Source organism: Oenococcus oeni DSM 20252 = AWRIB129 (genome assembly GCF_000372485.1).
GTDB lineage: Bacteria > Bacillota > Bacilli > Lactobacillales > Lactobacillaceae > Oenococcus > Oenococcus oeni.
The window spans coordinates 1-57,671 of the sequence record NZ_AQVA01000011.1 but is presented as its reverse complement, the minus strand read 5'-3'; the positions used below and the strand labels follow the sequence as shown (position 1 = coordinate 57,671).

The following is a 57,671-nucleotide window of genomic DNA, read 5'->3' as shown; positions in this document are numbered from 1 at the left end:
ACGAGATATGTTTGTTTCCGGTACTTTTGACAGATTTGATAAAAGTGAGGTGACAGAATTACCGAATGTACCCGATTTTATTCAAATGGAATTTGTTATTAATGGTCGAAATCTCGATTTAAATTTAGGAGAAATTACTCAATATTCGTTCAGCCTAAATTTAAAAACCGGCCAGTTAATTCGTCATTTTATCTGGAAATTTGCTGATATTCATTTAGAGTTTAATTTTCGTCGTTTTGTTAGTTTTGATGATCTTCACTTGCTTGGTCAGGAAGTGACAATCAGAAATCTTGGCGCTGATACAAGCTTTCAGTTAAAATCTGGGATTGATGGACAGCTTACAAATTCAGGAAGCCAGCATTTTGCCGAAGGCACAAAAGATCAAGAAAAAAACAGAATTTTGCAGATGGTATCAACAACTGCACAATCGAGAATCGATTTTGTCCAGTCGACAATTCATGATTTTTCTGATCGATCGTTGATTGATAAAACGCGGATCGAAATTTCCCGTCGGCAAATTCATAAACTTTATTGGTTCCATCTAAAAAGCAACCGAAGCATCAAAATTAGTAAACTTTCCAATGTTTACACCTCAATAGATCGTGATTTGAATCAAAAAACAGTTGAATATATGATTAGTGTTTCTGCCAACGTACTAAATTTTGATGTTCAAAAAGGTTTTGATTACTTGCTTAAAAAATCTGCTTTGGCTTGGGAAGAAAAAGTTTGGCGTGATTTCCCGATTGAGATTAAGTCAATCGATTTTACAGATCAACTGGCTTTGAATTTTGCAAGATATCATCTGCATATCATGGTTCCGAAACATGACGGACGAATGAGTATCGCGGCAAAAGGATTATCCGGAGAAGGTTATAAAGGTCATACCGCCTGGGATACAGATATTTTTATGCTTCCATATTTCACAATGACTTATCCGGAAATTGCGAGAAAATTGCTTACTTATCGTTATCTGGGTTTGAGTGGCGCTCATAAGAAGGCCGCTCTAAACCACTATCAGGGTGCCCAGTATCCTTGGGAGTCGGCTTGGCCCTCAAATGGGGAAGTCGCTCCAGTTTGGGGCGCAGCAGATATTGTTACCGGTAAACCAACAAAAATTTGGTCAGGTTTTATCGAACAACATATCAGTAGCGATGTTGCTTTTGGTGTTAAACAATATATTGATGCGACTTCTGATCTTAGATTTGCTAAATTCGAAGGTTATGAAATGATTTTTGATACCGCAAAATTTTGGGTCAGTCGTTTAGAATATAACGCGGTTAAGGATCGTTATGAGATTAATAATGTCGTTGGTCCGGACGAATATAAAGAACACGTTAACAACAATGCTTTTACAAATTATTCGGCCGCTTGGAATATTTCTACTGCCATTAAAGTGTATGAAAAAATAAAGCAGCAGGATAGCAAAAGTTTTGATCGGTTAAACAAAAAACTTGGTCTTGATAAAACTTATCGCCAATGGAAAGAAAAACTGCCAAAGCTTTATTTGCCCAAAGCGAATAAAGACAAGATTCTTCCTCAGGATGATAGTTACCTTTCAAAAAAATTTTGGATTTAACGCCCTACCTAAAAGACGACGCCGTTGGAACTTTATTTCATGATTATAATTTGGACCAGGTTAATAATATGCAAATAACCAAGCAAGCCGATGTTATCTTATTATTCTGCTTGTTTGAAAATATATTTTCTCTAGGTATTCAAGAAGCAAGTTGGGATTATTATCTTCCCAAAACGATGCACGATTCTTCTTTATCCCTTTCGACTCATGTTGTTTTAGCAGTTGATTTAGGAAGGAATTCGGAAGCTTATCAACTATTTCAAAAAGCAAAAAATATCGATTTAGGGCCTTATATGAATTCTTCAAACGATGGAATTCACGCTGCTTCTTTGGGTGGAATTTGGAATTCTGTCGTTGAGGGCTTTGGTGGTCTGCGAGTAATTGACGGCAAACTAAGAATTGAACCTCATTTACCCAAAGAATGGGATTCATTGGATTATCGAATTAACTGGCATGGTGCGAAGTTGCAAATTAGTGAGACAAAGGAAGACTTTACAGTTACATTTCTCAATTCGAATCATTTAAATCAGATAGTTGAATTTATGTCAAAGGGTCAAAAGTATCAAGTCAAGGCGAAAGGTTCGCTTCGAATAAAACTTTGACAAAAGAGGGGATTTAATTATGAAAAAGTTTTCGAAATTTATTAATCTTGGAGCGGTTTCTTTAATGACCGCGACTATATTTTCAGGCACAGGACTTTTGTTTAGGCAGGATGCTTTTGCAGCCCAGCCCTATAAAGGCAAAACAATTAAAATCGGCGTATGGATTGGTTCTGATTTAGAGCAAACCGGTTTGAATAAATTGATTAAAGGATTTGAAAAAAAGAAGGCGCAAAAGTAACAGAAAAAGTTTATACGAATTTTCAGACTCAAATTCAAGCTGATTTTTCAGCCCGAAAAGCACCAGATGTTTTCTATATGGACTCATCCCTTTATCCATGGTTTATCAGCCAGGGAGTTTTAGCTCAGTTGCCTAAAAAACAAATGCAGTCAACGAAGTTTTACAAAAATTTGATTGCCGCTTTTACCAGCAAAGGGAAACTATATGGTGTCCCAAAGGACAATTCGACTTTGGGTTTGCTGATCAATAAAGATATGTTTAAAAAAGTTGGCGTTGATCCGAAAACAATTCCAACATCCTACGCTGGTTTAATTAAGTGGCTTCCGGGATTTCAAGCTAAACTTAATAAAGCTTATGGCAAAGGAAAAGTTACAGCGATGACTTATGACCAGGATATGGCTAGAAATTTGGCAATCATGATTGCCAAAGGCGGCAAGCCGGTTAAAAATAATGGGAAAGCCAATTTGGCGTCGGCTCAAGTTGTTAAAAATCTTGGCCTTTATAAAAAACTTGTTAATACGGGAGCCGTCGCAACAGCGAAAGATTTAGGGTCAGGAGATAACGGAACAGCTTTTGGAACCGGTAAAGTAGCCATGACCGAAGAAGGAAACTGGACTTACCAAGTGCAAAAAAAGCAATATAAGACAAATTTTGAAGTTTTGCCAATGCCAACTTATCAAGGCAAACAGCGCGGAATGATTTTTACAGTTGGTTGGGGAGAAAATGCCGAATCGAAAAACAAGAAGCTTGATAATGCCTGGATTGCTTATGTAACGAGTAAAAAAGAAATGTCTGTCTGGGCTAAAACCGTTGGTGTTATGCCGAGCCGTCCCGATGTTGCCAAAGCGATTAAATTAACCAAAGACTCCAATCTGGATACCTGGTTAAAGGCTACTAATTATTCAACTGTATGGCAGGAAGGCAATACATTAACGACAATCAATACTTCTTACCAGAATTTTATCAGTGATGCTATGAATGTGAAAATGACGATCAAGCAGGCAATGATAAAAGCTGACAAGCAAGCTAATGCTGCGATTTCGAATTCAAAGTAAAATCAGTTCTCATTAAAAAATCAGAATTATATTCAGGAACGCTTTGAAAAATGTTTTGACAAAAAACATTTTTGGAAAGGACAGCAAATGGCTTCTAACCTCGAGTATCGTAAACCGCAAAAAACTGGGCAGAAACGTCGCAATCGAGAAACAAGGCAAGCTTATTTATTTCTAACACCGGCTTTGATTATTATCATAATATTCTTTGTTGCCGCAATTGCCTTTGCTTTATTCATGTCTTTTAACAAGGTTAATATGTTTTCCCAGCAGTTCAGATTCACGGGTTTTAAGAATTACTTAAACGCTTTTTCAGATAAGGTTGCTTTGAAGGCTTTATCAAATACAGCTTTATTCAGTTTTGTTGTTGTTCCTCTGCAAACTCTCATTGCACTGGTTATAGCCTATGGTTTAAGCTCACACGCTGTTAAATTTAAAAAAACTTTCCGCCTGATATACTTTTTACCAACTTTAACGTCAAGTGCTGCTTTGACATTGATTTTTATGTTTATTTTTAATGTTGCGGGACCACTGAATAATTTCTTTATGTCGATTGGATTTTATAACAAACCGATTAATTTTCTGCAAAACCCAGCTTACTCTTTGAAGGTTATTATGGTTATGAATATTTGGTCGACGGTTCCCACTTATATGACTATTTATCTTGCTTCTTTAGTTGATTTACCGGAATCCTTTTATGAGGCAGCTGAAATGGATGGCGCGACTTCTTGGGATAAACTACGCTATATAACTGTTCCCTATTTACGGCCAATTACAACCTATGTTCTTTTAACTGGTATTATAGGAACTTTTCAAATGTTTGATCAGGCTTTCATTTTTTCGAACGGTTCCGGTGGACCGAATAATTCGACCCTAACACTTGCTTTGATGATTTATAACTATGCTTTTGGTTCCCTAAATACGATGGGATATGCTTGTGCTCTGGCAATTTTGTTGACAATTATTATTTTCGCGGTCAGCCGATTGGCAGAAAAAATTAATGGAGGAAACGGATTGCAATAGGGGGGGCGGTTAGCATGAGAGAAAAATCTAAAATTTTAAAAGTGATTTTATATATTGTTTTAATCTTATACGCGATTATTACTTTTTATCCTTTTCTTTGGGCGCTGGCCGCCTCTTTTAAACCGCTAAAAGAGATTGTTTCCGGCAATCCGAATATTATTCCAAAACATGCTACTTTGGCTAGTTATGAATATATTTTCGGTGCTTCGTCTTTGTTCACACGTTGGTTTGTTAATTCGGTGATTGTTTCTACTATTGGGACCGTAATCAATATTTTTTTAAATACGATGGCGGGATATGCCTTAGCCAGGTTGGATTTTCCCGGACGCCAGCGAATTTATTACGCTTTTTTGGCTTTCATGATGGTTCCCGCGCAAATCTTATTGATTCCTAATTTTCTGATTTTATCAAAAATGGGATTACTTGATACATTGACTTCTTTAATTCTTCCAGCTGCTATTAATATCGGCAACATTTTTATGATGCGTCAATTTTTCCTTAGTTTTCCGAAAGACATCGAAGAAGCAGCCGAAGTTGATGGCCTTGGGCGTTTTGCTACTTTTTTTAGGATCGTGATGCCTTTAGCTCGCCCTTCGATTGCCACTCAGGCAGTTTTTACTTTTATGGGTTTTTGGAATAATTTTATGGCGCCAATGCTTTATATTTCAACGCCGTCAAAATACACTTTAACGCTCGGTCTACAAACTTTCGTTAGCCAACAATCCGGCATTCGTTGGGACCATTCAATGGCAGCTAGCATTATTTCGATACTGCCGATTATTGTTCTTTATATTATTTTCAACGGTTATTTCCTGCAAGGCATTAGGATGGACGGAGAAAAATGAATTGCTGCTTTTGGTTTTAACGGATTAAAGTATTTTTAATAATGTTGAATATTTTTGGAAAAAGGGGTATTTGTGTATAGAAGCACAAGTTATAGTAAGCTGTTAAATACCGATGAATAAAAAAATCACGATTAAAAACGTGGCAAAGGCAGCCGATGTTTCCGTGGCGACTGTTTCTCACGTTCTTAACAATTATCCTGATATTAGTGAAAAAACAAAAAGAAAAGTTAACCAAGTCGTTGAAAGACTGGGTTATTCTCCTAATATCGCTGCCAGATCTTTGGTTTATAAAAAACAAAAAACAATTGCTTTAATTTTGAATGAAATTGATATTTCAAAAAAGTTTCTTTACCTGCCGAGGTATCATTGGGAGTTTTTGATTTTTGTGATGAAATTGCTGCTCAGTATGTTTTTTATGCTACGACTTTAAAAGAACAGAAAGAAAAAAGTTTCAAACAATTTTGTCAGGAACACAATATCACAGGAGCAATTGTCCAGGGATTGAAAATAACCGATCCTTACTATGAAGAAATTCAGTCGACTGATTTTCCAACCGTTTTGATTGATTTGGAAAATAAAAATCCAAAAATTGGTTCGATTGGAATTGATAATCGTGCGGCTGGGATGGAAATTACTGATTTTTTAATTGATAACGGACACCAACAAATTGGAATGATTAACGGTTCAAAATATGCCAGTGTTTCTTTGCAGCGTCAGCTTGGTTACCAAGATGCTTTGATAGAACATGATATTGCTGTTAAGGAAGATTTTATTGAGTTTGCTGATTTTAGCGAATCATTAGCTTATGAAAAAGCCAAACAACTTCTGTCATCGCATCCTGAAATCACGGCAATTTTTTCTGCCAGTGATTTGATGGCGCTTGGGGTAATTAAAGCGGCCAAAGAGTTAGGCCGTATTTTGCCTAGAGATTTATCAATTTTTGCTTTTGACAATATTGCTGTTTCTGAATTCTTGTCTCCAAGCCTTTCGACAGTCGAACAGAACATGCGCGGAGTTGCCTACCGAGCGGCTAAATTATTGGACGATATTATCGATTGTAACCATGAGAATTCTTGGAATATCAAATCCGATTATGAATTGGTGATTAGGAATTCGGTTATTAATAGATTTAAAACAATTAATTAATATTTCTCAAGTTTTTTTGTGTTTCTTTTAGCCTTCCCCATGTATGACGTGTCTTATTTTTGCTATTGTGTCTTTACTATTTGTCTTGCGAGGAATAAATAAATCTTAAAATGTTTGCAAGTTCCTAATTTTCTTTTAGAATAGAAGAATGGCACAAACACGTAAACAAGAAATTCGCAAACAAATACGCAGAGCGCAAAACAAACCAACTCCTGAAGAAATTCTCGCACAGCGTTCTATTACTGCTCGTCGACGGGTTGCCGACACAAGCGCAAAGTCAAAAAAGAAAAGTCGTTTTGATTATATAACAATTACAATGGCGATTTTAATGGCGACTATTACTGTTTTTGGAATCGCAATCGGATTGTTGACCGTCTTCTAATTTTGTGTATAATTCTTAATGATGCTAGCGCATTGCAAACAAACAATTAATATCAATTCGTTTCGGAAAACAACTTCTAAGTCTTCGTTGATTTAGGAGTTGTTTTTTTATGCACGAAAAAAGGAGAATAAAATGGCAAATGTTTTTGTGAACATTAACGACTTATCGAATCAGGAGTTGTTATCAATGATTCACCAAGCTTTATTATTTAAAAGCGGTCAATTTATACCCGTGATAAATCGGCAGGTTGTTGCCAATCTCTTTTTTGAGAATTCAACCAGAACGGCGACCAGTTTTCAAATGGCAGAAATGAAATTGGGTTATCAGCGAATTGTGATCGATCCCAACAAGTCCTCGGCAACAAAAGGTGAAAGTCTTGAAGATACTCTGAAAACACTTAAAGCAATCGGCATCGATACAATCGTTATTAGACACAGCCTTCGTGACTGGTACCAGCCTTTTTACGAAATGGCCGGCAAAGAAGTTCCTAAGTTGGTGAATGCTGGGGATGGCAATGGCCAGCATCCCTCACAAAGCCTATTGGACTTGATGACGATCGTCGAACACTTTGAGAATTTTGTTGGATTGAGAGTTCGTATTATTGGCGATATATACCATTCGCGTGTCGCTCGATCAAATGCAGAAATATTAAATCGTTTAGGTGTCGAAGTGACTTTCTCCGGTCCCAAAGAATGGCAGGATCAATCATTGGAACAATTTGGGTCCTTTGTTGATATCGACAAAGATCTTGGAAAACAGGACGTAATTATGTTGTTAAGAGTTCAGCATGAACGTCTGACAGACGAAGAAAATCAAGATTTTACAATTGATAAATATCATGAAGACTATGGTTTAACACAAGATCGTTATCGAAAGCTAAAGAGTAATGCGATTATTATGCATCCAGCACCGGTTAACCGGGATGTTGAAATTGATAGTGATTTGGTCGAGTCTGATAAATCTCGTATTTTCCAACAAATGAAAAATGGCGTTTATGCTCGAATGGCAATTTTGAATTCGCTAACCATTCCATCTTTAATAAGCGGGGTCGGTAAATGAATTCGACTTTAATTAAGAACGCCCAAATTTTGGTTGGTGAAAATAGCTTTCTTAAACGCGATCTTTTTATTGAGAAAGGAAAAATTTCTGCAATTGGCGATGGGCTTTCCAATAAAGCGGACTTTATCGTCGATGCAAAAGGTGCTTTGTTGCTGCCAGGATTAATCGATGTTCATGTTCACTTCAGGGAACCGGGTTTTCCGGAAAAAGAAACAATTGCCAGCGGATCCAAAGTAGCAGCTCGTGGTGGTTTTACGACGGTCTTTGCAATGCCTAACTTAAATCCGGTCATTGATAATGTTGAGGTTTTTAAACAGGTTCAAGCTCTTAACCAACAAGACGGAATCATCAAAATTAAACAATATGCAGCGATTTCAACTGGTCTAACAGCTAATAAAATCGACAACATTCCTGCATTGTCAGCCCTTGGAGCAATTGCTTTTACCAACGATGGCAAAGGTGTCCAGACCGCCGATACTATGTACCAAGCAATGTTGGCTGCTAAAGCAGCAGGCAAAGTTCTTGTGGCACACGTTGAAGATAATTCTTTAATACACGGCGGAGTGGTCAATGCCGGATTAGCCTCCAAGAATTTAGGTTTTCCGGGCGCGAAGAAATTAAGCGAAACTTCTCAACTGGCACGTGATTTAATGATTGCCAAAGCAACCGGGGCACAATACCATATGGCTCATGTATCAGCTGCCGAGAGTGTCGAATTGATCAGAATTGCTAAGGAACACCGGATTGATGTCACTGCCGAAGTATCGCCACACCATTTATTGCTGGACGACAGTATGATTACAAATGACAATTCCTTGATGAAGATGAATCCGCCGCTTCGTTCTCCTGATGATCGGGCGGCTTTATTGGCTGGTTTATTGGATGGCACGATCGATATCGTTGCAACTGATCATGCTCCGCATACCAAAGAAGAGAAAGCACAGAGTATTTTAACAGCTCCAAATGGAGTTACCGGAATTGAAACTAGTTTTCAACTTTTATATACCCATCTGGTCAAACCGGGAATTATGAGTTTGCGCCAATTGTTAAAGGCTATGAATCAACGGCCGGCGGACATTTTCGCTTTAAAAGATGTTGCCAGGGAAATAGCCATTGGACAAGTTGCTGATCTGGCTTTGTTTGATATTCGTCATCTTCATGAAATCAAGGCCAATGAGTTTGCTTCAAAGGCCAGCAACAGTCCTTTTATCGGCTGGAAGGTTTATGGACAAACAGAAAGAACCTGGGTTAATGGGCAACAAGTTTATGCAAAAGGAGATGAAAAATAATGGTCAAACGCTACCTTCTTTTGGAGAATGGTTCGATATATTCCGGTCAGGGATTTGGTTCTCTTAAAAAAGCCAAAGGGGAATTGGTTTTTAATACAGGGATGACTGGTTATCAGGAGACGATTACCGATCCTTCCTATCATGGTCAGATAATTGTCTTTACTTATCCACTAATTGGTAATTATGGAATTAATCGTGATGATTTTGAAAGTCTTAATCCAACGGCCTCGGCGATCGTAGTTCATGAACTAGCCAGGCGGCCAAGCAACTGGCGTATGGATATGTCTTTAGGCCAGTGGGCTGAAAATGTTGGGATGCCGATTATCAGTGGGATCGATACACGAGCTTTGACCAAAGAGATCAGAGAGTTCGGTGTTATGAAGGCTTGTATTATTGATCAGGTAAACGATAGTAGTTTAAAGGAATTACAAGCCAGTCGTTTTTCAGACCAACAAGTTAAAGAGGTTGCCAGTCGGACCGCCTACCAGGACCCTTCCAATGGACCAACGATCGCCGTGATTGATTTTGGTCTGAAGAATTCCATTTTGTTTTCTTTGGCAAAACGGCATTGCAATGTAATTGTTTTTCCACCGGACACCTCGGCAAAAATTGTTTTAAATGCCAATCCGGATGGAGTCTTGCTATCCAACGGACCAGGGAATCCCGATTCGGTAGCTTATGCTCTTCCATTGATTAAAAGATTGCAGGAAGCAAAACCACTGTTTGGAATTTGCTTAGGCCACCAGCTTTTTGCTCTGGCCAATGGAGCTTCAACTTATAAGATGAAATTCGGTCATCGTGGTTTTAATCATGCGGTTAGATCGATTGATTCCAAACGTTTGGATTTTACGGCCCAAAATCATGGTTATGCCTTTGATGAAAAATCCCTAGCGAACACCGATCTACTGGTCACTTACAGAGAGGTCAACGATCAAACTATTGAAGGATTGAAGTCAACTAAATATCCGGCCTTTTCGGTTCAGTTTCATCCGGATGCTGCTCCTGGACCCCACGATACAGACTATCTTTATGACGATTTTATTCAGTTGATTAACGAAAACAAAGGGAGACAAAATGCCAAAAAGAGCTGATATTAAAAAAATACTCGTAATCGGTTCCGGGCCAATCATTATTGGACAAGCGGCCGAGTTCGATTATTCAGGAACCCAAGCCAGTTTGTCTTTAAGAGAAGAAGGCTATTCGGTGGTTCTCGTTAATTCTAATCCGGCAACAATTATGACCGATACAGAAATTGCCGATCAGGTTTATATCGAACCGTTAACGCTGCCTTTTATTAAACGAATTCTTCGTAAAGAGCGTCCAGATGCACTGTTGGCAACGATTGGCGGTCAGACGGCTTTGAACCTTGCCAAAGAATTGGCCGAGGACGGAATCTTAGAAGAACTGAAAATCGAGTTGTTGGGAACCAAACTAAAGGCGATTGAAGCAGCCGAAGACCGGGAAAAATTTAAACAATTAATGGAAGCCTTAAAAGAACCGGTTCCCGAATCAAGGATTGCCAGAACGCTTGAACAAGCTGTGCATTTTGCCGATCAAATTGGTTACCCGATAATCGTTCGTCCGGCATATACTTTGGGCGGCACCGGTGGCGAAATTGTTGAAAATAGCGAACAATTAACAGAAGTTGCCAAAAACGGTTTGGAGTTATCACCGGTTACCCAAGTTTTAATTGAAAAATCAATTGCTGGCTATAAAGAAATAGAATTTGAAGTTATGCGTGATGGCAATGATAACGCTCTGATCGTTGCTTCAATGGAAAACTTCGATCCAGTTGGTATTCATACCGTCGATTCGATTGTTGTCTCTCCAGTTCAGACTCTTTCTGATCGGGAATATCAAATGCTTAGAGATGCTGCTTTAAAAATTATTCGTGCTTTAAAAATTGAAGGTGGCGTCAATATTCAACTTGCTTTGGACCCTGATAGTCTTCGTTATTACATTATTGAAGTTAATCCACGTGTTTCGCGCTCTTCAGCTCTGGCCAGCAAGGCGACCGGCTATCCGATCGCGAAAATGGCTGCCAAGATCGCCATTGGTTTGACTCTGGACGAGATTGTTAATCCTGTTACCGGAACAACAAAGGCCGAATTTGAACCGGCTTTGGATTATGTGGCCGTAAAAATTCCTCGTTGGCCTTTTGACAAGTTTACCGAGGCTGACCGAGAACTCGGTACACAGATGAAGGCGACTGGCGAAGTAATGGCGATCGGCAGAAATTTTGAAACTGCCTTGATGAAAGCTATCCGTTCTTTAGAGATTGGCACTTTCGCTCTCGATGACTTAACTTATAGCGATTTAAGAAATCAAGATTTGCTCAATCGCTTAATGCCCGCAACCGACGAACGGCTCTTTATGGTCGCTGATTTATTGAGAAGGGGCATCACGATTGGGCAAATTCACGAGAAAAGTCAAATTGATGAATTCTTTTTGGACAAGATTCTGCATCTAATTGAAATCGAAAAAGAATTAAAAATGCATGTTCTTGATTTCAAAATCCTTAAAATCGCTAAAGAAAACGGTTTTCCCGATGTGACGATCGCCCGTTATTGGCAGCTTGAAGAAAAAGAACTGCGTCATTTAAGAAAAAAGGAAGATTTATTTCCTGTTTATAAAATGGTCGATACGGTTGCCGGTGAATTTTCTTCAAAAACTCCCTATTATTATTCAACCTACGAGTTGGAAAACGAATCGTTGAAAGAAAAACGCCCAAGTGTTTTGGTAGTTGGTTCCGGACCGATCAGAATCGGTCAAGGAGTTGAATTCGATTACGCCACCGTTCATTGTGTTAAGGCAATTCAAAAAGCCGGTTATAAAGCAATTGTAATTAATTCCAACCCAGAAACTGTTTCAACCGATTTTTCCGTTTCCGATAAACTCTATTTCGAACCATTAACTTTGGAAGATGTTTTAAATGTTATTGATTTGGAAAAACCAATTGGTGTCGTGGTTCAGTTCGGCGGGCAAACAGCGATTAATTTGGCTGGGCGTTTGGAAAATAACGGTGTCAAGCTTTTGGGAACCAGTCTAAAAGATATTAATCGATCTGAGGATCGAGAAGACTTCAATCAGGTAATTAAAAAACTCGATCTATCCCAACCTTTCGGGAAAACAGCGACGACGGTCACTCAAGCCTTATCTGTAGCAGAAGAGGTCGGCTATCCACTTTTGATTCGTCCTTCTTATGTTCTGGGCGGTCGGGCAATGGAAATTGTGACAAATCGCCAAGATCTATCCGACTATATGAAAAGAGCTGTGAAAGTTTCTTTAAAACATCCGGTTTTAATTGATTCCTATTTAACCGTTCGGGAAGCTGAAATCGATCTATTAAGCGATGGACAAACGATTATTGTTCCCGGTATTATGGAGCACATCGAACGGGCCGGTGTCCATTCCGGAGATTCGATGTCGGTTTATCCGTCTCAGTATTTGGACCAGAATGTGCAAGAACAGATGTTGGATGCGGCTTTTAAATTAGCCAAAGAACTTCACACAATTGGTTTAATGAATGTTCAATTTGTGATTCACGAACAACAGGCCTATGTAATTGAAGTCAATCCTCGAGCCTCCAGGACTCTTCCTTTTATTTCCAAAGCAACCGATCTACCTTTGGCCCAATTAGCAACTCGGGTTATGCTTGGTGAAAAATTAGCCGATCTGGGTTTTAAAAGCGGTTTGATGGCACCCAAAAAACTTGTCTATGTGAAAGCCCTGGTCTTTTCTTTTAATAAATTGCCTAAAGTCGATTCTTCTTTGGGTCCGGAAATGAAATCGACCGGTGAAGTTATGGGAGTCGATCGAAATCTGGCCAAGGCTCTTTATAAAGCTTTTGTGGCAGCCGGCTTTAAAGTTCACGAACACGGCAATGTCCTTTTCACAATTGCCGATCGGGATAAAAAAGAAGCGCTTGCTCTAGCAAAACGTTTTGATGAATTAGGTTATGTTCTTTGGGCGACCGCTGGGACAAGCAGTTTTCTTCATGAAAACCATTTGCCGGTTAGACAACTGGGTAAAATATCCGAAGATCAATTGAATCCGGTCACGGCCATGCGCCAGGGCAAATTACAAATTGTTATTAATCGATTGAAAACAGACGAACCGCTGGAATCTGATGGCCGGGCTATCAGAGCAGCCGCGATTGAAAACGGCGTCCCCCTCTTTACTTCACTGGATACGGTAGCAGCCTTTTTGCAGGTTCTTGAAAGCAGATCCTTCAATGTTTCGGCAATTAATAAAGGAGATAAATCATGAACAAACCCGTTTTTATCGCTTTGGATTTTCCTAATTTAAAAACTGCTTTCGATTTTCTGAACAAATTTCCTAGTCATGAAAAACCAGCTGTTAAAGTCGGCATGGAACTTTTTTATGCCGAAGGACCGAAAATTATTCAACAGTTAAGGCAAAAAGGCTACAAAGTTTTCCTTGATTTAAAACTATACGATATTCCTCATACAGTGGCCGCAGCGGTTAGGTCTTTGCTGGCTTTGGATGTTCAGTACTTAACGATCCATAGTCTTGGCGGATTAAAAATGATGGAAGCAGCTGTCGATGCCGCTGAGGGGAAAATAAAATTATTAGCTGTCACTCAATTGACTTCTATAAGTGCAAACGAAATGCGTGGTACTCAATTAACCAGTGCAACAATTGAACAATCCGTCAAACATTTGACGCAATTGGCTTTATTGGCGGGGGTTGACGGAACGATTTCTTCGCCTCTGGAAGCAAATATAATCAAGCAAATAACGCCGGATGATTTTCTGAAAATTACACCGGGAATCCGCTTGTTCAATGATCAAAATGGCGATCAAATTAGAATTACGACGCCTAAGAAAGCTAAAGAGTTCGGAGCAAGTGGATTGGTTGTCGGGCGATCAATAACTCAGGCAGCAGACCCCTTGTCTGTCTATCGAAAAATTTTGGAGGAATTTGAATAATGGAAATAAACTACTCAAAAAAAGTTGCCAACGATTTGCTTGATATATCGGCAGTTAAATTTTCGCCGAAGGACCCCTTCACCTGGGCTTCCGGAATTATCAGTCCGATTTATACCGATAATCGAATGACGATTGCTTATCCCACTATTCGCAAAAATATCGCTGATGGTCTGTCAGAATTGATTATTAGCAATTATCCCGATGTTGAAATCATTGGTGGAGTCGCGACAGCTGGAATTCCTCATGCTGCTTTTGTCTCTGATCGAATGAATAAACCGATGATTTATGTTCGTTCAAAAGCCAAAGATCATGGTTCCAAACATCAAATAGAAGGAGCACAGGTCGATAACAAAAAACTTGTTTTAATCGATGATTTGATCTCGACCGGAGGTTCTGTATTGGCAGCGGCTCGGACTGTTCAGGAAGCCGGCGCAAATGTGCTTGGAATTGTATCGATTTTTTCTTATGAATTGTCAGCAGCTGAGAAAAATTTTAGCGCAGCCGGTTTAAGTTTTAAATCATTAACGACTTACTCCCAACTAATCGAAGCAGCAATCGATCGTGGCGAATTGAAAGAAACTGAAATTGAAACTTTGCGCGAATGGCAAAAAGATCAAAATAGCTGGAGGAGTTAAGATGGACTATACGACAAAAATTGCTAATCAGGTTTTTCATCATTTATTTATTAACGCAGCTGGTGTATACTGCCAAACATTTGAAGAGCTGGAACAAATTCAAAATGCTCCCTGTGCTGGGGCAGTCATTACCAAATCTGCAACTGCAAAAGAGAGGTCGGGTAATTCTGAGCCCCGCTATTTTGAAAATTCTGTCGAACACAACACAATAAATTCGATGGGTTTGCCTAATCTTGGAATTGATTATTATTTGAATTATGTTTTAAAACACAGTTTGAAATTGCCGACGCTTTTCTCGATTGTCGGTCTTTGTCAAAAAGAAATCATCGATAATTTAAAAAAATTACAAGCCAGCGATTTTTCCGGCCTGACCGAATTAAATTTGTCTTGTCCCAACGTTTCCGGAAAGCCGCAAATTGCTTATGATTTTGCTGCTACAAGAGAAATTTTAGACAACGTTTTTGCTTTTTATTCAAAGCCGCTTGGCGTTAAACTTCCACCCTATTTCGATATTGCACATTTTGATCAAATTGCCGCTATCTTGAATGATTATCCCTTGGCTTACGTTAATGCGATTAATTCGGTTGGTAATGGACTTGTAATTGATCCAGAAACAGATACGGTTATGATTAAACCCAAAGATGGTTTTGGCGGATTAGGTGGGAAACAAATCAAAGCTACTGCTTTGGCAAATGTTAGGGCTTTGCGCCAACGCCTCCATCCACAGATTAAAATTATCGCTACCGGTGGAGTAACTAATGGTAGAGACGTTTATGATCATCTTTTATGCGGAGCCGACCTGGTTTCGGTTGGTTCTCAATTAGGAATCGAAGGACCGACGGTATTCGCTCGATTGGAAAAGGAACTTGAAGAAATTTTTGCTGATAAAGGAATTACTGATTTAAGACAAGTCAGGGGTAAACTGAAATTAATTGCATAAATTCTCGACAAGGACCAAATATCCTGCTATCATATTGATCAGTGTGATTTTTTAATAAGTTAGAAGGAGAAGAAAGTTTGCGTTTTTTCAAAAAACAACTGGATTTTTTCAAAAAAATTATCAGCCTTTCTTATTTCTTTTTTACTTTTCTGATTCACAGTTTAATAAATTGTTACTGCCCATCAAATACCTCAATTATTTCTAATTGAGGTATTTTTTTGGCTTTTTTTGGAGGGAAAATTGGAAAATTCATTGGTAAAAACAAAAGGTAATGTGTTGCAGCCAAGCGGCGTTGCGAGTTATCAAAAACAAACACTTTGGTCATCGATTATTGGTTATGCGATGGATGGGCTGGATATGATGCTGCTTTCCTTCGTCCTTCCTTTGATCATGGCTGATTTTCATTTAACGACTGCTCAGGCCGGAGGAATTTCGACAATTACAATGTTTGGTGTGGTTATAGGTGGAACTGTTTTTGGAATTCTAGCTGATCATTTTGGAAGGGTAAAAGTTTTCACCTGGACAATTTTGATTTTCTCTTTATTCACTGGCCTCTCGGCTCTTTCTCCATCGGATGGCGTTTTTATCGCGATGCGTTTTATGGCCGGTCTTGGTTTGGGTGGAGAATTCGGAATTGGAATGACACTTGTTTCTGAAAGCTGGCCAACAAAACTTCGTACAAAAGCAACTTCCTGGGTTGCACTTGGATATCAGGCGGGAACTTTATTAGCAACTCTTTTGGCTGGGTATGTTTCAACCAATTTTGGTTGGCGAGGTGTGTTTGCGATTGGAATTTTGCCGGCTGCTTTAGCTTGGTGGACACGCAGGAACTTGGAAGAACCAGCGATGTGGGTTGAAAACCGCAAGACCGTAAAAAATAATTTTGCGATCAAACAATTATTTATTAATAAAAAGATCACCCTAACCACAATTGGTTTGGTGATCTTAACTTCCGTTCAAAATCTTGGTTATTTTGCGATTATGAGTTGGATGCCGACAATGTTGGCTAGCCAACGCCATATCGCAATCAGTGGAACAATGTTCTGGACGCTTTCGACAATTAGCGGCATGGTAGTCGGGATTATTGTGTTTGCTTGGGCGGCGGATAAATTTGGTCGAAAACCGGCTTTTATTACTTTTCAAATTTCGGCAGCCGTTATTGCTTGGATTTATTTTCGGATTTCAAATCCTGTTCTTCTGGTCGCTTTAGGTTCAGTTCTTGGATTTTTCGTTAACGGAATGATGGGTGGCTATGGTGCTCTGCTTTCCGAACACTATCCAACCGAAATTCGTTCTACAGCGGAGAATTTGATCTTTAATTTTGGTCGTTTTGTCGGTGGCTTTGGCCCCTTGTTTATTGGCATCGTCGCTTTGCATAATTCTCTTTCAGCGGCTCTTGGCATGATTTCGGCAATCTATATTGTTGCTGCTTTGGCCATGTTGTTCCTTATTCCAGAAACCAAGGGTCTTGATTTAGCTTCTATCAAGGAGATTTAAATTTAAAAGTTTAGGCCTTTTTCGTTAGGACCACTGATCCCACAATTTTACAATTGCTTGTGTACCGAGGTTGCCAAGCTTTTTTTCGTCAGTCAGTTCTGCGTACATTTTTTCGGCTAATTTTGTTTCCGGTAAATCAAGTCCCATTTTATTAGCTTCGTCCAAAGCGATTCGCAGATCTTTTAAAATATGCTTTGCATAAAAACCCGGTTTAAAATCTTCTTTTAAAATTCTTGGCGCATAAGTATCCATCGACCAATTATCTGCCCCTCCGGCTGACAGGGTGTTCAACGTTTCCTGCAGGTCCAATCCGGCTGCTTTTGCATAGGTCATCCATTCGGCCAAGCCAAGCATCGTTGAAGCAATCATAATTTGGTTGGCCATTTTAGCGTGCTGGCCTTTGCCGGCCCCGCCAAAATAATTGACTTTTTTAGAAACAGATTTCAAAAGCGGCAGAGCTTTTTCAAAAGCATTTTTATCTCCGCCGACCATTGTTGTCAATTTTCCATCGCGAGCGCCGACATCTCCACCGGATACTGGAGCGTCGAGGACTCCGACTCCTTTTCTTTTGCCTTCGGCAGCAATTTTCTCCGCTAGAGTCGGTGTCGAAGTCGTCATATCGATTAATGTTTGTCCGGGTTTTACGGTCGAAAAAATTCCTTCTTCGCCAAAATAATTTTCCTCGACATCCTTTGGAAAACCAACCATTGTAAAAACAAAATCATTTCCTAAAGTTGCTTTGGCAGCCGAATCAGCCCACTTGGCCCCGTGATCCAAAACCCCTTGGGCATGTGCCTTAGTCCGATTATAGACAGTCACATCTTCGCCATTTTTTAAAAAGTTGTTAATAATGCCGGTTCCCATAACACCGGTTCCGATAAAGGCAATTTTCATCTTGAATCCTCCCTTAACTAAATTTTATTCCTAAAATCTATTGTAATTTTTTAAATTTTCTGTATAGTTTAAAGCAATTAGTTATGAATGATATTCAGGTTAACAATCAAGCATGGTGGTGGCTCGTCTAGGCGGGCTGTTTAATCGTGTAACGATTGTTCCGGCTCGCTGATTTGCGGGCCTTTTTTGTCTCTTTGGGAGAAAATGCTCGCTGATTTGCGAGCTTTTTTTATTCAACTAAAAAGAGAAAGAGGGAATCAATTTATGAAAAGGATGTATGGCTTGATCGTTTTATTGGCCGGTTTTCTGATTTTTGCGTTTTTTTACGGCGGCTCGTCAAGCGAAAAGACAGATGCCAGTACAAAAAGTAAAACTATCAAAACTTATAAAGTCGGAATTCTGCAGTTAATGACACAGCCGGCTTTGGACCAGATTCACAAAGGGATTGTTGCCGGCTTAAAAGCAGAAGGTTTCAAAGTCGGCACAAATCTCAAGATTGATTATCAAAATGCTCAGGGCGACCAGTCGAATTTACAAACAATGTCATCGAAGTTCGCTAATGAAAATGATGATCTGACAGTCGGAATCGCTACTCCGGCAGCTCAAGCTTTGGCAAAAGCAGCCAATGGTAAAACGCCGGTCATTTTGGCCGGGATTACCGATCCTGTCGGCGGCGGTTTAATTAAATCAAACGCAGTACCTGGAGGCAATATCACCGGTACTTCTGGTGAGTCGCCACTTAAGTCTCAACTGAATTTGATTAAAAAAATTCTTCCAAAAGCAAAAACGCTTGGAATTATTTATACGACTTCCGATCATGGCGGTACTTACAATGCCAAGAAGATGCAAAAAATTGCTGCAGCAGCTGGCTATACAGTCAAGATGTACACAATTTCGTCAACAAATGATATGCAGACGGTTGCCGAAAAAATGGCTTCCGAAGTCCAGGTTGTATATGCTCCTCAGGATAATGATGTCGCAAGTGCCATGAAGACTTTAGTCAGTGTCACGAATAAAGCAAAAGTTCCTGTTTTTCCGGCTGTCGACACAATGGTTAAAGATGGCAGAGTTGCCACGCTATCCGTTAACCAGTTCAATCTTGGCAAGACTTCCGGAGTAATTGCCGGTAAAGTTTTAAAGGGTAAAAAAACTTCGACTTATCCTTTGACTTTTATCACAAAAGGCGAGATGACAGTTAACACTACTGAAGCAAAATTATTAGGAATCAAATTACCGGCTTCGGTTCTTCACGAAGCAAAGACAAAGGGGGAAATTTTCAAATGAATATGATTGTATCTGCAATTGGACAGGGGCTGTTATGGGGAATACTTGGAATTGCCCTGTTCCTAACTTTTAGAATTTTGAATTTTCCCGATATGACTGTTGAAGGAACTTTTCCTTTAGGCGCGGCAACGGCTGTCAGTTTGATTACACGCGGCGTCAGTCCGATCTTGGCAACTTTAGCGGCTTTTATCGCTGGTGCCTTGGCAGGTGGAATTACCGGTCTGCTTTATACGAAAGGAAAAATTCCAATTCTATTATCCGGAATTTTAGTCATGACTGCTTGTCTATCGGTTAATTTACGAATTTTGGGTTCTTCCAATGTTTCTTTAATTGGCAAACGGACGATTTTTTCACCCTTCGCCGGTTTGCCGGAATACTTTGATGCCGTTTTTATCGGTTTGACAATGGTTTTTATTGTCACATTGATAATGATTTATTTCCTGCAGAGTAATCTCGGCCAGGCCTTCATAGTTACCGGCGATAATCCGATTATGGCCCAATCGATTGGTATTAGAACTGATCAGATGACTAACATGGGTTTGATGTTTTCCAATGGTTTAATCGCGATTGCCGGAGCTGTAATTGCTCAAAACAACGGTTACGCGGATATTAATATGGGAATTGGAATTATTGTAATTGCTTTGGCATCGATCATTATTGGCGAAGTGGTTTTTGGAGAATTGACGATGAATCAGCGCCTGATTGCAATTACTTTAGGTTCGATTATATATCGTTTTGTTCTTTTAATTGTTTTGCAGCTTGGTTTTTCAACCAACGATCTGAATCTTTTATCAGCGATTATTTTGGCTTTCTGCCTGATGTTGCCACGATTCAGCCAGGCACTGCATTTGGATCGAGTAATGAAGAAGGGACTTTTTGTCAATGACTGAAGTAATTTTATCTTTAAAGGATGTCACCGTTACAGTTAATAAGAAACAAAATAACGAAACAAGAATTTTGAAATCTATCAATCTGGATGTTCACCCGGGCGATTTCATTACGATACTTGGTTCGAATGGAGCAGGTAAATCGACAGTTTTCAATGTGATCAGCGGTACCTTGCCGGTCGATTCCGGGAAAATTTTGCATGCCGGTCAGGATATCAGCAAAGAAAGTCCGGAAAAACGAGCCAAGTTTTTAAGCCGGGTTTTTCAGGATCCGAAGATGGGTACCAGCCCTAGAATGACAGTTGCCGAAAATTTGTTGCTGGCTTCCAAACGTGGCGAAAAAAGAAGCTTGGCTCCCCGACACATGAAAGCAAAAATAAACGAGTTCCGCCATTTGGCATCGAAAATGGGCAATAATTTGGATCATCGTTTAGATACGCCAACTGAAAATCTTTCCGGTGGCCAACGACAGGCGCTTAGTTTTTTAATGGCGACTTATAAGAAACCCGATGTTTTATTGCTTGATGAACCACGGCGGCACTTGATCCAAAGACAAGTGCCGATCTAATGGAAGCAACTGCCCAACGAATCGAAGCCGATCATTTGACTTGCTTGATGATCACACATCATATGGAAGATGCTTTAAAATATGGCAACCGCCTGATTGTGATCGAGAACGGAATCGTTTCACATGATTTCAATCGTCAGGAAAAAGCCGCTTTGACAAAAGAAAAACTGCTTTCTTTCTTTGATGTAATAGCATGATATCTTTTTTAAATAAAAACCATTTTCTATCTTTACAAAATTGCTTTTTAGACATTCTGTAAAAAATAAAAGATGGTTTTTAATTTGGCGATTTGTTTTAGTTTTTGTGGTCAGGATCAAAATTTTACTAACGATTTTGTTTGAAATAAATATTGCAAGGCAGTTCAAACTTGAGAAAACAAATTATATTTTGGCTTTTTTTGAAGTCCTCGATATTAATTCTTTGATCGCATTTTTCAGCGACTGCAGGATCATGAGTGGCAATGATGACGGTTGCGCCTTTGCCAGCCATTTTTAATAAATGAGTAATAATAACCAGACCGTTATCTTGATCCAAGGAGCCGGTTGGTTCGTCAGCCAAAACAACTTTAGGGTCTTTTAAAATCAGTCGTGCCAAAGCGACTCGCTGTTGCTCACCACCGCTTAAAGTCGATATGCGCCGATACAAATCTACTTTAAGATTCAAATCTTCTAGAACTTGTTTTTTGAGAGCTGATTTTTCTTTAGCAGGAATCTTTCGATAGGCAAGTCCGATATCAAGATTTTCTTTAACATTTTGGTTATCGATTAAACCATAATTCTGAAATAAATAGCCGAGTGTTTGCCGGAAATAATTTCTTTTATTAATCTTCGATAAAGGCTGGTCATCAACACGGATTTCACCCGAAAAATTTTCCAGGCTGCCGATACAATTCAGGAAAGTTGATTTACCGGATCCGCTGTGACCGACCAAAGCATAACTTTGGCTGGTTTGAAGAAGTAAATTCACATTGGAAAAGATTGTTTTTCCAGCGATAATTTTTGAGACATTTTCAACTTTAATCATTTAATCATTTAATCATTTAATCATCTAACCTTTCTTGGAGCGTTTTTTGCTTGGACGTAAATAACTCGTTTGACATATTTTCCTTTATGAGTGATTTTTATGTATTGTTCGTCGGGATCATAGCCACCAAAGTCGAGTGTGTAGGACAATTTGCGCCCTTGCTCTGTATAGGCTGTGACATTTCGATATTTCTGGGTTCCTTTCTTGACTTTGGCGTAAGACTGTTCGCTATTAAGAAAAGGATTGTAGCGATCAGTGAGTGGATTACGAAACGAAAATATCGTTGTCAGTATAAAAACTGGAATCAACAGCGCGATGATTTTCGTTAGTTTGAAATGGGATTTTTTATTTTTCATTCTTAGAGTTCCTTTACTTGAGTGATTGATTTACTATCCAGAAAATAAATATTAACCAGAGAAACCAGAAATTCGCCGATTAAAGAAATAACTGCAATTGAAAGTACTAAGTTGCCAGACAGGAGTAGAAATTAGCAAAGCGAACATTAATCCACTGGATCCTAATGAAAGTGACAGGTGCGTGCCATGCTGTTTTATCAACGAATATCCATGAAGTTTTCTAATTAAAATCAGTTTTTTATTTTGCTGAAAATATTCACCTATATCCATAATGATTGACAAGACCAGAACGAAAATGACCAAGATGATTGTAATTGTTAAAAGAAAAATCTCTTTATCCAAAGAAGAAATTTGATCAGCAACATCGTCTTTAAAACTTGTTATTCCGGAAATATAATGCGATAGACCATATTTATCCAAACTATTGCGCAGATGTTGATAGTCTTTGAAGATAATTCCTCCGTTAGTGGCCGCTGCATAATAAAAATATCTTTGAACCGACTGGTTTTGGATCAGCGCAATTAAAGGTGAATCCGCATAAGGCTGATCAATGGAAGCACGACTATTAAAAGCGAATATGTAATAGTCCTTGTTCATATTTTTGGCGGAAAAGGAAACTGCGGCTGATTGATTCGGATCGCCTTTTTCAAATTGAAACAAATCGATAAAATTTTTTTCGATCGCAGTTTTTTTACGCTGAGCCTTTGTTGGCAAAAACAGATTGATTGTTTTTTGCTGATTTATTCTCTTACCGGCAAAAATATTTTTATCGAATTTTCTATAAAGTGAAACGAAATTGTTATTGACGATTAAAACATTTCCGTTTGTAGGTTCAAAATTGTCCTTTTTTGGATTAGAAGCATTATTATTTTTAATTAAAATTGCGCCATATTTTTCTTCTTCTGCAAAAAGTCGGTTAAATTTTTCTGCTACGTCGCCATACTCTTTGTTTCCGGTAATAAACGGAGCGAAATAAAGCGAATAATAATTATCGACTTTCCGCCAGATTTCATTATGCTTCTGAATTTTCTTCAGGTCGGATAAACTAGCAACATTTTGTATCAGTAATAAGAAAACGATGAGGATCATCGCAAACTTGCTTCCCAAAGCGATTGACCTTAATATTTTATAAGGACGTTTGCCTTTGACCATTTGCGAGACATCGATCAGCGATAATGATGCATAAGACAAAAGATTAAGCATCAAAAGCAGAATAGTCAGAACCGAATATGCAATTATCAGCCATTTAAGAAAAAACAATAATTGTCCATGATAAGGGCTGATTAATAAAAACAAAAAAGTGACGATGGCAGCGCAACTTGGCAGCAACAAAAAATAGATTGTTGATTTCTTTAAGTCATCAATGAATATCTTAAAAATTGAATATCCGTGGAGTCTTTTAATTGCATATGCTTTGAAATTAGCGCTGCGTTCGTGTAAGAAGATCAAAAAACTAATTAACAGCAAGGCAAAGATTGAAAGCAGGATCCCTTCCTGGCACATATATGATGAAAAGAACCTTGGAAAATTCACGTTGATAAAGTTTCCACTCAGACCAAGTTTCTTTAAGATTTTCAAAAACTTTTGTTTGTTAACCTCGCCTCGAACAAAATATTCNCCTCGAATATCTCTTTTCTGCAACTGAGAAAAAGAAATAATTCGATTCTTTTTGGAAATATCGAAATTATGAAAATCGTTTTTAAGTTTTTTATCGCCGATAAAAGGATAAATATATTTAATTGTATTGGATTGGTCAACACTACTGGTTGATTTATAAAGATTAATTTTTTGTTTTTTGGTTTCTTGATCAAGGCCTTTAAAGATTGTTTTTTTATTGCTTTTCTGGTCCCAAGTCGATATCGTCAAAATTTGATCGGTATGGTACAAAAATTGTTGGTCGAGCTCTTTAAAGAAACCGACAAGCAGGAAAGATAAAAGCAAAAAACTTATTAAAGCAAAGAAATTTTTAATCAGTTTCATGGATCCCCTCAAAATTTATCGCAATAAAAAAGGAGCTGTCAGCAGCTCTTTTTTATCATGAATAAATAAATAGCTTTATGTAGATTTTTTTACAATGTTGGCTAAAGCTGAATTTAAGCGTAGCATGCCATTTCCGTTTTGGAGAAAAGTTGATTTTTATTCCCATTTTGGCCTTTTTTCCGCATTTTTCGGAATATATTACGAATTATCGGGGACCATATATTTGTCCATATAACTTTCATAGGAAGAAGCCAGATAATTTGAATCGATCGATCTTAGGCTTTTTATCAATTGCCGGTTGGCTCTTTTGGCTTTTTGATTAGTCAAAGTTAAAAGGTTTCTCATGAAAGAGATTTTGAATTTAATAACTAATTGATCCTGATTTAACGATATTTTTTCTAAACAAAAAAGCAGCTCTTTGGCGCTTTGGTAATCCTCTCTGCGATAGAGAATATCAACCATATTTGTGATAGCACTCAAAAAATTATCGGAACGATTCCGATCATTTAGTTGAGCGCTTAAATAAATCAGTTCTTTGGCAAGAACTTTAATCATTGGACAAGTCAAAATAATTAAACAGTTTTTTAAAATGACCAGTTCGAATGAATTCCAATATTCGACGCTCATTAAATATTGGCTTATTTTTTTTACTATCATATCTTCAACCAGATAATTTGAATCGATTTTCTTGATGAAGGAAATCAAGCTGGCTGTTTTTATCAAATTGATAAATTCCTCATTGTTCTTTGACGTTTCTTCTTTGGCGATTGCTTTTAATGTCAGCAAATCATTGCCTTGATAAATTGGTTCGATTTTATTCAGAAAATGGTTATAGGAATCTGATAATGTTTCCGATTCTATCTGCTCATAGTAATCATCCAAACTGATATCCATTCGTTTCAAAAGAGAGCCGAGCTTAAAAAAAGATAATTTTGTTTTTCCTGTCTCGAATTTGTTGACCGAAGAAACAGATAAAATTCCCTTAGCTAGTTTTTTCGTTGACAGGTGTCTTTGTTTTCTAAGTTTTTGAAAAACTATTCCGGCTTGATTGACTGTATTTTTATCCATCCAAGAAAATTATTGCATAAATATTGTTTAATGGTTGTCAAAAAATGGGTTTCTGAATTCTTAACAACAAAGGGGATTATTTGAATTTTTAAAATAATTTTTGCATACAATTGTTAAACGTTACAAATATATGTTACTTTTTTATAGGCTCTTAATAAATGAATTAAATCACTTATTGAGATTTGTTAATTTGTTTGATGTGTACTAATAATTTAAAGGAAGAGGAAAATGAAAAAATTTTGACCACTGCAAGTGCGTCAACAGTTAGAAACCCTGTTAACGGACACATTGCGTCATGGACACACGGCCATGACTGGAGAGTTATTGTGACTTATTCTGAAACAGCTTCAAGTTTCTATGCTCATTCAGCTTCTGTTGATAGCACTGAATCAGGATTGAAGAGAGCCGGTGTTACGGCTCATGCTGAAAAAATTGGTGGATCATGCTATTACTGGTATGTTAGATAACTGATTTTCTATGAAAATAGCAAAATATGTGTCATTAATTGTCGCGAGTATCACTTTAATGTTTGCGGCAATTTTATTAATACAATTTAATGATTCGGAAAAGTGGTCGATCGATGCCCACCAGTCGGGCCTATTTTCCCAAACAATCAATATTAATTCGAACGATCAACCGGCAACACAAAAGAAAATACTGACGGCTTTGGCAGAAACGGCTGATCATTATTCGCTCGGGGTAATTCGTGTCGATGACCAAGTTGGTGCCACTGGGGCTTATCGGATTGGTGTTTATGACCCAGAAGGCGTTATCAAATTCGTTAATCGCAAAAACCAGTTGAAGTCATCGGGAATCACGAGTTTATCTTCAAAAAGACTATGGTCAACCAAAAGTATGGATACCCGCCATCTTTCGTTATTTAATCTTATGAATTCCAGCTCGGTTGTTGTCACTTCTTTGGATAGTCTGCTAAACCACACGGAAACGATCAATGGTCAATACCAAATGGCCACCATCAAAAAAACGAATTTTCAGAATATGTTGGATTTTTTTCCAAACGAAGTGGAATCAAGGAGAAACAACTTTTAGCCCAACATAGTTTTAAACAACATACTATTTCAATTGCTTTTAATCTTTCGTTGGTCTTGTTTGCCTTGCTTTCGGTCGTTTCGATTGTATTTGGTATTTTTTCTATTTATGATAAAAATCAGTTGGTTGGCGTTCAAAAACTATTGGGCTATTCAAGTTTTCGGATTGTCTGGTCACATGCGGTCAATAACTGGCTGGTTGTGTTTGCGGCTTTTTCCTTAGAAATTCTTATGTTGAGGATTGCCTTTTCCCAGTTGGATAATTCGATTTATCCAATCCTGTTTTTATTTCAGCTGCCCTTACTGATCGTCCTGTCTTTGGATACGTTAATCCAGTTTTTGTTGGTTCATCGCCAGAAAGCCACCAATTTCATCAAGCAAAATCTTCGTTCAAGACTATTAATCTGTGTTGTTTGCGGCTTATTTATCTTTACCAGTGGTTTATGTGTCTATATGTTGAGAGTGATTGATTATCAATCGATTCAAATTTTTTTAAATGCCAAAAAGATGCAGCACTGGCAGCAGCGGAACGATAATTATGTTCTTTCGGAGATATCTGCCGGTAATGATTCAGCCAGTTTTACTTATCAGTCAAATAAAATCGATCACGATCTGCAAAATTTTTATACGCAAATTGCTGATAAAAAAGGCGTTTTCCTAGCCGCTTCGAGTCATTTTGATCAATCTAAAGCTCAAAGGCAGCTTTATCAATTCTGGGGTCTCCCTAATCTCCCCAGTTTTTCGCTTTTGCAGTTGTCACCCTCGGCTTTAAAGAAATATCATATTTCAAATAACCAGGGACAGTCGATTAAGATCTCGAACCAAGATAAGACCAAGTATTATCTGATTCCGGATAAATTTCGCAATAATTTAAAATACCAGCGTTTCTTTAAAAAATTCGCTTTGATCAACAGCACAGTGAACCCGTCCAACAAGGCTCAGGTTAAGCAATTTTTGGATAGTCATCCTGTTCAAATTGTTTATTATAAAAATACCCGCTCGTTTGCTTCATGGGACTCCAGCGATTCCCGCTCTTTGAAGCTGCCCATAATCGAAGTAATAACAGCGGCTGGTCTTGACACGGACAATACTTCGAATATGCGGGTGGTCGGTTTGGATAATCTTTTAAAATTAGATCGAAAGGTTGTCGCCTCTACTGCTTTTAAAAGAGCTATTGCTAACAGTGATTTAAGCGATAATCAATTGGTTTTTCGGAGTATCAAAGACAGTCTCCTGTCGGATCGAAGCAATTATTTTCAATTGTTGGCGGCTTGGGGAAGCTTTCTGTTTATTTTGCTATTGGCGATACTCCAATCGATTGTCTCTTTGAATCTAATTTGGCAGTCATCCCATGAAAAACAGCTTTTCGTGCAGCGCTTATTGGGTTATAGCAGCTGTCATAAATACCGCTTTATTTATTTGCTCATTAGTATTTCGGATCTGATTGCTTTTATTTTTGGAATTGCGTTTCGTTCGTCCTATATTTCATTTGGATTCGTTATCTTGTTTGCCCTCGAGATGCTGGTCATTTATCACAGCGTACGTAAGGTTGAATTTAAAAAAATTAGTGAAGAATTGAAGGGACTTTCATGAAGTTAGAACTGAATCATATTACCAAGTCATTTAGCGGCAAGAAAATTCTTCGGAATTTTAATCTCACTGTTCAATCCGGTGAATTCGTTGGAATAGTCGGCAAATCGGGATCCGGCAAATCGACCATTTTGAATTTGCTTGGTCTTTTTGATGATTATGAACAGGGCGAGTATTTTATTGATGGAAAAAAAGTTCCACGAATTAATACAAAGGCTGCAACCAAATTGATTCGTGAGAAGATTAATTACCTTTTTCAAAATTTTGCGCTCGTTAATGATTTGACAGTTGGAAAAAATTTGGGATTGGCTTTGAAATACACAGAAACTTCCAAAAAAGAAGCAGCCGATAAAATCGCCCTTGTTTTAAGGCAGGTCGGGCTGGCAAATCATGAAAAAGATATTGTTGCAACGCTTTCCGGTGGCGGACAACAACGGATTGCGATTGCCAGAGCGATGCTTAAACCCGGAGATTTACTTTTGGCCGATGAACCAACTGCGGCTTTGGATAAAGAAAATCGCGATCTGGTTTTTGCTCTTTTGATGGAACTCAATAAAAAGCACAAAACGATCGTTCTTGTTACTCATGATCTCGAACTGGCAAGTAAGATACCAAGGACGATTCAAATAAATTGATAAAATAAAAAATTCAAAGGATTTTAATATTTAAAACCGCTCCTGATTGGCAGCGGTTTTTATTTTGTTTAAGTTTATTTGTTCTTCAAAATAGTTGTGACATCGCTTGTGCTGATTATTTTTCTGCCTGGATATTGGAAAATTTCGACCTTCCATAGTTGGGTTGTATCAGAGATTGCAATCGGTTCGGCGAATGCCTTTAAAAGACCATTTTTAACCGTCATAAAATGATTTGTGTTTACGCTCACTCCGACTGCAATTTGGCCCTTTTTAGCAAGACAGTTGGCGGAAATACTGGCAGCCGTTTCGGCTAAAATACTAGTGAAACCATCGTGCAAAAAACCGGACAGATCTTTTAATCTATCGGTCACTAATATTGAAGCGAGTGTTTTTTGTTGACTGGCATACTCGATTTCAATGCCTAAGTTTTCCAGTAAGCTAATTTTTAAATCCTCAATAGTGTTATGTTCATTTTATCAGAAAGGAAACAAACTCATGGAAGCAGCTAGTTGGAAAAAAGTAAAAGATTATTCTGAAATCATTTTTGAAAGAAAAGAAAAAATAGCCAAATTAACGATTAATCGTCCGGAAAAAAGAAATTCCTTTACTCCGGTTACGATTAGCCAATTAATAGAGGCTTTTGCCATTTGTCGTGATGATAGTTCGATTGGCGTCATCATTTTAACCGGTGCCGGTGATGAGGCTTTTAGTTCCGGTGGTGATCAGGGAGTTCGCGGAAATGGCGGTTATGTCGGACCCGATCAAATCGCTCGCCTGAATGTTTTGGATCTTCAACACTTGATCAGAATTATTCCCAAGCCGGTGATTGCGATGGTTAAAGGATGGTCGGTCGGCGGCGGCAATGTTTTACAATTGGTTTGCGATTTAACGATTGCTGCCGATAATGCAAAGTTTGGCCAAACCGGACCGAAAGTCGGTAGTTTTGATGCCGGCTATGGCTCCGGATACTTGGCAAGAGTAATTGGCCATAAGCGTGCCAAAGAGGTTTGGTTTTTAAATCACTGGTATACGGCTGACGAAGCCTTGTCAATGAATTGGATTAATAAAGTTGTAGCTTTAGCAGACGTTGAAAAAGAAACACTGAAATGGTGCGATGAACTATTGACAAAATCTCCGACAGCCCTTCGTTTTATCAAAGCCGCTATGAATGCCGATACGGACGGATTGGCCGGTTTGCAGCAATTTGCCGGCGATGCGACGATGCTCTACTATACAACTGATGAAGCCAAAGAGGGTCGCGATGCTTTTAATGAAAAACGTCGTCCCGATTTCGACAAATTTCCTAAATTTCCGTAAAATCGTATTTTTTACTGATTGGGGGTAGAAAGAGTGCAGAATTGGTTGACTAAACAAGCTGATTTGTTTCCGGAGAGAATGGCATTATTTTATAGGGGACAAAGTTGGACTTTTGCCGAATTAAAAAAAGAAGTCGAAAGAATTTGCGGACATTTGGCAAGTCTTGAAATAAATTCTAATAAAAGAGTTGCTATTTTACCTGGAAATACAGCTGCCAGTTACATGACAATCCTGGCGATTCAACAAATCGGGTTGCAACCGGTTCTCTTGAATTTCCGTTTATCAAACGATGAACTTCAAAGTCAGCTTGTAGATGCCGGCCTGCAAAATGTTCTGATTGATGATTCTTTAAAGAGCCGTTTTAAAGAGGGACAAAAGCTGAATGTCTCTTGTCTTTTTATTTCGGAACTTGAATCCTTGAAGATTGTTCCTCCACAAATAGTTGAGGATTTCCCCAATCAGAAAATTGCTTCTATTATGTATACTTCCGGAACGACAGGAAAAGCTCATGGAGTATTGCAGACCTATGGCAACCATTTTTATTCAGCGGTCGGCTCGGCTTTTAATTTAGGATTCGATCCTGAAGACCAGTGGCTTTGCGTTGTCCCGATTTTTCATATCAGCGGTTTTTCAATTATGATGCGCAGTTTGGTTTATGGAATGGGAGTTGTCTTGCTTTCTCATTTCGATCCGGAAAATGTCACTAAGTTGTTGTCTTCTCATGCAATTTCATTGGTTTCTGTTGTACCGCTTATGCTCAAACAACTTTTGCGGCTTTATCCAAAAGATGGCTATCAAAATAGTTTCCGTGCCTTCTTACTCGGAGGGGAACCAATCGATCAAAATACGCTTGATATCTGTCTGCGAAAGGGAATTAAGGTCATTCAATCTTACGGGATGACGGAAACCTGTTCTCAAGTCGTAGCTTTGAACTTTCAGGATGCCACGCGAAAAATCGGTTCGGTTGGCAAAGCTCTTTTTCCAGTCCAATTGCGTATCGCGGATGATAAAACAAACGAAGTTCAATTAAAAGGTCCCAATCTTGCCAAAGGCTATCTTAACGATGATCAGCGATTCAAATCTAAATTTACCGGAGACGGTTGGTTTAAAACAGGTGATGTTGGTCTTATTGATGAAGAAGGATTTTTGTTTATTAAAGGTCGTTTGGACGAAATGTTCATTTCTGGTGGAGAAAATATTTTCCCTAATGAAATTGAAAATGTTTATGCAAAATTGACAGGAATTAAAGAAATTGGGATTATTGGAATTTCGGATCAGAAGTGGGGAAAAGTTCCTTGCGCTTTTATTGTTCCAGCTTCGAGCAAACTGCCCGATCAAGAAGAATTATTGTCTTATGGAAGAAGACACATGGCACATTACAAAGTTCCAAAAAAATTTATTTTCGTTGATAATTTACCACATACTGCCAGTGGAAAATTACAACATTCAAAGTTGCATACTATTTATTTAGAAAATTATAATCGATAATTTTTTCCTTGTTTTTAAAATAATGTTATATAAAAAAGGTGCTCTAATAGGCACCTTTTTTATATAATCCAATTTATAGCTTTTCGGTCAAACTCAAGAATTGATCGACATCTTTTTTGATCAGATCGGCACCGGACTGCCAGAAGTCGGGTTTGGTCAGATCGGCACCCAAGTGTTTCTTTGCTAATTCTTCGGAATTCATATTCGCTGTATCGCGTAGTAATGAAATATAGGCCGATTCAAAATCGGTTTGCTTTTGAGCCCAGTCGAAGATTCCCAAACTGAACAGATAGCCAAAGGTATAAGGAAAATTGTAAAAAGGAACATCGTCGATATAAAAATGCAGTTTGGAAGTCCAAAAATGGGGATGGGTACCATTTTCGGCCAAAGCTCCGGAAAAGGCTTCTTTTTGGGCTTCTGCCATCATTTTATTTAATTGTTGTGGTGTTAAAACACCCTTTTGCCGTTCTTTATAAAAATTGCTTTCAAAAATATAACGAGCACGGATATTCATGAACATTGCCGTAGCATTGGCAATTTTGGCGTCCAGCAAAGTAATTTTTTCAGCATCTGATTGAGCAGCTTCCACATTGGCAGTATTAATAATCGTTTCTGCAAAAGTTGAGGCGGTCTCGGCAACATTCATCGCATAATTTTGCCGCCATTGAGGCAAATCATACAAAACATGTGAATGAAAAGCATGACCCAATTCATGGGCGATTGTTGCGGCATCGTTAACCGAACCGGTGAAAGTCAGAAAAATCCTATCCTCTTTTAAAGTTGGAATCGATTCATCCCAACCGCCAGGTTGCTTTCCGGAACGGTCTTCGGATTCGATCCACTGATTTTCAAAAGCCTGTTGTGCGAAAGCTCCCATCTTTTTAGAATATTTGCTGAAATTTTTGACGATAAAATCGGCTGCTTGATCGTAATTTAAAGTCCGTGCTTTATAGCCGGGAACCCGAACCGGAGCGGTTTGATCCTGCCAGGAAATCTTATCGGAAGCAAGCCCCAGTAATTTTGCTTTTCTAGCAAAGAATTTAACGAGCATGTCTTCGTTTTTGGCAACTGTATTCCACATTGCATCCAAAGAAGCGCGCGATAAACGATTTAATTCCAGGGATTTCTCCAAAAAATCGGTAATTCCGTGGGCTTTGTATTCGGTTAAACGAGCTCCGGCCAAATGATTTAAGGTATCAGATGAGAGCCTTTCGGCCTTGCCCCACATTTTTTCGTAGTTTTGCATTAAATTGGCTCGGGCGTTGTTATCACTGATTCCATCAAGCAAATTCAGAGCCTGTCCGGCGGAAACCTTTTGGATTCTGCCATTTTCATCGGTATAGCTGGTTGATAATCCGGATGAGATTGTGTCGTAATGTGCCGACCAGGCATGCAGGCCATCAACCTGGAATTCCTTAATTAGTTTCTCGGTTTTTTCGTCGAGCAACTTACCTGCCTGTTCCCTTGTTTCCTTTAAGATGAAGGCAATCGGTTGGGCTTTTTTATCAGATAAGAAATCGTTAAAACGATCTTCTGGCAGAGCAGCCAAAAATTTTCCCCATTTTTGTTCCTGAACACCGTAGTTAATTAAAATCTTCGATAGAAGGTCAAACTTTGGTCCGGCTTCTGCTTTTCCATAGTTAGTGGAACTCCAGGCTGTAAGATAAAAAGCAATTGTATCCAGTTTTGCTTCGGCCGTTTGCAAGGCATCGGCCGCTTCGATTATTTTTTCGTTACTTGAATTCTTTTTTAACGAGGCGAGGATTGCGGTCAAAGCCTGATTTTTGTTTTCGGTTTTTTTAAAAGCCGTTTTCAATTCCGGCGAATCAATTCCGGGAAAGACAACATCGATATTCCAATTTTGTGAATACTTCATTTTTTCTCCTTATAAAATTTATATTACAGTTCCTTACATAATCTCATTTTTGAACTCTATGTTTTAGAATTTTTTTAATGATTTCCAGAAATTTTGTCGATGTTGTAAGATAAAGGAAACTTGGGAGAGTTTTTTGGGAAAATTAGGGAATTTACAAAAACGAATGGAAAAAACTTTATTTTTTTCAAGTTTTTATATCAGCTTGAAGAATTTTCTGCCGATTATAGTTTTAAGTGTTTTCCTTCAGCTTTTTATCAATATTTTTTTAACGCCCAACAGTTTTTTTCTTACTGTTTTTCATTTAAAATTTTTCGCTTTTTTAGAGCCCCTGAATCGTCTTGCAACATTTGCCGACATTTCCTTTCGGCGCCTGTTGATGCCACTTTTTGCCTATTTTTTTTCAAACCAAATCGAGAATCAAAAGGGAACCAATCTGCCTCTAATTGCCTTGTCGAATTTTATTGTAATTTGGCTGTTTTCCAATAATCAGTTCCTTCTTCAAGGTTCCGGACAAAACCTTCTGCCGGTCAGTTTGATTGTTTTTGCTTTGACTATTTTGATGATTAAAATTTCCAATTGGCATAAAGCATCATCGATCAGTCAAAGATATCTGCTTTCTTTTTGTATCCTTATAATTGCCTGTGTTTTTGCGATAACGAATATCTTTTCGAATTTTCAATTTGTGAATGCTGGTCAGTGGCTTAATGACAATCTTATCAGCGATTTGTCGACTAATTTTTACGGTGTCGCACTGCTGACCGTTTGTGCCAGTCTGCTGCTTTGGATGGGTTTGCCGCTTCCATCGTGTTTAAGACAAACAAGCTTTTCTCTTCCAGCGGCGGTCAATAATTTGGGTGCCTCGCTCGACAAAAAAACTTCGACAATACCAAATCCATTGAGTTTGCATACCCTTTATGATTCATTTGCCATTTTTGGCGGTGTATCGATGAGTCTGGCCCTGATTATTGTTCTTTTAATTCGTTCCAAGAATTCGCAAAAAAAGCTTGCTCAAATTGCTTTGATCCCAAGCCTTTTGAATAATAATCAAATTCTTAATTTTGGCCTTCCTTTTTTCCTGAACCCCTTATTGCTGATACCGGCAATCTTGGCGCCTTTGTCAGGAATTCTGCTTTCCGGACTTGCTTTAAAGTTGAATTTGATCAATCCGGCTGTTTATCAATTGCCGAAAAATACTCCGAATATATTTACGGCTTTCTTATCCAGCAATGGTGACTGGAGAACTATCTTACTGGTTTTATTAATTTTGGGAATCAGTTTTTTGATATATCTTCCTTTTGTTAATCGTTTGTTAGAAGGGACCAAAAATGAGAATAATTAAAAATATAATTTTAATCAGTCTGTTATTTGCGATTATCCTTGTTTCTCTATTTTTCGGCGAAAAGTGGGTTAGGACCAACGTTAAAAACCAGGCAATCGTTTATAATTCTCAACTTAATCCAACGGTTATGATACCGGGGTCTTCTGCTAATAACCATCGTTTCGATAATCTGGTTGCGATTCTCAATCGTCAATCGACGACACATTCTTTATTAAGAGTTCAAGTGAATGAAGACAATTCGATCAGTTATTCCGGTCGAATCCGTCCTAACGACAGTCAGCCCTATATTGTAATCGGATTTCAAAACAACAGCGATGGCTACGCAAATATTAAACGGCAGGCAAAATGGCTTGAAATTGCCATGAAATTTTTGCAAAAACGTTATCATTTTAATCATTTCAACGCCTTCGGCCATTCCAATGGCGGCTTGGATTGGACAATTTATTTGGAAAAATATTTTAACCAGAAAAGTTCAACAATTGGAACTTTGATGACGGTTGGATCGCCTTTTAATTTTTCTGAAAAATCGGAAAGTAATCGCACACAAATGTTAACTGATTTAATTAAGAATCGAAGTAAATTGCCAAGGGATATGACAGTTTATTCGATTGCCGGTACAGAGACTTACAACGACGATGGAATTGTTCCAATCGAAAGCGTTTTGTTGGGGAAATATGTTTTTCAAAAGAATGTTCATTCCTATACGCAAATTACCGTTTCCGGCAATGATTCAGAGCATTCTGATCTTCCGACTAATCCGCAAATTGTTCAATTGATTCAACGAGACATTCTTGACGGCCGAGGTCAGAAGCAATCTTCGAATCCCGTTTTTAACAATCATTGAATAGAAAACAGAATCATTTGTGAACTTATTTTTTGCCACTAATTTGCAATAAAAATGTAACTAATGTAACATTATTTGAGATTTATGAAAGGGATGACGTATGAAGGATTTTTTAATTTTGTTTCATAGCCCAACCGCTCATTTTATTGGTCGTACATTTTTTTATTTTGCGATCCTTGTAGTGCTGCTTTATTTATATAGCTATACAGGTGTCAGCGATGGCGGCTTTATTTATAATGGATTTTAAGTGGGTGAATATGATTAGAGATATACTTTCAAAGATTGATGAAAACGCAATTAATGATCCAAATGCGATTGTTTACGATAATTTAGGAAAACAGAATAATTACGCTGATTTAAAAGAATATTCAGATTCCCTGGCAGCTTATATAGACCAACTTGGAATCGCGACCGGCAGTCCGATCATGATTTTTGGTGGCCAGGAGTTTGAGATGATTGCCAGTTTTTTGGCCGCAGCAAAATCGGGCCATCCATATATTCCGGTTGATATAAATTCATCTGAGGAACGTATTGAGTCGATCATTAAGATTGCTAATCCGGCACTGATCATTGCAATTAAGGAATTACCGGTTAAAATTTCCAATCGTCCGATCGTCGAATTGAAGCAGCTACAGGATATTTTTACTGAAAATTCAAATTATCAAATTGAACATGCCGTTTCCGGGGAAGACACTTTTTATATTATTTTTACATCCGGAACAACCGGAGCACCAAAAGGCGTTCAGATCAGCAGCGATAATCTTTTGAGTTTCGTTAACTGGATAATTGGCAAGAAGTTTAATTTGCCCAAGCAGCCGATCACACTCTCGCAACCGCCATTTTCTTTTGATTTATCAGTGATGGATTGGGTACCTACTCTTGTTTTGGGTGGCCAGCTAAAAGCCGTTTCAAGGGAGCTCGCCGACGATTTTAAACGCTTGTTTCAAACACTGCCTGAATATAATCCCCAGGTTTTTGTTTCAACTCCTTCCTTTGTTGACTTATGTTTGATTGATCCTGATTTCAATGAGAAAAAAATGTCCAACGCCTGTTATTTTCTTTTTTGCGGTGAAGAATTAACAAAAAAGACCGCTTTAAAATTGATTGACAGATTTCCAAAGGCAAAAATCTTCAATACTTATGGGCCGACTGAAACGACTGTTGCGATTTCTCAAGTGGAGATTACGAAAAAAATTATCGAAAAATCGGATCGTCTGCCGATCGGTTATCCGAAGGAAGACACAGGAGTTGCGATTTTTGGTAACCAGCAGCAATTACTTCCGGAAGGGGAAACCGGCGAAATTGTTATATATGGTCAAAGCGTTTCAAAGGGTTATTTGAATAATCCCGAAAAAACCCAAGCTGCTTTTTTTTCTTATAAAGGTCAGCATGCTTATCGGACCGGCGATTTGGGGACGCTTGATGCCAAAGGACTATTGCATTATTGTGGACGAAAGGATTTTCAGATAAAACTTCACGGATATCGAATTGAGTTGGAAGAAGTTAATCACGCTTTGTTGAAGAGCAGATTTGTCAAACAGGCTGTTGCGGTTCCACGTTATGACGATGATCATAAGGTGAGCCAACTCTTGGCTTGGGTTGTTCCAAGAGAAAACGATTTTGCCAAGAAGATTGATTTAACCAAAGCACTTAAAGAAGATCTAAAAGAGGTGATGATGCCATATATGATTCCAAGCCGTTTTGTCTATAAAGAGAGTTTACCAATTTCGGCCAACGGAAAAATCGATGTGAAGAAAGCGGTTGCCGAGGTAAACAATGGTTAATTTTTTTGGGAATGCCATTCCAAATCTTCAACCTTATTCTGATCCCCAATACTTTGTATATCTATTAATTGCGGTTATGCCCTTAGCAATCGGCCTTTACTATGGAAAGCGTTTTAAGATTTATGAAACGATTTTCTCGATCGTTTTTATCGTCTTAATGTTCACTAATGACAAACTTGGCCAAGGAGTTGCTCTAATTGCTTATATAATCTGGCAATTGCTTGTCGTTGGGGTTTATCACCAATATCGAATTAGGAAAAACAATAGTTTAATTTTTTATCTGGCAACTTTTTTATCGATTGTTCCTCTAAGCATAGTCAAGATTATGCCGACAGTCGATCATGGAGCCCAGTCGATTATTGGTTTTCTTGGCATATCTTATTTAACTTTTCGAGCAGTCGGCATGATTATGGAAATGCGTGATGGCGTTCAAAAAGATTTTCATTGGTGGCCTTTTCTTAGGTTTATGGTTTTTATGCCAACGATTTCTTCTGGGCCGATTGACCGATATCGACGTTTTGAAAAAGATTATGATCATGTTCCTGATCGTGATAAATATGTCACGATGGTCGGAAAAGCGGTTCAATATATTTTTCTTGGATTTTTATATAAATTCATTTTGGCTTATTTCCTCGGTACGATCATGTTGCCGGAAGCAAAACAAATGGCAATTTCGGCTGGCAAAGGCCTTTCTTGGCCTTTACTTTATGTAATGTATACTTACGGTTTTGATCTCTTTTTTGATTTTGCTGGTTATTCATTGTTTGCCGTTGCAATTTCTTATTTAATGGGAATTGAGACGCCGATGAACTTTAAGCAACCTTTTAAATCAAAAAATTTAAAAGAATTTTGGAATCGTTGGCATATCAGTTTAAGTTTTTGGTTTCGGGATTTTGTTTTCATGCGGATGGTTTTCGTGATGAAAAAGAGGCGCTTGTTTAAAAAATCAACAACCTATTCAAGTGTTGCCTATGTTTTAAACATGTTGCTGATGGGATTTTGGCATGGCGTTACCTGGTATTACATTGCCTATGGTCTTTTTCACGGTTTGGGTCTCATGATCAACGACTGGTGGCTGCGCTTTAAAAGGAAACATTTGAAATGGCTCAAACCGAATTGGTTTACCCAGGGAATTGCAATTTTTTTAACTTTTCATGTTGTGATGATTAGTTTTCTGCTATTTTCGGGATTCTTAAACGTTTTATGGTTTGTTAAAAAATAAGGAGATTAATAATGGAAAAAGAAGTTTTAGCAATTTTAGAAAATATTTTGGGTGAAGATTTATCAAATCAAATGGATGACAACTATTTTGATAACGGTTTGATGGATTCGATGGCAACGGTTGATTTGGTTTTGGCCTTACAGGATAAATTCGGAATCAATGTGCCGGTTTCGGAATTCGACCGTAGTAAATGGGATACGCCGAATAAAGTAATTGAGAGAGTTAAGGAGTTAGCTGACAACTAATGAAAAAAAGATTATGGCAGATTTTTGGACCCGTCATTGTCGCTTTTTTGGCTCTTTTGATTTTATTGTTTGCACCTCTTAATTATTCGCATTTTTCGGTTAAGGATGAAAAAAAAGCTGCGGTTGCGTTGAATTCCATTACTTTTAAGAACCAGCAACTAAAAAAGCAAGCTCTTTCTGATAAAAAAACGCGTTATGTGCCTTTTTTTGGATCATCGGAGTGGGAGAGGATGGATCAATTTCATCCTTCTGTTCTGGCGATTAAATATCACCGAAATTACCGGCCTTTTTTGCTTGGCCGGCGCGGAACACAATCTCTTACCCAGTATTTTGCAATGCAGACAATTTTGCCGGAATTAAAAAACAAACAGGCGGTTTTTGTTATTTCTCCGCAATGGTTTGTTAAAAAAGGTGTTGATCCGGGGGAATTCAATTATTATTTTTCCAATCTTCAAGGAACTGAATGGCTTGATTCCAATACTAATTCAAGGGCTGATCGTTATGCGGCCGATCGCCTTTTAAAACTTCAAGGTGAGGATAAAAAAGGTATTTTGACAAATATCTACAAACGGGTTGCCGAAGGAAAAAGTCTTACCAAACAGGAAAAATGGGAAATTTACCTTGAAAAGGTCGTTCTCGAACACGAGGATCAGCTTTTTAGCCGCTTTCAAGTCAATGACAATTATGACCGCCGCATTTTGCCGAAAACAAAATATCTACCAAGACAATTTAGCTATCGAAACTTGACTCGTTCTGCCAACAGAGTTGCTGCAAGGCAGACCACTAATAACCGTTTTGGTATTTTGAATAGTTTTTATAGCGGCAGAATCAAGCCCTTTGGCCTTAAACGCTTGAAAGGAGCACAAAGAAATATTAGTTATGTACAGTCCACGGAGTATTCCGATTTTCAACTTGTGCTTAATGAATTTGCCAAATTGAAGGTTAACGTGATGTTCGTTATTCCTCCTGTCAACCGTAAATGGGCAGCTTATACCGGCCTTGATTTGAATAACTATCAGGAAGCTGTTAAAAAGATTAAATATCAATTGAAATCTCAATCTTTTAATAACGTTGTCGATTTATCCAAAGATGGTGGCAAGCCGTATTTTATGCAGGACACGATTCATCTCGGCTGGTGTGGCTGGATCGCTTTTGATAAAAAAGTAAATCCTTTTTTGAGTCATCCGACTAAAGCACCAAAGTACAAGATTAATAATAATTTTCTTTCGAAAAAGTGGCAGCGATTAAAACCAAATAATGCCAATCTCAAGGAATTTAAATAATTTTTACTAAAAAATCCCCACTTTAAGAGAAGTGGGGATTTTATTTTATTCAAAGATTTTAATTATTGGATTTCAATATGATGAGTTTGACTTTCGTCAGATTTTGGTAGAATCAGGTTTAAAATACCATTTTCGTACTTGGCACTAATCTTGTTTTCATCTACGCCGGGTACGTAGTAACTGCGGGAGTAATTCCCATAGCGACGTTCGCTGCGAACGACATTATTTTTCTTGTCTTTTTCCTCGGCCTTGGAACTCAAAACTCCTGATACCGTTAGATTATCATTTGAATAATCAATTTTAATATCTTTCTTATCCAAGCCTGGAAGTTCGATTTTCAGGCCGTATTCTTTATCGTTTTCAGAAATATCAGTCCGCATAATCGAATTATTATGCCGGGCACTTTCCCACAAGCCATCGCGTGGTCCGAAGAAGTTGTTCATCAAGTTGCCCATCATATCGGAAACATCCATTAATCCATCATTTCTATCCATTAATTCATTTGCCATATCAAATACCTCCTATTAACTAAGTGATATTACATACCGCTTACAGTTATTATAATAGTCAGTATTGGTCAGAAAGTCAAGAAAGGTCAAATAAAAAAATAATTATTGTCAAAAGGCTTCGATTAATTTAATTGTATTTATTCTTTTTCCTTTGAATCGAAAATATTAAAATGACGACAATTGCGCAACTGATAAAATTCAAAATGAAAATGTGCCGACTGCCTGTGTAGTTGCTTTGTTTGCCATCTGTTCCAATACCATTCGCTAAAAGTGCCGAAGCAACAGATGTTCCCAGCGAACCCGCATATTGCTGAAGAGTATTAAAAACGGCATTTCCATCGGAAATTAATTTCAACGGCAGTTTTTGCAAGGCGTATGTTAGCGAGTTATTGAATACAAAACTAAAACCGATCATATAAATAACATACAGAGCTGCGATTAAAAAGACCGACAAATATCTTTGAAAAATTGTAAAAGAAATTGTCGATGTTATCAGAAAAAAAGCACCAATTACGAGTGGAATTTTTACGCTGAAGCTATCAAGCATACGGCCGGTCAAAGGCTGGAGGATAGCAGAAATCAAACTTCCGCAAAGCAGCATTATACCTGATATCGTTACGCCTTTTTTAAGAATTAATTGGGCGTAGTTTGGCAGAAGAAAAGTCAGAGACAATTGGATAAATTGGATCAGAAAATAAATTAAAAGAGGGCAGACGAATTCCCATTTTTTAAAGATCGAAATACTGATTAATGCTTGTCTGCTGTTTGTGGAAAGCTTGATAAATACAATTAACAAAATAACCGCTATTAAAAGGAAACCGTAGAATTTGATTGAAGTCCAACCATATATTCCAGCATTATTAACAGCAACTGTAATTGAAAGCAGGGCCAGGATCAAACTGATAAACTGTTTCCAAGCGAAAGGGATTTTGCTTGGCGAGCTTTTTTGTTCGATAAAAGAAAGCCCGATCAACCAAGCAATCAAACCGATCGGAAGTACAAACCGGAATATAAGTCTCCATGATAGGTCCTGAGTAATGACGCCTCCATAGGTTGGCCCGAGCGAAGATGCCAAAAGCAATAACCATTCCACCAATTCCCATGTAACTTCCCTGTTTCTTTTGAGGTATTTGCTGCATTATCTCTGTAATTAAGAGTGGGATTGCCAGTCCGGTGCTCAGAGCTTGAATCAGCCTGCCGATGAGCAAAATTAAAAAATTTGGCGCAAGCGCCGAACAAATAACACCAATTATAAAAAGTAGCCCTGCCCAAAAGAAAATCTTTTTAAAAATAAATCTTTTTAAAAATAAATCTTTTTTCAATGAAGGCGGCAATTGAAATTGTTGCCGCGACAAGTAATAAATAAGCTGTTGTCAGCCATTGGACCTTATTGAGACTTATAGAGAATTGTTGCATGAGTGTTGGAAAAGTTACATTCATGGATGTTTCAATTAAAACATCGCAAAATGCTAATCCTGCTAAACCCAAAATTGCCAATTTGACATGAAGGGAGACTGGTTGATTATCTTTTTGCATAAAAAACTCCAATTTCTGATAATACTTCAATGACTATTGCATTTTTAGACACAACAGTACTTTTTCTCAGAATCGGAGTTGACTTAATTTGGCTTAAATTCATTTTCTCTGGTTATTAAATAAGTTTCAACATTCCTAAGAATATACAAGTACAAAAGCCACTTGTTTATGGTTTCTAGTCACCTGAGTTGTTAATTTTATGATGTTCACATGGGATTATAACAGCAAAAGGAAGGATTTTGCAAACGAAATCGCTTACCTGTTTTTTATATAGGCAATGAATTTTCTCTTCAAATCGGTTAAATTTTCATCTGACATGTAGCATAGCGATATGCTTGTCGATACAGTTGGTTCGACTGGTATTGCAACGATTCTCGATGACTCCTTTGGAACAAGTTTACTCATTAATAGAGATATTCCCATTCCATCAGCTACCAGATCAACAATATTTTCGATCTGTCTATCGGTATATACAACATTTGGAAGAAAGCCGGAACTTTTGCATAAATTTACGCAAAGATTATAGGGACGCGATCCTTTCGGCTCCAATAGAAAGAACTCTTTTTCCAGTTGGGATATTGAAATTTTTCTTAAATTAGCTAAGTGATGATTTTTCGGTAAAACAGCCATCATTTGGTCTTTTGCATAAGGTATTCGCTTGAAATATTTTCGATCTTTAACTTCACGAATAAATGCAAAATCGCACTGATTGGAGTGAAGCAGATTTTCCAATTTTCCGGACGGCTCGGTAATTATTTTGATTTCAACTCCGGTATCTTTTATAAAGTTGGTAATTTCTTTAGAAATACCATACTGTCCAATTGAAGGAATCGAGCCGATGATTAAAGAGTTGTCATGGACGACTGCCTGATCGATTTTTTTAAGGCATTCTTGTTCTAATTGAAGAATTTTTTCGGCGTATTCTAAATATATATAACCGTACTTACTGAGTTCGACAGATTTCGTATTTCGATTGAACAAGTTAACGCCTAATTGCTTTTCGATTTTTTGAATTCTCTTTGTTATCGATGATTGCGAAATGTAAAGCGAATCCGCTACCTGTGTATAGTTTTTTTCTTTTGCCAAAGTTACAAATGTTTTCAGATATTCCGAATCCATTGATTCCCTCCGTAAAACATCTATTTCTTGTTAAAAATAATTATAGTCAAAAAAAGAAGGAAACATTTTTCCTGGATTATATATTAACCATTTAAAGGAATTGCTGATCTGCTTCATTTATTCGTCTCAGGAATAAGTATCGGATTAAACGGAAATGGGACGAATTCTTTTGCGACCTACAATATGTAGTGAAAGTAAGCGCTTACTTTCAATGTTTAGAATAGGAGATCCATATTTTGATTATTGATGCGAATATCTACTGGCTTCCAAATGAAATTTTTGTTTCAGAGGAAATGACCAATCATTTCCTTCGGGTGGTGCCAAGAGAATATGGTGTTTATGCTTATCAACGAGAAAAAAATAAAAATGAACGCGAGTTTGTAATAGAAAAGCCGGAAGGTTCGGAAAATCTCAATTATTTTCAAGGCGATTATGATTTATCAGTTCAATTGGAAAATATGGATCAGGCCGGAGTAGATACTGGCGTTATGAAGCTGCCGGGATGCCAAGAGTGGTTAGATTTGGATTTATGTATCCAGTTCAATAATCAAATGGCTGAAACCGTTAAAAAAAGCAAGGGTCGTTTTAGAGCTTTAGCTGTTGTACCACCATCCGGGGATGCTGATACCTTACGGGAATTGAAGCGCTGTATTAAAGAACTTCATATGAATGGTTTACAACTTTCCGCTCATTACGGTAATAAATATTTGGATGATCCGATGTTCAGACCTTTATTAAAATGTGCCAGCGATCTTAATATTCCTGTGTATGTGCACCATACACCCGTACCGGTTGAATATAATTCTTTGGCAGGCTACAACAATTTAAGAAGATCATATGGTCGCTGTGAGGATCAAACGATCGCTGTCACGCGAGAAATTTTCAGTGGGATGTTTAAGGAGTTGCCGAATTTAAAAATGATACATTCGATGCTCGGAGGTGGTTATTTTGCTTATAAGAACATGTTTTTCCCAAACGATTCGGGTCATGGCCGTTTCGATGCAAACACTTCCGATGTAGCACGGTCTTTAAAAGATAATATTTATTTTGAAATGTCTCATGCTCAGCCATGGGGAAAAGCCGAATTAAAATGTGCCGTTGAAGTTTTGGGAGCTGACCATATTATCTACGGTTCTTCCTATCCTGTAAAAAAGGATTGGCTAATCGGTGGACCACAATATGTTGGCGATTTGCCAATTAGTCAAGATGAAAAGGATATGCTTCTATTTAAAAATGCAGAAAGGATATATGGCATTAAATAAAAAATTGAAAGGAGATGGTGAAGTGCTGAAAGATTCTTTTCTAGCTGGTGCCGGAAAGGCCAAAATAGTTTTTTCTCAAGACGACTTTCCGATTAAACAGTTCACAGGAATTCATGACAATTTATATATCAGGGTACTTTTGATTGATAGCAATCAGCGTTTTGCATTCGTATCGATTGACCTGACTTCTTTAACAAAGGACAGAATTGATTTTTATAAAAGCTTGATTCATCAATTAACAAGTATTGACGAAGGAAACATTTGGGTTTCCGTTACTCATACCTTTTCTGCTCCACATATTCCTTTGGAATCGCAAAAGGATGATGAAGAGAAAATTATTTCCATGATGCTTTTTAAAACGTCGGCAGCTTTAAGAGAAGCAATCAATCAAGCGCTCTTGTCTATGAAACCAGCCGATATAGGTTTTTCCTATAGCTCCTGTCCCCTTAATATCAATAGGAATATACCAACACGACTAGGCTGGTGGCTTGGTCGCAATGATGATGGATATTCAAATCATGATGTAAGAACAGTCACTTTAAAACAAGAAAATAATGAGATTATTTCGATTCTTTATAATTTTGATGTTCAAGCATCTGTAATGGATAATGTTTCGACTAAAAGTGGAGAACTTTTAATTTCTTCGGACCTGGTTGGTAAGGCCTCCAGTGATATCGAAAATACTTTTGGTAAGAACTCAGTAGCAATTTTTCTGCCTGGTTCGGCCGGCGATCAAGCTCCAATTTTTAAGGGATCAAACTGGAAGATTACGAAGAATAATCGTCTTGTATGTTCGAGCATTCATGAAGAAGCGTATTCTTTGGTTGATCAGCTTGGGGTAAAACTTAGTCAAAGTGTTCAAAGGGCAGTGTTCAAAACAGAGAAATTTGCTGATAACTGTGAAATAAAAATTAATCATTATTCAGTTTATCTACCGGAACAAAGAGTCAAATATTCAACTAAAGCCTTGCGGCCTTCAAAAAAATATCAATTTGAAAAAACCGGTAATTCACTTTTTGTCCCTATTGATATTCTGTACTTGAATAATTTAGCAATGATTGGGACCATGCCTGAGCTCAACAGTTCTTTTGGCCAAAAGTTGCGAGAAAAGTTTAATAATCAAAATACATTTGTTTGTACCCTTGTAAATGGGGCAATGAAATATTTGCCGGAGGATGTCGATTTTATTCGTCGTACTTATACGGCTATGAATACTAGGCTTGGGCAGGGATCCGATCGACTTTTTCTCGATCAAATTGTAAAAGCCCTGCAATCATAAGAATTAAGCTCGATTATGTTTATAAAATATAAAAATAGAGGTCGTTAATATGAGAATTGGAACAGCACGTTACTGTATTTCGCCTGAATATTGTAAATTTTATTTATTAGGCTACAAAACTCCGGTTCGGAACAATCCAGCTGCCGGTATTCATGACGATATTTTCTGCAATGCATTGCTTTTCGATAATGACAATCATAATCGTGTTTTTCTTCTTTCTGCCGACTTATTGGAACTTGAAGATGACATGGTCGAAGAAGTTAAAAGCAAATTAAATGAGATTTACGGTATTTCACGTGATCAAATAATTATTTGTGTTACCCATGATCATAATTCTATTAGAGATTTTCATAAGCACTGGGAAACAGGCCAGTTCAATCAGCAATACTATGATTTTCTGATTGAAACAATTATTAAGGCTTTTGAAAAATGTTCAGAAAATCTTCAAGATGCAACTGCTAAATACGGTAAAAAAGTAATTACCGGTTATTACAGTAATCGCAATCATCCTGGAGAATTGGCCGACAACGAAATAACTGTCATCAAATTTTATAACAAGCAAAACAACGTTTTTGCCTGTTTGTTGAACTGGGCGACTCATTCTACTGTTCTTGGTCCGGATAATAATCAATTAACGGGTGATTTAGCCGGTCAAACCTGTCAGAAACTTGGAAATCGATGGGGTTGTTTTCCGGTAATGGTTGTTGGTGCTGCAGCAGATTCCAGTAATCGAAATAATCGGCAGGGAAAAGATTTTGCCGAGTTGGAGCGGGTTAGCTCCGGCCTTGCTGAGAAAATTATCGATATTCCTGTCACGAAAAAAGTTGAGTTCGGACCGGTGATTTTTCAGACCCTCAGTCATTCGATTCACCCGAATATGAAAAAATATCATCGTCAACTCCAGCAAACTATTGATGATATTAAATCCGGAGAACTCAATCTCGGGGAAAGCGCGCCGGCTGGAGCGCTAATCGGTAAATGCCAGGAGCAGTTGAAGCTCAATGATTACAATTTATTATTGCAATTTGAGGTTTTGGATATTGGCAATTTGCGTTTTTATATTTTCCCAGGCGAGCTCGGATCTAAATTTGGACTGTCTATGAAATCATCGACGAATAAAGTTGCGATTATTGCCGGTTATGCGAACGGATTTCATTATTACTTTTTGCCGAAAGAGGAATATGGACTTTCCTTTGAAACGATTGGTAATCCGGTTCCATCGGGAGAGGCTGAAAAAATCGTTGCTAAGTTAATTCGATCCGGCCAATTGATGGACAAGTAAATTTTTTTAAAGATAAATGAAAGCGCTTTAGTAAATTTGTTTTGAAAATTAATCTAAATTGAAAGGAAAAAATATGTTTGCCTTTTTAAATAAAAATAAACATCCCGATAAACGAATCCTTGCACCGGTTACAGGAAAATGTGTTGATTTGTCAAAAGTTCCTGATCCTCTATTCGCTAAAAAAGTTATGGGTGACGGAGCGGCTTTCATCTATGACGGAGATACAATTTTTTCACCGTGTCAGGGCAGTGTTTCGATGATCGCTTCCACAAAACACGCGATTGGTTTGATGAGCATTTCCGGGATTGAAATATTGCTTCATGTTGGTATAGACACAGTTAATTTGCATGGGGAAGGTTTTACGACTCTCGTTTCGAAAGATGAAATAGTTAAAATTGGCAGACCTTTGTTAAGAATTAATCGTAATTTGATGCAGGAAAAGAAAATAGATTTAATTACCTCGCTTGTTGTTACTAATGGTTCTTCTGTAGATATAAAGATTGAGAATATCGGTACGCAAGTCACGCAAGGATTATCCGAGATAATCGTTGAAAAAAATGGAGATAATAATTATGGACTATAAAGAATTAGCCACAAATATCTTGAAGAACGTGGGCGGAAAAGAGAATGTCAATGATGTAATTCATTGTGTTACTCGGTTACGTTTTCATTTAAAAGATGAAAGTAAAGCTAATGATACTGCGATTAAAAACATGGATGGCGTAATGGATGTTATTCATGCCGGCGGACAGTATCAAGTTGTCATCGGTCCCCAAGTCGATGATGTATATGATGCTTTAGTAAAAGTTGGTTGTTTTCAAAAGAAAGAAGAAGTTTCCCTTGACCAGGGACAGAATGATGAAAAAAAATATGGTGAAAAAGATCAAAAACAGGAAGGATTATTTTCTAGATTTTTAGGTCTGATTAGTTCGATTTTTCAACCGGTGCTGGGAATATTGATGGCAAGCGGTATGTTTAAGGCACTTGTTTCATTATTTACAGTTGCGGGAATTATGTCTAAAACAAGCGGAACATACGTTATTTTATATGCTCTTGGCGACGCTTTGTTCTATTTCTTCCCGGTTGCCCTAGGTTGGAGTGCTGCAAAACGATTTGGCATGAAAGAATTGTATGGAATAACCCTGGGAGGAATTCTGGTTTATCCGACATTAGTCAGCGCAGTAACTAGTAAAACCTTATATACTTTGTTTGCCGGAAGCGCATTTTCTCTACCAGTACGATTAACTTTTTTGGGAATTCCGGTTGTTACGCAAACATATTAGACTACCGTGATTCCGATTATTTTAATTGTTTGGGTAGCCAGCCATATTTATAAATGGTTGAATAAAAATTTGCCGGCTATTTTACGGGCATTTTTCGTTCCGTTCTTCACTTTGCTAATTGCAGCCCCTTTGGGACTTATTGTTATTGGACCAATCGCGATGGTTATACAGGATAGTTTGAGTAAATTGGTCATTGCAATGATTGGTTTGAATGCAGGTATTGCAGGTCTGTTCCTGGGAACATTTTGGAGTATTCTCGTTATGTTTGGTTTGCACTGGGCAATTATCCCGCTGTTTGCGATCGACATTGCACAACATGGATATGATGTTATTAATCCGTTAATATTTGCCGGTGCCTTAGCTTCGATGGGTTCTGTTCTAGGTGTTTTTCTTCGGACTAAATATCCTAAGGAACGCAGTATTGCCATACCGGCTTTTATTTCATCGTTCTTTGGTATTAATGAACCATCTCTTTATGGAGTTTTAATCCCACGTAAAAAGGTTATGATTTCCAGTTTTTTGTCTGCTGGGATAGGTGGCGCAATTGCCGGTTTTTCTGGTTCGAAATTGTATGCTTTCGGTGCCAGCGGACCATTAGGACTACCGTGTTTTATTAATCCTAAAGGCATTGATTTTGGATTCATCGGACTTTGTTTGAGTGGAATCGTAGCTTTTTTACTGGCTCTTATTTCCAGCATGTTCTTTGGAGCTAAAAAAGACGTTAAAGATATTAAGTAATTGAACCGGATGTTCAATTTATTCTCGTAAGCAATTGCCGTTTAAACACCGGTGATTGTTTTTTTATTTTATTTTTTAGTGGTTTAAGGATTTTTTATGCTCTTTAATTATCGATTCTTTTCAAAAGAGACATCAAGCAGGCTGCGATAAATACAATCGCTCCTGCCAAAAACCATGCATCTTTAATCGAAGCGTAACTAATGAAGTTTCCAATCACAAGCGGACTGACTACATATCCGGCTCCGGTGACTATCGGAATAATCGCGCTAATTCTTCCCCTATGAGAAAGCGGAGTATGATCAGCGATGAATACCGAAGAGTTAATTGAAATCAAAATTTCGCCAATCGTCATAATGAATAAATCAAGATAGAAGAGGAACAATATGTGAACAAAAGCCAGCGAACCAAAAGAAAGAATATAGCAGAAACCGCCAATCGACATCACTGTAATTGCAGGAATTTTTTTTGTGACTTTTGTTAATAAAGGCGTCAGGATAATTACGAGAATTCCGTTGAAACTGGCGAGAGTTCCGTATAGCGCAGCTCCGTTTTTACCAAACAAATCGGCAAGCTGTAAAGGAAGCGCAAAGCCCCACTGTGCGTAGACGAAATCGTAGCAAAATAGAATTAAAGCAAAGAAAATAAGTATTGGTCTTTGAAACAATATGTGAAAAACGGATCCTTCTTGACTAATTTCAAGCGGTCGTTTTTCGGAATTTATTTCCTGGTCTTTCTTTCCTTTGGTTTCCCCAATAAAAGTGGCCACCAATATCATAGATATCAGAGTTGCTACTCCATCACCGAAAAATAGGAAAGGCAAAGCATTTTTAAACAGCAATCCACCAAGTATCGGACCGATTGCATAACCTAAATTCCAGCCCATATAGGAAAGCGAATAAGAGGCTTGACGATTTTTCGGAACCGTTATATCAGCTAAAAGAGCATCATAGGCAGGTGAGGAAATTGAATAGAGGATCGAAGACAGAATTAATAAATAGACCAATAGCATCGACGAGCTTTTAATTGAAGCACAAAGCATCAAAACCAGCGCCCCAGGTATTTGTGATAAGAGAATAATTTTTTTACGACCGATCAAGTCAGTGAGTTTTCCGCCGATAATCATGCCCGGAGCGGATAAAGATCCTAGAATTGTAATATATAACCCCGATTCAGCAGCACTGAGACCTATTTTTTCAGTCAAAATCAAAGTCAAAAGAGGCTGAACAAAGGAGCCTGCTGCATCGATGATCCGAGAAATAAACAGAATGTATATTTCTCTGGGAAGATTGCGGTAATTACTAAAATAGTCCATTTTCCTCCCTTGATCCCTAGTTTTATTCCAGTTTCATCCCTGTGTTTTCACACTCTGCCCGGTTAAGTTCCAATCGATCTGCCTTTTGAAACATTTTAATAATAGGATATCACCTGTCGGGATGAACGGCCAATTATTGAAAACAGATCTGAAAAACAATTTTCCCATAGTTCTACCTGACTTGATATTGTTGTTGAAACTCTTGAAAATAATTTTTTATAATAATGGAATTGTATATATTTATCTACTTATGCTGCTGTTGCTTAAATTGATTGGTAATAATTTCTAGTTCTTCTAGTTCTGAAAACTTTTTACAAATGGCAATTTTAAATGTTTTTTTTGCTATAAAAAAGCACTGCTTTCGCGGCGCTTTTTAAACTGTTTTAGTGCTCGTATTGATAAGCAATATTATAAACAGCTGTTTTGCCAGCTGATAAAATGATATCACCGAAGTTTTGATGGTGAATTGCATCAGGCAAAGTTTGGCATTCAATTGCTAACGCATTGAAATCGTGTTGCTTCTCACGCTCTGGATCGAGCGGATTAGTCGTGAAAACAACAACGGCATTTCTTTGCGAATAGATTTTAATTCTTCGTTTATCGGCAGAATCTCCAATCTCAGCAACTGGTTCCTGGCTGTTAGGAGTGACCAAAAAAATATCATCCAATTCAATAATGCTTTGATCTTTTTTTAGTTTATCCAAAACATCCTGAAGATTTTCTTTTTGCTGGAAATCATAATTGCTTCCCTTAACCGGCAGAAAATTTCCGGTAGGAATTTTGTTAGTATTCAATTCCAGTCTTTTACTACTATTTATTTTTAGCCATTGCTTTCTCAAGTCATGCTGGGAATCGGTTACATTGAAATAGGCATGCAGAGTTGGATTGAAGAGAGTTGTTTGGTCGGATTTTCCAAGAAATGTCACAGTTACGCGATCATTTTCAGTCAGGGTGTAAATGATTGTTGCTTCTAAATTCCCTGGATATTGGTCATCGCTTGATTTAATATAGTGCTTAAAAATCACGCTGGCCTGTTTTTCATCCACATGGCTTTCTGCTGACCAGTTGATAAAAGAAAAGCCATGGCTGCCGCCGTGCAAAGCGTAATCTTTTTCGTTGTTTTCAATATGATAATCTTTACCGGCGATTGAAAATTGAGCGCCGGTAATTCTTCCGGCAACTCGTCCAACTGCTTTGCACAAATAATAAGGGGTCTTGATGTAATCTTCCAAATTATCAAAATTAACTAATAGTTGGTGGCGTCCATCTGTTTCTTTAACCGAAAAGTCCTGCCATGTCACTCCGAGAGTGATTAGAGATATTTTTGTTTCATGCTGGTTAATCAAAGTATATTTGGTTACCGTTTCTCCATTTATTTCTCCGAATTTTTTTGTTTCGATTTTCAAAATATTACCTCGATTCTTTTAAGTAATCGATCATAAAGTACTTTGGCGAAAAATTAAACGAGTTTCCAATTCGACTCTTTTTGCCAAGGGCTGTTTGCTGGCCGTCAGCTGGTCTTTTAGCATATTGATTGCTGCCATGCCCATTTCTTCGGTTCCAACAGCTACCGAACTCAGTTCCGGATAGACGTAACTGGCAAGCGAAGTATTGTTGAAGCTAAAAATACTGACTCTTTTGGGAATTTCGATTTTTGCTTCTCTGAGCGCTTTTAGGGCTCCGGCTGCCATTGGATCGTTGGAAATAAAGAAGGCATGCGGGAGACGGTCCTTTAATTTCCTGATTGCTTCTTTCATAACTTGATAGCCAGAGTCATTTGTAAAATCGCCCTTAAAAACCAGTTTTGGGTCGTAGGCATGTTTTTCGCTTAATTCTTTTTTAAAAGCTATATAGCGCCGGTCGATAATTTTTCTCAAATGGTCGGTTGTTTCTTCTTCACCGTATATTAAGCCGATATCGCGAATCTTTTCCTTCCAAAAAAAATCAACGATTTTTTTCATCGCCAGGGAAATGTTGGTTAATAAGCTGTCAAAACCCTTAGCGAATTGATCATCATCGACAAAAACAATTTTGTCGGTCACCAAGGCAAGGTCCTTTACTTGCTCGGGACTGAATTTACCAACTGCGATTATGCCGTCAATGTCGGTTTCTAAAGTACTGGTATCGTTTTTGAATATATTCATAACTTCGATACCCAATTGTTGACCGCGCTTCTCAACTCCTTTGCGGATCATTAAATAGTACAAATCATCCTGTTCTTTTTCCTCTGAATACCATTGAACCAAGGCGATTTTTTTTGTCGAAATAGACGATGAACGATGATGACTTTTAATATAATTTAATTTTTCCGCCACCGAGAAAATCTGATCCCGGGTTTCGTCGCTGACGGAAAGTGTTTTGTCGTAATTAAGGACTCGTGAAATAGTGGTTGGCGAGAGGCCGGTTTTTTCTGCAATATCTTTTAATGTTGTTGCCATTTGCCATCCTAACTGTGTTTAATCAGTCCCTGAGGAATAAATACGATTTGATCTCTTTAACCATTATATAGACTTTAGGTTTTTTACAAAACGATCGAAAGCCAATTGTCCTCGTTGGTTCCATTTGAAAACGCCGGCATCTTCGAGGACTCTAGCAAATGTCAGTCCGACTTCTTTATTCAAAATTGTATCGACATTGTCTTTTTTGAAACTATATTGTTTTTTTAAATTATCGGCCCATTTGCGATGATAGTCAGCTATTTTATTCGGCTCTTCAAGCAGGTACGAAGAAACTTCTTTTAGTTCCTTCTTTAGGCGAGCTGGTAAAATTGCTCTTCCCATAACTTCAATCAGGCCGATATTTTCCTTTTTAATGTGCTGAACATCCTGGTGAGGATGAAAAATCCCATCTGGATATTCAGCCGAGGTCTGATTATCTCGTAATACGATATCAAAGATATATTTTCCATTTTCAAAATGAACGATTGGCGTTACTGTGTGGTGACGCACACCTTTTGTATATGCTCTAAGGTCGACTGTTTCATCCGAGTAGTTCATCCATTTTTCATGGATCAAGTTAACAGTTTTGGCTAACTGTTCCTGATTTTCACTGATTAATCGAATTGTCGACATAGGCCATTTAACAATTCCAGCGGTTATACCGCTAATTCCCAGATCGATTGGACGATCGATTTTAGCCTTCATCATCGGGAAAAGATGCCTCCCCCCTTGGTAATGATCATGGCTTAGCATTGATCCACCAACGATTGGCAGGTCGGCATTACTGCCGACAAAATATTCCGGAAAAATGTGAACAATTTCCAGTAAGTTGCTGAAAGTGTGTCGATTAATCACCATTGGACGGTGAATTTTTGAAAGAAAAATCGAGTGTTCCTGGAAATAGGCGTAAGGAGAATATTGGAATCCCCAGGTTTCTCCACCAAGAGTCAAACGGATTATCCGATGATTACTGCGGGCTGGATAATCCAAGCGACCTAAATAACCTTCATTTTCAAGGCAGAGCTGGTCTAGCGGGTAACTGCTCCGGTTTTTTTGTTTGGCAGCGGCAGCAATTACTTTTGGGTCTTTTTCCGGTTTCGACAAATTGATTGTAATTTCTAAATCCCCATAGTCACTTTTAACCGGAAAGGAAATATTTTTCGCGATTGCCTGCGTTTTGATATAGTCATTTTCGCGACTAACCTTATAAAAGTAATCTGTTGCTGTTTTGGGACTCTTCTGATAAAGATTCCAAAAGGTTGCGTTGATAACGGAGGGCAAAGGAGTCAGCAGGTCCATTAGCTCTGCGTCCAAAATGTCGCGATCTGATAGGCTGTTTTCGATTTTGCCGTTCCTGATTGCTGTCTCAATCAAAGCAGTTCTCAAGTTTAGTAACTGATCGTCTTTTTCTTTTACCGTATTACCGTCTCCGATTAATGCATGAATTCTGTTTTCAACATAAATACGGTCCAATTCTTGATAATTTGAATCAGATTGGATCACTGCAGTAACAAATTTGTCCAATGCCGACATTAATTTTTTGCCTCCTCCAATACTTAAATATTACTCGACTATTTCTTTCGGCCCATCCGAAATCTTGGCGATATAGAAATCAGCCGGGTAACCAATTTTTTCTTGATAACTTTTACCGACTTTTGTCTTGAAGTCATCGACATAATCTTTTCCGACAATTGCTATTGCACAACCGCCGAAACCGGCACCGATCATTCGAGCACCGAGGACCCCGGGCTGTTTCCAAGCCGCCTCTACCAAAGTGTCCAATTCCTTACCGGTCACTTCATAGTCGAAATGCAGTGAAACATGCGAGGCATCAACTAATTGGCCAAAAGTTGTCAGATCATTGTTTTTTAACGCATCGAAAGCTCTTAAAGTCCGCTGATTTTCAAAGACGGCATGGCGCGCCCGGCGAATCAATATATCGTCATTAATTAAATAAGATGCTTGGTCAAATGCTTCAATTGAAAGATCGCCAAGTGATTTAATCGCTAATTTTGTTTGGAGGCGTTTTAAAGCTTCTTCGCACTGTGAACGACGTTCGTTGTATTTGGAATCCTGGAGTTCGCGGCGCTTATTAGTACTCATGATGACAATTACATTGTCTCCGAGTTTAACCGGGGCATATTCATATTTCATTGTATTTGTATCAAGCAGAATAGCTTGCTCAGCTCTTCCCATGCCAACGGCAAACTGATCCATAATTCCCGAATTAACGCCGATATATTTGTTTTCAACTTCTTGGCCGATCTTGACAAGATCTAATTGCGAAACATCCAGGGAAAAAACATTCTTTAAAATCGTTCCCATCAGAAGTTCGATTGACGCTGATGAAGAAAGGCCAGCGCCATCAGGCAAATTTCCGTGGATAAAAAGGTCGAAACCGTGATTAATTTTATAGTCACGTGAAACCAAACTAGCTAAAACGCCCCTTAAATAATTAGTCCAGCCGTCTTCTTTATGATATTCAAGATCGTTTAACTGAAAGCTGACGACTCCCTGGTCGGGAATATTAGCAGAGTACATTCTGATCGTTTGGTCATCGCGGGATCCATAAACACCAAAAGTACCGATACTGATTGCGCAAGGAAAAACATTGCCTCCATTGTAATCGGTATGCTCGCCGATTAGGTTTATTCGTCCCGGTGAAAAGAAAACTTTTTCTGCGGTCTTTTTGAATTGCTCTTTAAATTCTTTTAATAAAGAATTCTTGTCTAAAGTTTCCAAAATATTACTCCTTTTATTAATATTTACTAAATTCCTTTGGTTGTAATTTTTTTATCATCCTCATGGGACAACTTATTTTCCAGTTCGGCAATTACTTTATCGTGTTCTTTTTCTGTCAAAGTGATTTTGAAGAAATAGACTAATGCAGCAATAATCAAAAGTACCATCGGACCGTAAAACATATAGAACTTAAAATTAAATAATTCGTGAGCACTGATACTACTTGGCTTGGCGTTACCGGTCATACCGGAGAAGATTGCAGTAATACCAACGATTCCATTCGCGAAAGCTCCACCGAGTTTATCAAGCAAAGGACGAACAACTAAAGTAACCGATTCATTTCGATTACCACTCTTTAACTGGCCGTATTCAACACTGTCGGCAATTGTCATTAAAGCGGCCAAGAAGATCAATGGATAAGGGAAATAAAGCAGAGAAATTCCAATCAAAACAGCAACGACATTGGTACCGGAAAAAATAAAGATTGTGTATCCAATCAGCATCATGACAATTCCACCAACGTAAATTGCCTTTCGGTGAATTAGTTTTTCCAGAGCCGGGAAAAGCGAAACGGAAATGATTCCCAGAATCGCAGTGATAATGCCGACAATGTAGAAGGAACCGGATTTTCCCATGACATATTTGAAGTAGTAAATGAAAAGAGAGTTTGTAACAGTGTAAGAAAAGGCAAGCATGAAGTAGGACAAAGCCAGCCACATTAATTGATCGTTTTTAAAAATTACTTTGAAAACATCGACAAGATGAATTTTCTCGGTATTTTCACGAATAATATTGTGTTCCTCTTTGGTACCAACCGAAGTTGCCAAAGCTCCAAGGAAGGAAATCAAACCAATTACGATCGCAAAACCCAACCAACCGGCTTGGTTCTCTTGACCACTTTTCGCTCCAAACATTCCCGAAAGAATTGTAACCAAGGGAACAATAACGATAATGACACCCTGTGAACCAAGGGTCGATCCCAAACGAGCGATACTACTGAATTTCGCCCGTTTTGAAGAACTCAATGTAAATGCCGGAAGCATTGACCAAAAAGCGGTGTCTTTGAACGAGTAAAAAACATCCAAAATAACAAAAACAATTCCAAAAAGAATTAGATACAAAATTGGATTACTGTAGTTTAATCCACCAAAATTTGTAAATATAAGAATTAAACCAATCGAACTGATCGTCGCTCCAATCATAATCCAAGGCTTGAATTTTCCCCAACGCGTTCGGGTATTGTCAACAACTCCTCCGATCAGGGGATCAAAAGCGATTTCTACTAAACGAATCACAACTATCATTGTTGTGATATAGCCAATCATTTTGTCATCAAGCGAATGATTACTCGACGAGAAGAGTTGGCTGGTCACGAAAATCATGAAATAGGTACTTAATGTCGCATAGAATGCATCGTGTCCGAATGCACCAAAGGCATAGGATATATATTGTTTGATTTGTTTCATTTATTTTTCTCCTATTTTTATTTTTGCTTAGTGGTAGCGATGCTCGATAACTTTTTCAAGAATTTCGTCACGCTGGGTAGCCTTCGATAAAGCGAATTGGTTCTTTTCCAAGTCGTTGAAGTCCTGAACTAAGAATAGCGCTTCGAGGTATAAAATTAATTGACGCTTGATATACTTTTTGTTTTCCTCGTCCGGTAATTTTTGATTCCCACCAATAACATTTAGAGCGAACTGTTGAGGATTAATAATTATCTTTTTATTTTTATCTACCATACGTTTGTCTCCAAATCATTTTATTCATATTTTTACTAATAAAAAGGTAGATTGCAAATTTAATCCGAATTTTTGGACAAATTTGTCAGCATGACCTGATAAGGTGTTTGCCAGTCAAGTATTTTAAGTGGTCTCTGATTAATTTCGAGTAAGGTGGTTTTCAAGCCTTGAGCACTAATGTGCTCAAAATAAGTCCCTTTAGGATAAAAATAACGTAAATTCCGATTAAAGCGTTCATTACTACCACGTTCAGCTGGCGTATAAGCATGGCAGTAATAGGTCTTAATACCATATTGTGATTCAAGTGATACTAGCCCACTAAACTCAGTGCCACGGTCCACAGTAAAGCTGTGCACCGGACCATTAAAAGTGGTTAGGAACTTAGTTAGTGCTTCATTAACAGTCGCTGTCGTCCGATCTTTTAACCGGTATGCCCAAAGGAACCGTGATTTGCGATCGATTAA

Annotated in this window: 57 protein-coding genes and 2 pseudogenes (1 of these 59 running past the window's edge); 39 read left to right on the top strand and 20 right to left on the bottom strand. The window is 38.1% G+C overall.

From position 1 onward, the window contains the following. The 17 genes from A3G9_RS01000000109620 to A3G9_RS0107775 form a co-directional block, all read left to right on the top strand. Positions 1-1,576, top strand: partial view of a glycoside hydrolase family 65 protein gene (locus A3G9_RS01000000109620; protein WP_269077199.1) — the 3' portion only. It extends 161 nt beyond the left edge of the window; the window shows 1,576 of its 1,737 coding nt (coding positions 162-1,737); its start codon lies off the left edge, out of view; the stop codon is at positions 1,574-1,576. Next, a complete protein-coding gene (locus A3G9_RS1000000110655) occupies positions 1,567-2,178 on the top strand; it encodes a glycosyl hydrolase family 65 domain-containing protein (RefSeq protein ID WP_004164838.1) in 612 nt (203 codons plus the stop codon). Before A3G9_RS01000000109620 ends, A3G9_RS1000000110655 begins: the two co-directional genes overlap by 10 nt. Positions 2,179-2,197: 19 nt before the next feature. Beyond that, positions 2,198-2,416: a hypothetical protein gene (locus A3G9_RS1000000110575; protein WP_236608158.1), complete on the top strand. Its 219-nt coding sequence runs from the start codon at positions 2,198-2,200 to the stop codon at positions 2,414-2,416. 32 nt (positions 2,417-2,448) lie between these two features. Further along, positions 2,449-3,471, top strand: a complete 1,023-nt coding sequence (locus tag A3G9_RS01000000109615; RefSeq protein ID WP_236608162.1) for a sugar ABC transporter substrate-binding protein — start codon at positions 2,449-2,451, stop codon at positions 3,469-3,471. An 87-nt stretch (positions 3,472-3,558) separates the two neighbouring features. After that, complete coding sequence (locus tag A3G9_RS0107830; protein WP_002821206.1) at positions 3,559-4,491, top strand: carbohydrate ABC transporter permease; 933 nt, start codon at positions 3,559-3,561, stop codon at positions 4,489-4,491. Between the two features lie 14 nt (positions 4,492-4,505). Continuing rightward, positions 4,506-5,336 (top strand): carbohydrate ABC transporter permease, encoded by an 831-nt coding sequence (locus tag A3G9_RS0107825; protein WP_002816894.1) that lies wholly within the window; start codon positions 4,506-4,508, stop codon positions 5,334-5,336. 112 nt (positions 5,337-5,448) lie between these two features. Further along, on the top strand, positions 5,449-5,766 hold the full coding sequence (locus tag A3G9_RS1000000109745) for a LacI family DNA-binding transcriptional regulator (RefSeq protein ID WP_004164842.1): 318 nt from the start codon (positions 5,449-5,451) through the stop codon (positions 5,764-5,766). Continuing rightward, positions 5,703-6,482 carry a LacI family DNA-binding transcriptional regulator gene (locus A3G9_RS01000000109610; RefSeq protein WP_018025288.1) on the top strand — a complete coding sequence of 260 codons (780 nt, stop codon included), beginning with the start codon at positions 5,703-5,705 and terminating at the stop codon, positions 6,480-6,482. Before A3G9_RS1000000109745 ends, A3G9_RS01000000109610 begins: the two co-directional genes overlap by 64 nt. Before the next feature lie 148 nt (positions 6,483-6,630). Beyond that, positions 6,631-6,864, top strand: a complete 234-nt coding sequence (locus tag A3G9_RS0107815) for a DUF4044 domain-containing protein (protein WP_002816893.1) — start codon at positions 6,631-6,633, stop codon at positions 6,862-6,864. Positions 6,865-6,996: 132 nt separating this feature from the next. After that, positions 6,997-7,923 (top strand): aspartate carbamoyltransferase catalytic subunit, encoded by a 927-nt coding sequence (locus A3G9_RS0107810; RefSeq protein ID WP_002820190.1) that lies wholly within the window; start codon positions 6,997-6,999, stop codon positions 7,921-7,923. Then, positions 7,920-9,212, top strand: coding sequence for a dihydroorotase (locus tag A3G9_RS0107805; RefSeq protein ID WP_002821207.1), 1,293 nt, complete (start codon positions 7,920-7,922; stop codon positions 9,210-9,212). Before A3G9_RS0107810 ends, A3G9_RS0107805 begins: the two co-directional genes overlap by 4 nt. Beyond that, a complete protein-coding gene (locus A3G9_RS0107800; protein ID WP_002820193.1) occupies positions 9,212-10,303 on the top strand; it encodes a carbamoyl phosphate synthase small subunit in 1,092 nt (363 codons plus the stop codon). The genes A3G9_RS0107805 and A3G9_RS0107800 overlap by 1 nt, the downstream gene beginning before the upstream one ends. Further along, complete coding sequence (carB, locus tag A3G9_RS0107795; protein WP_002820195.1) at positions 10,287-13,481, top strand: carbamoyl-phosphate synthase large subunit; 3,195 nt, start codon at positions 10,287-10,289, stop codon at positions 13,479-13,481. The genes A3G9_RS0107800 and carB overlap by 17 nt, the downstream gene beginning before the upstream one ends. After that, a complete protein-coding gene (pyrF, locus tag A3G9_RS0107790; RefSeq protein ID WP_002820197.1) occupies positions 13,478-14,164 on the top strand; it encodes an orotidine-5'-phosphate decarboxylase in 687 nt (228 codons plus the stop codon). The genes carB and pyrF overlap by 4 nt, the downstream gene beginning before the upstream one ends. Further along, positions 14,164-14,799, top strand: coding sequence for an orotate phosphoribosyltransferase (gene pyrE, locus A3G9_RS0107785; protein ID WP_002820199.1), 636 nt, complete (start codon positions 14,164-14,166; stop codon positions 14,797-14,799). Before pyrF ends, pyrE begins: the two co-directional genes overlap by 1 nt. 1 nt (position 14,800) lies before the next feature. Further along, positions 14,801-15,739: a dihydroorotate oxidase gene (locus tag A3G9_RS0107780; protein WP_002820200.1), complete on the top strand. Its 939-nt coding sequence runs from the start codon at positions 14,801-14,803 to the stop codon at positions 15,737-15,739. A 240-nt stretch (positions 15,740-15,979) separates the two neighbouring features. Beyond that, complete coding sequence (locus tag A3G9_RS0107775; protein WP_002820201.1) at positions 15,980-17,236, top strand: MFS transporter; 1,257 nt, start codon at positions 15,980-15,982, stop codon at positions 17,234-17,236. A 24-nt stretch (positions 17,237-17,260) separates the two neighbouring features. On the opposite strand, the gene A3G9_RS0107770 is transcribed toward A3G9_RS0107775, so the two are convergent. Next, a complete protein-coding gene (locus tag A3G9_RS0107770; protein WP_002817925.1) occupies positions 17,261-18,130 on the bottom strand; it encodes an NAD(P)-dependent oxidoreductase in 870 nt (289 codons plus the stop codon). 264 nt (positions 18,131-18,394) lie between these two features. Here A3G9_RS0107770 and trpX point away from each other — a divergent pair, with 264 nt between their 5' ends. The 3 genes and pseudogenes from trpX (at position 18,395) to A3G9_RS01000000109605 (ending at position 21,066) form a co-directional block, all read left to right on the top strand. Further along, a complete protein-coding gene (gene trpX, locus A3G9_RS0107765) occupies positions 18,395-19,414 on the top strand; it encodes a tryptophan ABC transporter substrate-binding protein (RefSeq protein ID WP_044888980.1) in 1,020 nt (339 codons plus the stop codon). Continuing rightward, entirely contained in the window at positions 19,411-20,304 is an 894-nt protein-coding gene (locus A3G9_RS0107760; RefSeq protein WP_002821208.1) for an ABC transporter permease, read from the top strand. Before trpX ends, A3G9_RS0107760 begins: the two co-directional genes overlap by 4 nt. After that, positions 20,297-21,066, top strand: a pseudogene (locus A3G9_RS01000000109605) (ABC transporter ATP-binding protein). Before A3G9_RS0107760 ends, A3G9_RS01000000109605 begins: the two are co-directional and overlap by 8 nt. A gap of 127 nt (positions 21,067-21,193) precedes the next feature. Here the strand turns inward: A3G9_RS01000000109605 and A3G9_RS0107750 are convergent. The 4 genes from A3G9_RS0107750 to A3G9_RS0107735 form a co-directional block, all read right to left on the bottom strand. Then, complete coding sequence (locus tag A3G9_RS0107750) at positions 21,194-21,892, bottom strand: ATP-binding cassette domain-containing protein (RefSeq protein ID WP_002820204.1); 699 nt, start codon at positions 21,890-21,892, stop codon at positions 21,194-21,196. A gap of 20 nt (positions 21,893-21,912) precedes the next feature. After that, positions 21,913-22,248 (bottom strand): YxeA family protein, encoded by a 336-nt coding sequence (locus A3G9_RS0107745; RefSeq protein ID WP_002821209.1) that lies wholly within the window; start codon positions 22,246-22,248, stop codon positions 21,913-21,915. 51 nt (positions 22,249-22,299) lie between these two features. Continuing rightward, positions 22,300-24,228 (bottom strand): DUF1430 domain-containing protein, encoded by a 1,929-nt coding sequence (locus tag A3G9_RS0107740; protein ID WP_002820206.1) that lies wholly within the window; start codon positions 24,226-24,228, stop codon positions 22,300-22,302. A 198-nt stretch (positions 24,229-24,426) separates the two neighbouring features. Next, entirely contained in the window at positions 24,427-25,296 is an 870-nt protein-coding gene (locus A3G9_RS0107735) for an Rgg/GadR/MutR family transcriptional regulator (RefSeq protein ID WP_002820208.1), read from the bottom strand. A 197-nt stretch (positions 25,297-25,493) separates the two neighbouring features. Here A3G9_RS0107735 and A3G9_RS0107730 point away from each other — a divergent pair, with 197 nt between their 5' ends. From A3G9_RS0107730 to A3G9_RS0107720, 4 genes are read left to right on the top strand one after another with little or no spacing between them, the layout of a single operon-like run. Continuing rightward, on the top strand, positions 25,494-25,763 hold the full coding sequence (locus A3G9_RS0107730; RefSeq protein WP_002820978.1) for a hypothetical protein: 270 nt from the start codon (positions 25,494-25,496) through the stop codon (positions 25,761-25,763). Positions 25,764-25,773: 10 nt separating this feature from the next. Further along, positions 25,774-26,346 carry a hypothetical protein gene (locus A3G9_RS1000000110570; RefSeq protein ID WP_002821210.1) on the top strand — a complete coding sequence of 191 codons (573 nt, stop codon included), beginning with the start codon at positions 25,774-25,776 and terminating at the stop codon, positions 26,344-26,346. A gap of 50 nt (positions 26,347-26,396) precedes the next feature. Next, on the top strand, positions 26,397-27,938 hold the full coding sequence (locus A3G9_RS01000000109600; RefSeq protein WP_236608160.1) for a hypothetical protein: 1,542 nt from the start codon (positions 26,397-26,399) through the stop codon (positions 27,936-27,938). Then, on the top strand, positions 27,935-28,570 hold the full coding sequence (locus A3G9_RS0107720; protein WP_002820211.1) for an ATP-binding cassette domain-containing protein: 636 nt from the start codon (positions 27,935-27,937) through the stop codon (positions 28,568-28,570). The genes A3G9_RS01000000109600 and A3G9_RS0107720 overlap by 4 nt, the downstream gene beginning before the upstream one ends. A 74-nt stretch (positions 28,571-28,644) precedes the next feature. Here A3G9_RS0107720 and A3G9_RS0107715 read toward each other — a convergent pair whose 3' ends face one another. Beyond that, on the bottom strand, positions 28,645-28,947 hold the full coding sequence (locus tag A3G9_RS0107715; RefSeq protein WP_235043566.1) for a hotdog fold thioesterase: 303 nt from the start codon (positions 28,945-28,947) through the stop codon (positions 28,645-28,647). A gap of 118 nt (positions 28,948-29,065) precedes the next feature. Between A3G9_RS0107715 and menB the strand changes: the two genes are divergently transcribed. Both menB and A3G9_RS0107705 read left to right on the top strand, forming a co-directional pair. Continuing rightward, positions 29,066-29,887 (top strand): 1,4-dihydroxy-2-naphthoyl-CoA synthase, encoded by an 822-nt coding sequence (gene menB, locus A3G9_RS0107710; RefSeq protein ID WP_002820213.1) that lies wholly within the window; start codon positions 29,066-29,068, stop codon positions 29,885-29,887. Positions 29,888-29,920: 33 nt separating this feature from the next. Beyond that, positions 29,921-31,375 carry an o-succinylbenzoate--CoA ligase gene (locus A3G9_RS0107705; RefSeq protein ID WP_002820214.1) on the top strand — a complete coding sequence of 485 codons (1,455 nt, stop codon included), beginning with the start codon at positions 29,921-29,923 and terminating at the stop codon, positions 31,373-31,375. Between the two features lie 73 nt (positions 31,376-31,448). Here the strand turns inward: A3G9_RS0107705 and A3G9_RS0107700 are convergent, their stop codons facing one another. Next, positions 31,449-33,251 (bottom strand): M3 family oligoendopeptidase, encoded by a 1,803-nt coding sequence (locus A3G9_RS0107700; RefSeq protein ID WP_002821211.1) that lies wholly within the window; start codon positions 33,249-33,251, stop codon positions 31,449-31,451. A 133-nt stretch (positions 33,252-33,384) separates the two neighbouring features. Between A3G9_RS0107700 and A3G9_RS0107695 the strand changes: the two genes are divergently transcribed. The 7 genes from A3G9_RS0107695 (at position 33,385) to dltD (ending at position 39,968) form a co-directional block, all read left to right on the top strand. Further along, complete coding sequence (locus A3G9_RS0107695) at positions 33,385-34,590, top strand: PTS transporter subunit EIIC (RefSeq protein WP_002821212.1); 1,206 nt, start codon at positions 33,385-33,387, stop codon at positions 34,588-34,590. After that, entirely contained in the window at positions 34,577-35,434 is an 858-nt protein-coding gene (locus tag A3G9_RS0107690; protein WP_002820219.1) for an alpha/beta hydrolase, read from the top strand. Before A3G9_RS0107695 ends, A3G9_RS0107690 begins: the two co-directional genes overlap by 14 nt. 100 nt (positions 35,435-35,534) lie before the next feature. Then, positions 35,535-35,681 (top strand): teichoic acid D-Ala incorporation-associated protein DltX, encoded by a 147-nt coding sequence (locus tag A3G9_RS0107685; protein WP_018025287.1) that lies wholly within the window; start codon positions 35,535-35,537, stop codon positions 35,679-35,681. After that, a complete protein-coding gene (gene dltA / locus A3G9_RS0107680; protein ID WP_002820222.1) occupies positions 35,671-37,218 on the top strand; it encodes a D-alanine--poly(phosphoribitol) ligase subunit DltA in 1,548 nt (515 codons plus the stop codon). Before A3G9_RS0107685 ends, dltA begins: the two co-directional genes overlap by 11 nt. Next, on the top strand, positions 37,211-38,440 hold the full coding sequence (gene dltB / locus A3G9_RS0107675) for a D-alanyl-lipoteichoic acid biosynthesis protein DltB (protein WP_002821213.1): 1,230 nt from the start codon (positions 37,211-37,213) through the stop codon (positions 38,438-38,440). The genes dltA and dltB overlap by 8 nt, the downstream gene beginning before the upstream one ends. 11 nt (positions 38,441-38,451) lie before the next feature. Beyond that, on the top strand, positions 38,452-38,685 hold the full coding sequence (dltC, locus tag A3G9_RS0107670) for a D-alanine--poly(phosphoribitol) ligase subunit DltC (RefSeq protein WP_002820226.1): 234 nt from the start codon (positions 38,452-38,454) through the stop codon (positions 38,683-38,685). After that, the gene (dltD, locus tag A3G9_RS0107665; protein ID WP_002821214.1) at positions 38,685-39,968 is read left to right on the top strand and encodes a D-alanyl-lipoteichoic acid biosynthesis protein DltD; all 1,284 of its coding nucleotides are present in this window, start codon (positions 38,685-38,687) and stop codon (positions 39,966-39,968) included. Before dltC ends, dltD begins: the two co-directional genes overlap by 1 nt. Positions 39,969-40,030: 62 nt before the next feature. Here dltD and A3G9_RS0107660 read toward each other — a convergent pair whose 3' ends face one another. From A3G9_RS0107660 to A3G9_RS0107650, 5 genes and pseudogenes are all read right to left on the bottom strand, one after another. Then, positions 40,031-40,477 (bottom strand): Hsp20/alpha crystallin family protein, encoded by a 447-nt coding sequence (locus A3G9_RS0107660; protein WP_002820229.1) that lies wholly within the window; start codon positions 40,475-40,477, stop codon positions 40,031-40,033. 127 nt (positions 40,478-40,604) lie between these two features. Continuing rightward, positions 40,605-41,570, bottom strand: coding sequence for an MFS transporter (locus A3G9_RS01000000109595; RefSeq protein WP_236608161.1), 966 nt, complete (start codon positions 41,568-41,570; stop codon positions 40,605-40,607). Positions 41,571-41,601: 31 nt separating this feature from the next. Continuing rightward, positions 41,602-41,799: pseudogene (locus A3G9_RS1000000110565) on the bottom strand (MFS transporter); the annotation flags it as partial. Next, entirely contained in the window at positions 41,762-42,013 is a 252-nt protein-coding gene (locus tag A3G9_RS1000000110560) for a hypothetical protein (RefSeq protein WP_018025285.1), read from the bottom strand. The pseudogene A3G9_RS1000000110565 and the gene A3G9_RS1000000110560, both read right to left, overlap by 38 nt. Positions 42,014-42,268: 255 nt before the next feature. Beyond that, positions 42,269-43,132 (bottom strand): LysR family transcriptional regulator, encoded by an 864-nt coding sequence (locus A3G9_RS0107650; RefSeq protein WP_002820230.1) that lies wholly within the window; start codon positions 43,130-43,132, stop codon positions 42,269-42,271. Positions 43,133-43,368: 236 nt separating this feature from the next. Here A3G9_RS0107650 and A3G9_RS0107645 point away from each other — a divergent pair, with 236 nt between their 5' ends. From A3G9_RS0107645 to A3G9_RS0107620, 6 genes are all read left to right on the top strand, one after another. Beyond that, on the top strand, positions 43,369-44,394 hold the full coding sequence (locus A3G9_RS0107645; RefSeq protein ID WP_002821215.1) for an amidohydrolase family protein: 1,026 nt from the start codon (positions 43,369-43,371) through the stop codon (positions 44,392-44,394). A gap of 22 nt (positions 44,395-44,416) precedes the next feature. Then, entirely contained in the window at positions 44,417-45,673 is a 1,257-nt protein-coding gene (locus tag A3G9_RS0107640; RefSeq protein WP_002820983.1) for a hypothetical protein, read from the top strand. 49 nt (positions 45,674-45,722) lie between these two features. Continuing rightward, positions 45,723-46,955, top strand: a complete 1,233-nt coding sequence (locus A3G9_RS0107635) for a neutral/alkaline non-lysosomal ceramidase N-terminal domain-containing protein (RefSeq protein WP_002821216.1) — start codon at positions 45,723-45,725, stop codon at positions 46,953-46,955. Between the two features lie 73 nt (positions 46,956-47,028). Further along, positions 47,029-47,538, top strand: a complete 510-nt coding sequence (locus A3G9_RS0107630; RefSeq protein WP_002820239.1) for a PTS sugar transporter subunit IIA — start codon at positions 47,029-47,031, stop codon at positions 47,536-47,538. Then, a complete protein-coding gene (locus A3G9_RS0107625) occupies positions 47,528-48,238 on the top strand; it encodes a PTS transporter subunit EIIB (RefSeq protein WP_002820240.1) in 711 nt (236 codons plus the stop codon). The genes A3G9_RS0107630 and A3G9_RS0107625 overlap by 11 nt, the downstream gene beginning before the upstream one ends. 6 nt (positions 48,239-48,244) lie before the next feature. Next, the gene (locus tag A3G9_RS0107620) at positions 48,245-48,976 is read left to right on the top strand and encodes a PTS transporter subunit EIIC (RefSeq protein WP_004164849.1); all 732 of its coding nucleotides are present in this window, start codon (positions 48,245-48,247) and stop codon (positions 48,974-48,976) included. 103 nt (positions 48,977-49,079) lie between these two features. Here the strand turns inward: A3G9_RS0107620 and A3G9_RS0107615 are convergent, their stop codons facing one another. From A3G9_RS0107615 to A3G9_RS01000000109590, 8 genes are all read right to left on the bottom strand, one after another. Next, the gene (locus tag A3G9_RS0107615) at positions 49,080-50,288 is read right to left on the bottom strand and encodes an MFS transporter (RefSeq protein ID WP_002821217.1); all 1,209 of its coding nucleotides are present in this window, start codon (positions 50,286-50,288) and stop codon (positions 49,080-49,082) included. A gap of 383 nt (positions 50,289-50,671) precedes the next feature. After that, positions 50,672-51,694: an aldose epimerase family protein gene (locus A3G9_RS0107605; protein WP_002821218.1), complete on the bottom strand. Its 1,023-nt coding sequence runs from the start codon at positions 51,692-51,694 to the stop codon at positions 50,672-50,674. Between the two features lie 30 nt (positions 51,695-51,724). Continuing rightward, positions 51,725-52,726: a LacI family DNA-binding transcriptional regulator gene (locus tag A3G9_RS0107600; RefSeq protein WP_002820243.1), complete on the bottom strand. Its 1,002-nt coding sequence runs from the start codon at positions 52,724-52,726 to the stop codon at positions 51,725-51,727. A gap of 63 nt (positions 52,727-52,789) precedes the next feature. After that, a complete protein-coding gene (locus A3G9_RS0107595; protein WP_002820244.1) occupies positions 52,790-54,259 on the bottom strand; it encodes a UDP-glucose--hexose-1-phosphate uridylyltransferase in 1,470 nt (489 codons plus the stop codon). 30 nt (positions 54,260-54,289) lie between these two features. Continuing rightward, positions 54,290-55,468 (bottom strand): galactokinase, encoded by a 1,179-nt coding sequence (locus A3G9_RS0107590; protein WP_002820985.1) that lies wholly within the window; start codon positions 55,466-55,468, stop codon positions 54,290-54,292. 26 nt (positions 55,469-55,494) lie between these two features. Further along, the gene (locus A3G9_RS0107585) at positions 55,495-56,934 is read right to left on the bottom strand and encodes a glycoside-pentoside-hexuronide (GPH):cation symporter (protein WP_002820247.1); all 1,440 of its coding nucleotides are present in this window, start codon (positions 56,932-56,934) and stop codon (positions 55,495-55,497) included. Between the two features lie 27 nt (positions 56,935-56,961). Then, complete coding sequence (locus A3G9_RS0107580; protein ID WP_002821219.1) at positions 56,962-57,207, bottom strand: hypothetical protein; 246 nt, start codon at positions 57,205-57,207, stop codon at positions 56,962-56,964. Between the two features lie 59 nt (positions 57,208-57,266). Further along, a partial coding sequence (locus A3G9_RS01000000109590; RefSeq protein ID WP_018025282.1) for an IS30 family transposase occupies positions 57,267-57,671 on the bottom strand: 405 nt, incomplete at its 5' end.

What these genes read in the sequence shown, in the direction of transcription:
- A3G9_RS1000000109745 (WP_004164842.1), top strand. Translation starts at nt 5,449, where the DNA reads ATGAATAAAAAAATCACGATTAAAAACGTGGCAAAGGCAGCCGATGTT.
- A3G9_RS0107745 (WP_002821209.1), bottom strand. Translation starts at nt 22,248, where the DNA reads ATGAAAAATAAAAAATCCCATTTCAAACTAACGAAAATCATCGCGCTG.
- A3G9_RS0107635 (WP_002821216.1), top strand. Translation starts at nt 45,723, where the DNA reads ATGAGAATTGGAACAGCACGTTACTGTATTTCGCCTGAATATTGTAAA.
- A3G9_RS0107625 (WP_002820240.1), top strand. Translation starts at nt 47,528, where the DNA reads ATGGACTATAAAGAATTAGCCACAAATATCTTGAAGAACGTGGGCGGA.
- trpX (WP_044888980.1), top strand. Translation starts at nt 18,395, where the DNA reads ATGAAAAGGATGTATGGCTTGATCGTTTTATTGGCCGGTTTTCTGATT.
- A3G9_RS0107630 (WP_002820239.1), top strand. Translation starts at nt 47,029, where the DNA reads ATGTTTGCCTTTTTAAATAAAAATAAACATCCCGATAAACGAATCCTT.
- pyrF (WP_002820197.1), top strand. Translation starts at nt 13,478, where the DNA reads ATGAACAAACCCGTTTTTATCGCTTTGGATTTTCCTAATTTAAAAACT.
- A3G9_RS1000000110560 (WP_018025285.1), bottom strand. Translation starts at nt 42,013, where the DNA reads ATGCAAAAAGATAATCAACCAGTCTCCCTTCATGTCAAATTGGCAATT.
- A3G9_RS0107810 (WP_002820190.1), top strand. Translation starts at nt 6,997, where the DNA reads ATGGCAAATGTTTTTGTGAACATTAACGACTTATCGAATCAGGAGTTG.
- A3G9_RS0107650 (WP_002820230.1), bottom strand. Translation starts at nt 43,132, where the DNA reads ATGGATTCGGAATATCTGAAAACATTTGTAACTTTGGCAAAAGAAAAA.
- A3G9_RS0107750 (WP_002820204.1), bottom strand. Translation starts at nt 21,892, where the DNA reads ATGATTAAAGTTGAAAATGTCTCAAAAATTATCGCTGGAAAAACAATC.
- dltA (WP_002820222.1), top strand. Translation starts at nt 35,671, where the DNA reads ATGGATTTTAAGTGGGTGAATATGATTAGAGATATACTTTCAAAGATT.
- A3G9_RS0107595 (WP_002820244.1), bottom strand. Translation starts at nt 54,259, where the DNA reads ATGTCGGCATTGGACAAATTTGTTACTGCAGTGATCCAATCTGATTCA.
- A3G9_RS1000000110570 (WP_002821210.1), top strand. Translation starts at nt 25,774, where the DNA reads ATGAAAATAGCAAAATATGTGTCATTAATTGTCGCGAGTATCACTTTA.
- A3G9_RS0107830 (WP_002821206.1), top strand. Translation starts at nt 3,559, where the DNA reads ATGGCTTCTAACCTCGAGTATCGTAAACCGCAAAAAACTGGGCAGAAA.
- dltC (WP_002820226.1), top strand. Translation starts at nt 38,452, where the DNA reads ATGGAAAAAGAAGTTTTAGCAATTTTAGAAAATATTTTGGGTGAAGAT.
- A3G9_RS0107805 (WP_002821207.1), top strand. Translation starts at nt 7,920, where the DNA reads ATGAATTCGACTTTAATTAAGAACGCCCAAATTTTGGTTGGTGAAAAT.
- A3G9_RS1000000110575 (WP_236608158.1), top strand. Translation starts at nt 2,198, where the DNA reads ATGAAAAAGTTTTCGAAATTTATTAATCTTGGAGCGGTTTCTTTAATG.
- A3G9_RS0107615 (WP_002821217.1), bottom strand. Translation starts at nt 50,288, where the DNA reads ATGGACTATTTTAGTAATTACCGCAATCTTCCCAGAGAAATATACATT.
- A3G9_RS0107690 (WP_002820219.1), top strand. Translation starts at nt 34,577, where the DNA reads ATGAGAATAATTAAAAATATAATTTTAATCAGTCTGTTATTTGCGATT.
- A3G9_RS0107720 (WP_002820211.1), top strand. Translation starts at nt 27,935, where the DNA reads ATGAAGTTAGAACTGAATCATATTACCAAGTCATTTAGCGGCAAGAAA.
- A3G9_RS0107580 (WP_002821219.1), bottom strand. Translation starts at nt 57,207, where the DNA reads ATGGTAGATAAAAATAAAAAGATAATTATTAATCCTCAACAGTTCGCT.
- A3G9_RS0107685 (WP_018025287.1), top strand. Translation starts at nt 35,535, where the DNA reads ATGAAGGATTTTTTAATTTTGTTTCATAGCCCAACCGCTCATTTTATT.
- A3G9_RS0107780 (WP_002820200.1), top strand. Translation starts at nt 14,801, where the DNA reads ATGGACTATACGACAAAAATTGCTAATCAGGTTTTTCATCATTTATTT.
- A3G9_RS0107700 (WP_002821211.1), bottom strand. Translation starts at nt 33,251, where the DNA reads ATGAAGTATTCACAAAATTGGAATATCGATGTTGTCTTTCCCGGAATT.
- A3G9_RS0107600 (WP_002820243.1), bottom strand. Translation starts at nt 52,726, where the DNA reads ATGGCAACAACATTAAAAGATATTGCAGAAAAAACCGGCCTCTCGCCA.
- A3G9_RS0107730 (WP_002820978.1), top strand. Translation starts at nt 25,494, where the DNA reads ATGTGTACTAATAATTTAAAGGAAGAGGAAAATGAAAAAATTTTGACC.
- carB (WP_002820195.1), top strand. Translation starts at nt 10,287, where the DNA reads ATGCCAAAAAGAGCTGATATTAAAAAAATACTCGTAATCGGTTCCGGG.
- dltD (WP_002821214.1), top strand. Translation starts at nt 38,685, where the DNA reads ATGAAAAAAAGATTATGGCAGATTTTTGGACCCGTCATTGTCGCTTTT.
- menB (WP_002820213.1), top strand. Translation starts at nt 29,066, where the DNA reads ATGGAAGCAGCTAGTTGGAAAAAAGTAAAAGATTATTCTGAAATCATT.
- A3G9_RS0107815 (WP_002816893.1), top strand. Translation starts at nt 6,631, where the DNA reads ATGGCACAAACACGTAAACAAGAAATTCGCAAACAAATACGCAGAGCG.
- A3G9_RS0107800 (WP_002820193.1), top strand. Translation starts at nt 9,212, where the DNA reads ATGGTCAAACGCTACCTTCTTTTGGAGAATGGTTCGATATATTCCGGT.
- A3G9_RS0107760 (WP_002821208.1), top strand. Translation starts at nt 19,411, where the DNA reads ATGAATATGATTGTATCTGCAATTGGACAGGGGCTGTTATGGGGAATA.
- A3G9_RS0107735 (WP_002820208.1), bottom strand. Translation starts at nt 25,296, where the DNA reads ATGGATAAAAATACAGTCAATCAAGCCGGAATAGTTTTTCAAAAACTT.
- dltB (WP_002821213.1), top strand. Translation starts at nt 37,211, where the DNA reads ATGGTTAATTTTTTTGGGAATGCCATTCCAAATCTTCAACCTTATTCT.
- A3G9_RS0107770 (WP_002817925.1), bottom strand. Translation starts at nt 18,130, where the DNA reads ATGAAAATTGCCTTTATCGGAACCGGTGTTATGGGAACCGGCATTATT.
- A3G9_RS0107585 (WP_002820247.1), bottom strand. Translation starts at nt 56,934, where the DNA reads ATGAAACAAATCAAACAATATATATCCTATGCCTTTGGTGCATTCGGA.
- pyrE (WP_002820199.1), top strand. Translation starts at nt 14,164, where the DNA reads ATGGAAATAAACTACTCAAAAAAAGTTGCCAACGATTTGCTTGATATA.
- A3G9_RS0107825 (WP_002816894.1), top strand. Translation starts at nt 4,506, where the DNA reads ATGAGAGAAAAATCTAAAATTTTAAAAGTGATTTTATATATTGTTTTA.
- A3G9_RS0107660 (WP_002820229.1), bottom strand. Translation starts at nt 40,477, where the DNA reads ATGGCAAATGAATTAATGGATAGAAATGATGGATTAATGGATGTTTCC.